The following is a 57671-nucleotide window of genomic DNA, read 5'->3' as shown; positions in this document are numbered from 1 at the left end:
ACAACGCAGCCTATGGCTCCGCGCTGCTCGGTTCCACCGGCAATATGAACCTGATCGTGCGCGATCAGCTGCTCAATCGCGATGCGCGCATCTTTAGCCTGGGCAACATCGCCATCGGCGGCGCGCAGGATGGCGGCGGCACGCTGGTGTCGCGCACCGGTGTGGTGAATAACCTGTCGGGCAGTATTGAGGCTGATGGGAATATTTTGATTGCGGCGAATCAGATCAATAATCGGCGGCGAGTGGTCGACGCTAGAACCGGCCCGCTGACTGACGCCGAACGTTTTGCGGCAAATGCAGCGATGCCTGAGGATGAAATTCGGCGTGATCCCAGTCCTGGGGCAACCGTCATGGGCATTCGCTACACAGGACATCAACCGGGGCTCTATCGTGCGTATAGCGTGCGCGAGCGCGAACAGCTGATCGCCGCTAGCGCCGAAGGACGCATTGCTGCTGGCGGTAATATTGCGTTGTCTGGATACGTGACGAACAATGTGTCCACCATCGCCGCCGGTGGAGCGCTACTGTTGAATCAACGCGGCGTCGGTGGTTTATCGGACGCGATGCTCTCCAGCAGTGACGATGTGCTTAATCAGTCGCTGGCGCTAAGGCAGGTTGTCGATTACACGGACACCGAATACAGCGCCATGCCGATCAACGGCGACTGTATGCATCGTCCCGGTCAAAATCTTCCTTGCTATTGGGAAGAGGATGCGCGCGTTGTCGGATCCGGCACATTGGACAATAGTTATCTCGCCCTGGGCGCCAGCATGACCGGCGGCCAAGGTGTCAGCATCAACGGCGCCAACATCAGCAATGGCGCTGTCGGTAGCGACGGCCGCAGCATCAGCGGTGCCTCGCTCAATGGCGTGGGCGCACAAGGCGGCTTGAACGGTCGCACCATGCAAAGCGCCGCTGGAGTTGGCGGTCAAGCCGTGATCGGCCGTGCAAACGGCGGCGCGGCCAGCATCCGCGTGGCGACCGGCACTGCCGGCAGCGCAGGAACGCAAGTGGGCGCCAACACACAGGATGCAACGCTCGCCGCATCGGGTGGCATCGTGAAGATGTCGGTCGCACCGGTGATGTCCAACGACAGTGGACTGGTACGCAGCACGGTCGATCAGGCCAACGTGCAGACCACCGCTGCTGGCACAGGCGTTGTTGCAGGTGCGAATGAAAGCCGCAACCGTGTCGACCTGGCCACCATTCCGGTGACCAGTATCGTCGGCGGCGGGCAGACGTCGCTGACGCAGATCGACCTGCCCATCGGCGGCCTGTATCGCCTGTCCAATGGCACGGCCACCGACCGCACGGCGATGGGCCGCGCAGCAACCGGCCTGGGCGGCATCAACGCCTGGCGCAGCAATGGCCCCGGCCGTCGTTACCTGATCGAGACCGATCCGCGCTTCGTCAACTACGACAACTTCATCAGCAGCGACTTCCTGCTGGACAAGCTGGGTGTGGACCCGGAGTGGACCCAGACCCGCCTGGGCGATGGCTTCTACGAGCAGCGTTTGGTGCTGGATCAGATCACCCAGCTCACCGGCCGCCGCTATCTGGGCAACTACGCCGATGGCGTGGCGCAGTACCGCGCCTTGCTGGAATCCGGCGTGGCCGCCGCAGGCCAGCTGCAACTGAGCATGGGTGTTGGCTTGACGGCCGAACAAGCCTCAGCATTGACGCAAGACATCGTGTGGATGGTCGAGCAGGACTACCAGGGCCAGAAGGTGCTGGTGCCGGTCGTGTATCTGGCATCCAACTCGCTGCAGTTGCGTGGCAATGGTGCCTTGATCGCCGGCAGCAACGTCGAGCTCAACGCCACCAATTCCATGAGCAACCAGGGCGTCATCGCCGGCGCCGATGTCAGCATCACCGCCGGCAACCTGCTCAACCAGGGGCGCATCAGCGGCACCGGCAGCGTGTCGCTGGAAGCCCGCAACGACCTGCTTAACCAGGGCCAGATCCAGGGACGCGATGTGGCGCTGGTGGCTGGCAACAACCTGGTCAGCGAAGCGTCCAAGGCCATCAACGGTGTTGGCATCCTGTCCGGCATCACCGCCAGCAACACCCTGCAGCTATTCGCCGGCAACGACATGACGCTGACCGGCACCCGCGTGCAGGCCGGTGGCAGCGCGGCGCTGATTGCGGGCAACAACCTCAGCCTCACGCCCAGCGCCTTGCGTGACGACAACGGCCTGCTGCGCGGTGGCGATGCGGTGTCGGTGACCACTGGCAAGGACCTGGTGATGTCGGCGGGCAACGACCTGCAACTGCATGGCGTGACCATCAACGCTGGCGGCAGCGCCGCCTTGCAGGCAGGCAACAACCTCTCGCTGACCCCGACCACTGGTCTGGATGGCAAAGTCGCCACCCGCACCAACATCAGCACCGGCGACAGCCTGCAGTTGACTGCCGGCAACGACCTCACCATCCGCCAGGCCGAAGTGAAGGCCGGCGGCGATCTGATCGCCGCAGCAGGCAACAACCTCAACGTCGAGTCCGTCCTCAACGAGAGCGAAACCAACAGCTACAAGACCCGCAATGGCAAGACCCGCGTCACCACCACCACGACCACGCAGAGCATCGACCAGCAGGCGCTCACTGCCGGCGGCAACCTGATCCTAAGCGCCGGCAACGACGTCAATCTGGTCGCCGCAAAACTCGATGCCGGCAAGGGCTTAGGGATCAGCGCCGGCAACGACATCAACGCCAGCACGCTGACCACGGTGGACACCAGCAACACGCTGGAGACGCGCAAGCGCTTCAAGCAGACCACTGCGACCAGCGACGAAACCGTCTACGGCACCGAGTTCAACGCTGGCGGCAACCTGGCCATGCAGGCCGGCAACGACATCACCCTGACTGCCGCCTCTGCCGCCACCAAGGAAGGCGGCATCAGCCTGGCTGCCGGCAACGACGTCAACCTGCTCGCCGCCAGCGAGCAGCACGACGCCGTGCAGGACATGACCAAGAAAAAGAAGGGCACGTTCTCAAGCAAGACCACGACCACGCATGATGAGTGGCAGGACAACGTGGCGGTTACCACCACGCTCAGTGGCGACACGGTGCAGATCGCTGCGGGTAACGATCTGCTGTCGCAGGGTGCTCAGGTTGCCAGCACCGGCGATGTGGTACTGGCCGCAGGCAACAACCTCACGCTGGACACGGTGCAAAACACGCACAGCGAGGAACACGAAAAGACCGTCAAGAAGTCGGGTCTCTACGGCGGCGGCGGATTCAGCGTCGCCCTGGGTGTCACCAAGAAAACCGATGGTCTGGACGTCACCGAGGTCACCAATACCGGCAGTCTGGTCGGCAGCACCGACGGCGCGGTGACGATGACTGCTGGCAACAAGGTGTCCATCACCGGTAGCGATGTGCTGAGCGCCACCAGCACCACCATCGTGGGTAAGGAAGTCACGATTGCCGCGGCGGAAAACACCGTGGACACGGTGCAGACGTCCAAGCAGCAGAGTGCGGGTATCACGCTAGGATTGACCGGCGGAGTGGTGGCTGCGGCGGAAGCTGCCTATAGCGCGACCAAACGTGGTTTGGAGGTAGAAGACGACCGTCTAAAGGCACTTTATGCCGCCAAGGCGGGATATGCAGTCAGCGATGGCGTAGCCGAGTATCAGGCAGCTGCGGCCGCTGGCAGCAGTATGGGGGGCGTGAGTCTACGCATCGGGATCGGCGCTAGCAGTGCGTCGAGCAAGACGACCACGCATGAGGAAACCACTGGCGGTAGCCGCATCCTGAGTGATGGAAATGTCACCATCGCAGCTACCGGCGGCGACCTGAATGTCATCGGTAGCAAGATCAATGGTGCAGACGTCGCGCTCTCTGCAGCGAACGATCTGAACTTGCTGAGCAATTTGGAGTCCAACACCAACAAGTCGGAGAACAAAAACGCCGGTGGCGAGATTGGTGTCAGCGTTGGCACAACGACGGGTGTCTATCTCACTGCCTATGCTGGTAAAGGCAGTGCCAAGGGCAATAGTGACGTACACGCTGAGAGCGTGGTGACCGCCAACGACAGGTTGACGTTGATCAGTGGCAACGACACCACGATCAAGGGCGCACAAGCAATTGGCGGCAAAGTGCTGGCCGATGTTGGCGGTGACCTGTTGATCCAAAGTGAGCAAGACACCAGCGACTACAAGAGCAAGCAGCAACAGGCGGGCATGACGTTGGTGTGGGGCTTTAGCGGCAGTAGCGCGAACTACAGTCAGCAGAAGGTCAATAACAGCTACACGAGTGTTAATGAGCAAAGTGGAATTCAAGCCGGGAATGGCGGATTTGATATTAAGGTGGGCGCAGATACAAAACTGATTGGTGGCGCTATTGCAAGCAAGGGTGATGAGGCGCTTAATCGGTTGTCAACCAATGGCCTGGTCGTTGAGAATATTGATAATATTTCAAGGGGGGGGGCTTCTGGATTGGCATTGTCCGCGGATTCAGAAATTTTAAGTGGCAGTAAATATGCTGCAGCCAAAGGGATTGTGAGTAACATGCTGGGTGATGGGAGCGCGAAAGAAAATCACTCAAGCAGTACGCATAGTAGTGTCGCTGCAGACTTTATTGATGTGCGTAATGGTGACTACTCAGGATTGCATGCTTTGGATATGAGTTCTTTAGGTCTGAGTGATGTCGGCCTGGAGAAGGTAGACACCGCTGATCTGCAAGAGCGAGTTGAATTTAAGCAGCAAGCAAAAAAGCTGGTCTATGATCAAGCAGTTAAATATACAGACGAAGCTTATAAGACTATGTTTTTAAAAGAGGCAAAAGTCTATGTGGTTGAAAAAGACGAAAATGGAAAGCTGCTCGATCCGCGAGAATTAAGTGTTGATGAAAAATATAATTTAGAGCCATCTGCTGATGGGATGGTGCACATAGCGGATAATGGAATAAATAATGTCCTTAGTGGCGCTAACAAATATGCGAATCAACATTCTTCAGCTGATGGTCCTCAATATTTTGTGCACTTTCCAAAGGCAAGTGATGCTTTCTCTGAAATCTTAATTGCTGGCTACCAGAAATATATGGAAAGTGATTTTCTTGGATTGGCTAATGCTACTGAAGTGACTCGCGGCTATATGCTGCAGTACGGTCAAGAGGGCTTGGTTCTTGATGCCCATAGTCGTGGTTCACTAACGGTTGGGAATGCAATGGAATCCCTTGATAATTTACTTGGTTCTTCTGGGTTGCTTCGGGAGACAAAAATTAACTTCATCGGGCCTGCTTATAATGCGGGGGCGGCAGATCATTTGTTGGGTTATTTGCAGAATCGTGATTCATTGCCAAATCCCCAAGATGCTGTTATTACACTTCAAAATCATTCCAATGATTTTGTTGGAATATTCAGTGGGCTAAATCCTGTTACCGGAGGTGTAACTCCTCAAGGTGGAAACTCACTCTGGGAACTCCTTAGAGTCATGGGTGGTAAAAATACTCCACATAATTGTTATGGTGCAGCTCCGGCGGAATGTTCGCCACTCTGGGTTGGATCGCCGGAAAATCGTTCCGTGCCCATTCCTATTAACAAAGTTCCAACTACCGGCATCGATAATTTTATACAGAAAATTGAGATTTTAAGGGGATCTCTGAAATGATGAGGGCATTTATTTTATTAAATTTAATTTTTATTTTGGTCGGCTGCATTCCGTTGGCTGATCGTTCGCCTCCTCCTGATGATTACGAGACATGGAAAAAGGCTGGATCTAATAATTTGGCTGTTTGGAAGGTTATGCTTGAGTGTGGTTACGCTAGCCCTTTTAGACCGCGAGAGAAATTCGCTGATGGATATCGTACTGAAGAGCAAGTCACCGAATCTATGCTCTGCATTCAGAATATGGGCTATGTGAAATATGTGAATGGAAAGGTTTCGCTTGTTTGTGATGGATTTAGAAGGGGGCTGCTTCCTTGTGAATATGGATTTAAAGTTCGCGAGCCAAGTGTTGAGGTGAGAATTAATAGTGGATACTGTAGAAAATACCCGAAGTCGATTGCTTGTTCACGTTAATATTGTTAAAATAATCTGACTCATGGCGAATGCAGAAGATCAGGCGATATTTTCTGGGTAGGGCCCTGTTCAGGAGTTGGGTTGTCTGACTCGCAGCGTAGGGAATAGTGCTCTTGATTTTTGCCGCATTATTTGCGAGGACCGGTGTCGATGTGACTGCGGATTTTGTAAAAATTACCTGGAACGGACTGTTAAACGCGGGCGGCGCACTGAGAAACACTTTGCAAGTGCCGCTACTCGGATTGTATGTGCAGTACGGAATCAGTGGGTCATTGACAATGACGACGGAAGAGTGTGCCTATCTACTTGTCGCCACTGCTGCAAGCCTAGTCGGCGAAGTTGCGCTATTAAAAGTAACTCGTTTGCCTGCGACGTGCCCCCAAATTTGAGTAGCACATCAGTTTGTAGTCCAAGTCCCTACCCCAGGAAATTGGACATGACGGCAGGAGTCGATACGGCACTAGCTGACCGCAAGCTCGCTTGTTTGCGTAGTCACGGCTTGCACAGATGCTCTGGCAAGCTGGCGAGCGTTGATAACTCGCCACAACTCTCATGACGCACCGTCTGTCAAAAAAATCGCAATGGCTCGGCCTTCTCGGCTGGCTGGCGCTGGGCTACGCAATCGCCGGGCTGGGCGCTGCGGCATCAATCCAGGCTGCCAGCTTTTACGCAGCACTGGACCGGCCCGCGTGGGCGCCGCCGGGGTGGTTGTTCGGGCCGGTATGGACGGTGTTGTACGGGATGATGGCGGTGTCGGTGTGGTTGGTGTGGCGGCGCGGCGGCTGGACTGAGGCGCGGGTGGCATTAGCTCTGTTCGTGGTGCAGCTGGCGCTCAATGGTTTGTGGAGCTGGTTGTTCTTCGCATGGCACATGGGAGCCTGGGCGTTTGCCGACATCGTGGCGCTGTGGCTGGTGCTGGCGGCCACGATCGCGGCGTTCGCGAAGAGGCAAGCTCTGGCGGCATGGTTGCTGGTGCCGTATCTGGCGTGGGTAAGCTTTGCGGCGGCGCTTAATTTCTCGGTCTGGCAACTCAATCCTCAGGTACTCGGCTGATCCTGGGTTGTTACGTAGACGCTTGTCTGATCTGGCTTGTCTGCTGGCTCGGAACGCAGGACGACGATCACCTGTGTGGTGCGATGAGAATCCGTTATGGGAAGCGGCATGTCGGCAGCGCCAAGGGGGGCAGGGTCGCCTCTGAGCCGCCTCGCGTGTCCGCGCTGACCTGACAGATGCACACGCGTGGATGGGCGCTAACGGTGCGAGTTGAACCTTCCCGTCGCGCGGCGCTGGCAGATGTTTCAAAGCTGCGCACGGCGGTCCGCCCAGGTTGCGATAAAAGTTTCCATAGCAATCAATTACTTGTGAGCGCGACGCCTAAATCCCTGAGCGACAAGGTTTTCTGTTGCCGGTGTCGCGCGCGTGCGCCTGCCCATTCACGCAATGCTTGACAGGCCTCGCCCCGCTGATGTCTTTTGCATGCATGGATAACGCCTCCGCCAGCGTTTCGCTTCTCTGCCAGCCGCTACTGCGGCCGGGTGCAGGCGTGGCCGGCATTAGCACCACCATTACCACCGCCACCATTCGCCCGGTGCGGTCCGTCGTCTTCGCGTAATTTCCGAAAACAACGGCCCCGCACCCGGATCAGGATGCGGGGGTCTCCCTCTCTCACCTGAAGCGGACGGGGCCTCCCTAACGAGGTCTGTCGATGTCATCGCTTGCTGTTTCGCTCGAACCCGCTGCAGTTCCCGCGCCCGCTGCGCGCACCGTCGTGCATAAATTTGGCGGCACCTCGGTGGCCGATGCCGAGCGCTACCGGCATGTGGCGCAGCTGTTGCTTGCACGCGAGGAGACGGTGCAGGTCACCGTGGTGTCGGCGATGAAGGGCGTGACCGACGCGTTGATCGAATTGGCCGAACTTGCAGCGCAAGACCGCCCCGAGTGGCGCGATCGCTGGCATGAAACGCGGGCGCGCCATCGCGGTGCCGCAGTGGCGTTGCTGGGCGAACATTCCGGGCCGACGGTAGAGTGGCTGGACGAGCGCTTCGAGCATCTATCGCAAATCCTCGGCGCGCTGGCAGTGATCGGCGAGCTGCCGCGCGAGGTGCTCGACCGCGTGCAAGGCCTGGGCGAGGTGTATTCGGCACAATTGCTCGGCGATCATTTCCGCGCGCTCGGCGAGGATTGCGCGGTACTGGATGCGCGCGATGTGCTGGTGGTCAATCGCGGCGAACTCGGCGTGGATGTGGATTGGGACGTCAGCGCGCAGCGCTTGCAGGCCTGGCGCCAGGCGCATCCGCAGACACGCGTTGTGGTCACCGGGTTTGTGGCACGCGACCGCGCCGATCGCATCACCACGTTGGGCCGCAATGGCAGCGATTATTCTGGCGCGATCTTCGCGGCCTTGTTCGATGCCGATGAGCTGCATATCTGGACCGATGTAGATGGCGTGCTCTCGGCAGATCCACGCGTGGTGCCAGAAGCGGTTCAGCTGGAAACCTTGAGCTACGACGAGGCTTGCGAGCTGGCGTATTTCGGCGCCAAGGTGGTGCATCCGCAGACGATGTCGCCGGCGATCGAGCGCGGGCTGCCGATCATCATCCGCAATACCTTTCAGCCCGAACATCCGGGCACGCGCATCACCGCCAGCAGCAAGGTCAGCGGGCCGATCAAGGGGCTGACCTTGAGCCCGGATCTGGCGGTTCTCAACCTGGAAGGCACCGGCCTGATCGGTGTGCCGGGCACGGCCGAGCGCGTATTTGCGGCGCTGCGTGTGGCGCAGGTGTCGGTGGTGATGATCTCGCAGGGCTCGTCGGAGCATTCGATCTGTTGCGTGGTCAAACAGCACGAGTCCGAACGTGCGCGCAATGCCTTGTTGCAAGCGTTTGCGCACGAACTCACGGTTGGCCAGGTGCAGCGCGTGCAGCTGACTACCGGCATCAGTGTGCTGGCCGCGGTAGGCGATGGCATGGCTGGGCAACCGGGTGTAGCGGCGCGGTTGTTCGAGTCGTTGGGGCGTGCGCAGGTCAATATCCTGGCGATTGCGCAGGGCTCGTCGGAGCGCAACATCTCGGTGGCGATCGATGCGGCGCATGCGACCAAGGCCTTGCGTGCGGCGCATGCGGGCTTCTGGTTGTCGCCGCAAACCTTCTCGGTGGGCGTGATCGGGCCGGGCAATGTGGGCGCGGCGTTGCTGGATCAACTGCGCATTGCGCAGCCGCAATTGCTGGGCAAGGCCAACATCGATCTTCGCCTGCGCGCAGTGGTTTCGCGCGGCCGCATGTTGCTCGACGAGCGCGGCCTGGTCGGCAACTGGCGCGATGCGTTTGCCTCCGCAGCCACTGCCACCGATCTGGAACAATTCACCACGCATCTGCTGTCCGCACATCTGCCGCATACGGTGATCATCGATTGCAGTGGCAGCGCGGAAGTGGCCGACCGCTATGCGGACTGGTTGGCTGCCGGCATCCACGTGGTGACGCCGAACAAGCAGGCCGGCTCCGGCCCGTTGCAGCGCTATCAGGCCATTCGCGCAGCGGCCGATGCCAGTGGCGCGCGCTTCCGTTATGAAGCCACCGTGGGCGCAGGGCTGCCGGTGATCACCACGCTGCGCGATCTGGTCGATACCGGCGATGCGGTGACCTCGATCGAAGGCATCTTCTCCGGCACGTTGGCCTGGCTGTTCAACAAATACGACGGCAGTGTGCCGTTTGCCGAGCTGGTCACGCAGGCGCGCGGCATGGGCTATACCGAGCCGGATCCGCGTGACGATCTGTCCGGTGTGGACGTCGCGCGCAAGCTGGTAATCCTGGCGCGCGAAGCGGGGCGCGAAATCAGCCTCGAAGATGTGCAGGTCGAGAGCCTGGTGCCCGAAGCATTGCGCCAGGCCAGCGTGGACGATTTCATGGCGCGCCTGCATGAAGTGGATGCGACGTTCGCGCAGCGCCTGGCCGATGCGCGTGCACGCGGCAATGTGTTGCGCTACGTCGCGCAGCTGCCTCCGGATCGTGCGCCCAGCGTGGGTCTGGTCGAGCTGCCGGCCGATCACGCGTTCGCCAATCTGCGTCTGACCGACAACGTAGTGCAATTCACCACGCGCCGTTATTGCGAGAACCCGCTGGTGGTGCAGGGGCCTGGCGCGGGGCCGGAAGTCACTGCGGCAGGTGTGTTTGCCGATCTGCTGCGGGTGGCGGCAGGCGAGGGGGCTCGGTTGTGAATCAGGCGGTTGCAAACCAGGCGGCTGTAAATCAAACGGCGCTAAATCAGACAACCGAAGCGAATCACGTGGCGACCGCGACGCAGCGCCTGCACGAAGCACGCGCATTCGCACCGGCTTCGGTGGCGAATGTGGCAGTAGGATTCGATCTGCTCGGTTATCCCATCGACGGCGTCGGCGACACGGTCACGGTGCGGCGCATCGATGCGCCACTGGTGCGTATCGCTGCCATCCGCGGCACCACCGTGGCCTTGCCGCTGGATGCCGAACGCAACACGGCGGGCGCGGCGTTGATCTCGTTGCGTGCGGCATTGGCGCTGCCGTTCGGTTTTGAAATCGAGATCGACAAAGGCATCGCCTTGAGTTCGGGCATGGGCGGCTCGGCGGCGTCATGCGTGGCGGCGTTGGTTGCTGCTAACGCACTGCTGGAGGCGCCGCTGGGCAACGACCAGCTCTACCAGCACGCACTCGATGGTGAGGCGGTGGCCAGTGGTAGCCGCCATGGCGACAACCTGGGGCCACTGTTTTTAGGCGGCCTGGTGTTGTGCACGCTGGAACGGTTGGTGCCGATCAGTGTGCCGGCCGCGTGGCATAGCCTGCTGGTGCATCCGGACGCGGTGCTGGAAACGCGGCGCGCGCGTGAAGCCTTGGCCGGCGACTATCAATTGCACGAGTTCGTCGCGCAGAGCACCAACCTGGCATTGGTGCTGGCTGGCTGCCATGCCGGCGATGCGGGCCTGGTCCGCGCAGGCTTGCGCGATGTGCTGATCGAGCCACGCCGCGCGCCGTTGATCGCCGGGTTCGCGGCTGCCAAGCAAGCTGCGCTGGATCACGATGCACTGGGTGCCAGCATCTCCGGCGCCGGCCCCAGTGTGTTCGCCTGGTTCGAATCGCGCGCGGCCGCCGACGCTGCGGCCGCATCGGTTAAGGCCGCATTCGCAGGCGTTGGTCTGGACAGCCAGCACTGGGTGTCTCCGATCGCCAGCCCGGCCGCGCGGTTGCTCGCATGAGTCGGCGTGCGCATGCGGTACTCGACCAATCACGCCTGCAGTGCACGCATGCCGTGCAACCTGCGACGCAGCATTCAACCGACCACGACCTCGCTGATCTGCATCACCGGCGCAAGATCGGTGTAGTTGGGAATGTCGCCCAGGATTTCCTCGGCATGCGGCCCGAAACTGGCGCCGAAGGCCTCCACCGATTCGCAGAAGATGTGGCACATGCCGATGTAGGGCGGGGTGCTGCCCGGCTCGCCGCCACTGATGCCTTTATCCACCGTGTAACTGAGGCAGGCCGCGCCCATCCGCGCGCTCACCAGCGGCATGTGGGTGTCGCGGTAGTAGGTGTGGTCGAAGCGGGCGCCGTCGCGGTACGGGTACATCACGCTGACCTTGATCATCTGCCTGCTCCACGTAAAGGTGCCCGCAGCATAGCGCCGCGGCGGCGGCGGTGGATGACCATCTGGTCCTGTGCGGCCAGGGCACCGACATCGGCTCAACCTCCAATCCCGGTCTCCGCGTTCTCGGGCAATGCCGCGTTGTCCACCTCGTTCTCGCTTTGTCTGGAGTCACCATGAACTTCATCTCCACCCGCGGCGGCGCGCCTGCCGCAAGCCTGAGTCAGGCGATTGCCGCCGGCCTGGCGCCCGATGGCGGCCTGTACGTGCCGCAGATCCTGCCGCCGGCACGCACGCTCACGGCCGGCGCCGATCTGGCCGACACCGCCGCTACGTTGCTGCAGCCTTTCTTCGAAGGCGATGCGCTGGCAACAGAGCTGCCGGCCATCTGCGCCGAAGCGTTCGACTTCCCGGCGCCGTTGGTCGCGCTGGCTACGCCCGGCGATTACGCGCTGGAGCTGTTCCATGGGCCGACCGCCGCATTCAAGGATTTCGGCGCGCGCTTTCTTGCCGCCTGCCTGACCCGCCTGCGCCGCGCCGAAGACCGCCCGCTCACGATCCTGGTCGCCACTTCCGGCGATACCGGGGCTGCGGTGGCTGCGGCATTCCATCGCCAGCCCGGCTTACGCGTGGTAGTGCTGTATCCAGATGGCCGCGTGTCGCCGCGCCAGGCGCATCAGTTGGGCTGCTTCGGCGACAACATCCAGGCCTTGCGCGTGGCCGGCTCGTTCGACGACTGCCAGGCGATGGTCAAGCAGGCCTTGAGCGATGCCGCGCTGCAGGCACAGGTGCCGCTGAGTTCGGCCAACAGCATCAGCCTGGGGCGCTTGCTGCCGCAGATGAGTTACTACGCGCATGCCGCTCTGCAACACCATGCCGGTTCGGGCGCGGCGCTGAATCTGGTGGTGCCTACCGGCAATCTGGGCAACGGGTTGGCGGCAATCCTGGCGCGCGCGCTCGGTGTGCCGTTGGGCCGTATCGCGCTGGCGTCCAATGCCAATCACGTGTTGCCGGATTATTTTGCCGGCGACGATTACGCGCCGCAGCCCAGCGTGGCGACGCTGGCCAATGCGATGGACGTGGGTGCGCCGAGCAATTTCGAACGCCTGCGTTGGCTCTACCAGGGCGACGATGCCGCGTTGCGCGAGGCATTCCGTGCGTTGTCGGTGGACGATGCGGCGATCCGCCACACCGTGCAGCAGCGCTTTGCGCGCTACGGCGAAGTGCACTGCCCGCACACCGCCACCGCCGTGCACGTGCTCGAACAACTACGCGCAGAAGGAGCCGAGGGCGGAACCGGCGACTGGGCGGTGGCGGCCACTGCGCATCCGGCCAAGTTCGAGGGCGTGGTGGAGCCGCTGATCGGCCGTGAAGTCGAGGTTCCACCGGCGCTGGCCGCGCTGTTGCAGCGTCCGGCACACGCCGAAGCGCTTGCGCCGGACTACGCCGCCTTCCGGCAGCGCCTGCTTGCGGATGCGGCCTGACCCAACGCGTTCAGGCGCCAGGGGTTGGAAAGTTCCGCACATGAGGCTATCTCTATCGGGTGCGGCCCCGGCGTGGCGCCGCGTCCGCTGTGGGTTGTTGCATGTCTTATCGAGTGATCGCCGCTGCCATCGCCTTATGCGGTTGGGCAGCGGCTGGAACGGCCAGTGCGGCCGATGCCATTTTCGCCGCCCCATTGGCATCGTTGGGGACACCCAGCATGGGGTTGGTGGATGCCCTGGCACGCCAGGCGCCGTCGCTGGACCGCCAGGTGCTGGCCTTGGCTGCCGAGGCGCTGCAATGCGCCCGGCAGCGCCAGCAGGTGGGTGCCGAGCGCGTGCTCAGCGTCATCGACTACAGCCGGCCATCGACCGAGCGCCGGCTGTGGGTATTCGATCTGCAGCGGCAGCGGCTACTGTTCCAGGAATGGGTGGCGCATGGGCGCAACACCGGCAACAACCTGGCGGCGAAATTTTCCAACGACGATGGCAGTTTCCAGTCCAGCCTGGGCGCGTTCACCGCGCAGGAGTCGTATACCGGCCACAACGGCTATTCGTTACGGCTGAAGGGCCTGGAGCCCGGGTTCAACGACCATGCGCGCGACCGGGCGATCGTGATCCACGGCGCGCCCTACGTCAGCGAGGCGGTGATCCGCTCGCAGGGCCGGCTCGGGCGCAGCCTGGGCTGCCCGGCGGTGCGACCGGCGGTGGCCAGGCAATTGATCGATACCTTGCGTGAAGGCGCCTTCGTGTTCGCCTACTACCCGGACCGTGCCTGGCTGCGCCAATCGCGGCTGTTGAGTGGCGGATGTGGCGCATCGGTGGCGAGTGCGAACGTGGGCGGGCGCTGATTCCTTAGCGTCTTAGTCGCGGGGCTGTCACCAGCGCGATCGGCCTGCAACGCTGGCAGTGCTTTTCGAACTGGTACGTCGGTCACTCGGCGATGTGGGTACCGGGGCAACCTGCAAATCGTCGGCAGTGGTCCTCAGTGATCCGGTGCGGGCAGGCGTGCAGAGGTTATGTGCTTGGTGTTGCCAGCCGCGCCTGTTGAGTGCGCGCGCGTTAGCTAGACGAACCGGTCTGACCAGAACCGCCACACCTCAAACCGTATCGCCGGCCAGGCTGCGCAGCGCCGCGTAATCCTGGATCTGCACCAGATGCAGTTGCGGCAGTGCGATCAGTTGCTGTTGCCTGAGCTTGGTAAAGGTGCGGCTCACCGTCTCCACGGTCAGCCCGAGATGGTCGGCGATATCGCTGCGGCTCATCGGCAGCGCCACGGTGTCGCCGCTGGCGCCGGGCTGGGTGGAGCGCGCCGCCAGCCGCAGCAGGAAATGCGCCAGCCGTTCGCTGGGTTGCAGGCGCGCCAGCAGCAGGCCGGTGTCCTGCGCGGCGGCCAGTTCCATGCTGGCGCGCTGCAGCAGCTTGCGTTCCAGCTGCGGGTAGCGATCGCGCAACTGGCGCATCTGTGTGATCGGCGTGCGGCAGACCCGGCTGTCGATGATGGCTTCGATATCGTGGCGGTGCTGTGGCGTTTCGGTCAGCCCGACGTAGTCGCCGGGCAACACGAATCCGGTGATCTGGCGGCGCCCGTCGGCCAGCGTGCGCACCAGCCGCAACGCGCCGGAGGTGACGGTGTAGACGTGATGGCGGCTCTCGCCCGCGCGCACCAGGGTGCTGCCGGGCGCATAGGTCTGGGCGTGGGTGGCCTGATCCAGTGCTTCCATTTCCTGTGGCGACAGCGCCGCGCAGATGGCCCGGCCGCGCACCGCGCACTGCGCGCATTCGGAATGGCGCGCGTCGCTGCCCGATACGGCGCTTGGCACCGCACAGTTCGTGCTGAGATCTGAAAGCTGCCGGTACATGGGCCACGCATTGCCAAGAGGCGCTGCAATGATACGCCATGCGGTCAGCGCGGCCGCCAGCCGGTAGAATTGCGCGTTCGCCACATTGCCCTGCAGGAGTTTCGCTCGTGATCAAGCCCCGTACGCCGCCCGGCATCATGGAATTGCTGCCGCGCGAGCAGATCGCGTTCCAGCGCATGCTGGACGTCATCCGCCGCAATTACGAGCGGTTCGGGTTCCTGCCGGTCGAAACCCCGGTGTTCGAACTGTCCGACGTGCTGTTGACCAAATCCGGCGGCGAGACCGAGCGCCAGGTGTACTTCGTGCAGTCCACCGGCGCGCTGGCCAATGCGGCGGCGGCTGCCGACGAGGGCGCCGAGAGCGGCGGCCTGCCGGAGCTGGCGTTGCGCTTCGACCTGACCGTGCCGCTGGCGCGCTATGTGGCCGAGCACGAGCATGAGTTGAGCTTCCCGTTCCGCCGCTACCAGATGCAGCGCGTGTACCGCGGCGAGCGTGCTCAGCGCGGGCGCTTCCGCGAGTTCTATCAGTGCGACATCGACGTGATCGGCAAGGATGCGCTGAGCATCCGCTACGACGCCGAAGTGCTGGCGGTGATCCACGCGGTGTTCGCCGAGCTGGGCATTGGCGAGTTCAAGGTGCAGTTGAACAATCGCAAGCTGCTGCGCGGCTTCTTCGAAAGCCTGGGTGTGGCCGAGGGCGAGCTGCAGCTGGCGGTGCTGCGCGAGGTCGACAAGATCGACAAGCGCGGTGCCGATTACGTGCGCGATACGCTGGTGGGCGAGGGCTTCGGCATCGCCGCCGAGCAGGTCGACAAGATCCTTGCCTTCGTGGCGGTGCGCTCGAACGGGCATGCCGATGCGCTGGCACAGTTGCAGGCGCTGGACGCCTCGGTCGGTGCGAGCGCGACGCTGGGCGAGGGCATTGCCGAACTGCGCGAGGTCCTTGAATTGGTCAAGGCGCTGGGCGTGCCCGAGAGCGCGTACTGTCTGAACTTCTCGATCGCGCGTGGGCTGGATTACTACACCGGCACCGTCTACGAGACCACGCTGACCGACCACCCGCAGATCGGCTCGATCTGCTCTGGCGGCCGTTACGAGAGCCTGGCCAGCCACTACACCAAGTCCAAATTGCCCGGCGTGGGCATCTCCATCGGCCTGACCCGGCTGTTCTGGCAGCTGCGCGAGGCCGGCCTGATCCAGGGCATCGCCGAAAGCAGCGTGCACGCGATGGTGGCGTTGATGGACGAGTCGCGCCTGGGCGATGCGCTGGATATCGCGCGCCGGCTACGCATCGGCGGCATCAACACCGAAGTGCAGATGGAGCCGAAGAAGATCGGCAAGCAGTTCCAGTACGCCGCGCGTGCGGGCATCCGCTTCGTGGTGCTGGCCGGCGACGACGAACTGGCGCGCGGCGTGGTGGCGGTCAAGGACCTGGTGCGCGAGCAGCAGTTCGACGTCGCCCGCGATGAGCTGGCCAGCACGTTGCTGGTGGAGCTGGAGCAGGCCAGGGCGATGCTGGTGGCTGGTGGCATCAAGGCCGATTGAGGCGCTGGCCGGCCAGCTAGGGAATGCAGCCAGGTTGGTACAGCGTAGGCGATGGCGCCCCCGCGTACCGATGCGGAAACAAACCCACTGACACCTCGCTGTCGGTGGGTTTTTCGTTTCCGGTCCGCAGCAGGGTCCGCTACTTCGCTGAACGCTTCCGACTGCAGCGCTTGTCCCGCGGCCCTGCTAGCGTTAATGTACTAACACGCTATTACATTAACGCAATGAAACAACGACCTGCTCCCCGCGAAAGCACCGATGTCGCCGCCTCCCTCAAGATGCTGGCCGATGCGCTGGCGTGCCTGAAGGAACCCGGCGCGGTCGAGGCCTTTCTGCGCGATCTGTGTACGCCTGCCGAGCTGGAGGCCATGTCCGACCGCTGGCGCGTGGTGCCGTTGTTGATCAAGGGCGTGCCGTACCGCGAGATCCACGAGCTGACCCACGTGAGCGTGACTACCATCGGGCGCGTTGCACGCACCCTGGAACACGGTGCCGGCGGCTATGCCACGGCCCTGCGCGAGCAATCGGCGCGCCCTGACGAATCCCACTGAGAGAACAAGATGAGTGCTTCCACGGCAGCACCGGCACGTGACCGGTTGCGTATCGCCATCCAGAAGAGCGGCCGTCTGGCCGAACCGGCGCGCAGCCTGCTGGCCGCCTGCGGGCTGAGCTGGCGGCAGAGCCGCGACAAATTGTTCTGCTACGGCGAATCGCTGCCGGTGGACCTGCTGCTCGTACGCGACGACGACATCCCCGGCTTGATCGCCGATGGCGTCTGCGATCTGGGCATCGTCGGCCAGAACGAACTGGAAGAGCAGGCCGCCGAGCGCCGCCGCAACGGCTTGCCGGCTGCGTATCACGCGGTGCGCGGGGTCGGCTTCGGCCAGTGCCGCCTGATGCTCGCGGTGCCGGAAGAATGGGACTGGCAGGGCGTGGCGCAACTGGCCGGCAAGCGCATCGCCACCAGCTATCCGGCGATCCTGGCCGACTGGCTGGAGCGCCAGGGCATCGACGCGTCGGTGGTGGAATTGTCGGGCTCGGTGGAAATCGCACCGCGCCTGGGCACCGCCGATCTGATCTGCGATCTGGTCTCCAGCGGCGCCACCCTGGCCGCCAACCAGCTCAAGCCGGTCGAACTGGTCATGGAAAGCGAAGCAGTGCTGGCCGGCGCAGTGCGCGAACCGGCCGATGCACGTGCCGCCTTGTTGGCGATGCTGCTGCGGCGCATGGACGGCGTGCTCAAGTTGCGCGACAGCAAGCTGCTGATGTTCCGCGCCGAACAGGACAACGTGGATGCGCTGCGCCGCCTGCTGCCCGACGCCGACCCACTGGTGCAGTTGCCAGACGATGGAAACGGCGTCCTGCGGTTGCAGACCATGTGCCATGGCGCGGTGACCTGGCAGCGGCTGGAAGAACTCGAACGCGCAGGTGCGCAAGGTCTGATGGTGTTGACGGTGGAGCGCTCGCTGGCATGAACATTCTCGATTGGTCCCAACTCGATGCCGCTGCACGCAGCCAGGCATTGACCCGCCCGGTGCAGACCGTGGCCACGCAGACACGCGATGCGGTCGCTGCATTGATTGCCGATGTGCGCGCCCGCGGCGATGTCGCATTGCGCGAAATCACTGCGCGCTTCGATGGCGTGTCGCTGGAGAGCTTCGCGGTGAGCGAGGCCGAATTCGCCGCCGCCGAAGCGGCGGTGGCCCCGGAACTGCGTCAGGCCATGCAGGACGCGGTAGCGCGGATAGACACCTTTCACCGCGCCGGCATGAGCGCAGGCTATGCGGTGGAAACCGCGCCGGGCGTGGTGTGCGAAAAGATCGTTCGGCCGATCGGCCGGGTCGGCCTGTATGTGCCGGCCGGCAGCGCGCCGTTGCCGTCGACCGCGTTGATGCTCGGGGTGCCGGCGCGCCTGGCCGGTTGCCGTGAGGTGGTGCTGTGCACGCCGCCGCGCAAGGACGGCAGCGTGGATCCGGCAGTGTTGGTGGCCGCGCAGCTGACCGGCGTGCGCCGTGTGTTCAAGCTCGGTGGTGCGCAGGCAATTGCGGCGATGGCGTATGGCACCGAATCGGTTCCGAGTTGCGACAAGTTGTTCGGCCCTGGCAACAGCTTCGTTACCGAAGCCAAGCAGCAGGTGGCGCAGTCCGGTGCGGCGGCGATCGACATGCCTGCAGGCCCGTCCGAAGTGCTGGTGATCGCCGATGCCGGTGCACAGCCGGCCTTCGTGGCCGCCGATCTGCTCTCGCAGGCCGAACACGGCCCGGATTCGCAGGTGTTGTTGTTGTCCGACAGCGACGCATTGATCGCAGCTGTAGAGGCGCAGTTGGACGTTCAGCTGGCGCAGCTGTCGCGCGCAGAGATCGCGCGCCAGGCTCTGGCGCAATCGCGCCTGATCAAGGTGACCACGCTGGACGAAGCGTTTGCGATCAGCAACCGCTATGCGCCGGAACATCTGATTCTCGCACTGCGCGAACCGCGTGCGTGGCTGAGCCAGGTCGAGGCTGCCGGCTCGGTGTTTTTAGGCGATTACACGCCCGAAGCGCTCGGCGATTACTGCAGCGGCACCAACCACGTGTTGCCGACCAGCGGCGCGGCGCGCGCCTATAGCGGCGTGAGCGTGGCCAGCTTCCAGAACATGGTCAGCGTGCAGGCCGCCAGCAAGGCCGGCATCGATGGCATCGGCGAATGCGCCTTGATCCTGGCGCGTGCCGAAGGCCTGGATGCGCACGCCAATGCGGTGGCGTTGCGGATGGGAGTGGCAGCATGAGGACCACATCGATTCTGGATCTTGTGCGCGAGGACCTGCGCGCCTTCGCCGGCTACTCGTCGGCACGTACCAGCGCCTTGCAGGGCGATGTGTGGCTCAACGCCAACGAGTCGGCGTGGGGAAATCCGGCCGACCCGGGCGCCAGCACGCGGCGCTATCCGGATCCGCAACCCAAGGGTTTGCGCAGCGCGCTGGCGACGCTGTACGGCTGCGCACCCGAGCAGCTGTTGATCGGCCGCGGCAGCGACGAGGCAATCGATCTGCTGGTGCGCGGACTGTGCGTGCCCGAGCGCGATGCGGTGGTGGTGACCCCGCCGGTGTTCGGCATGTACGCGGTGTGTGCGCGCTTGCAGAACGCGCCGTTGGTCGAAGTGCCGCTGGTGGACGGGCCTGAGGGTTTCCACGCGGACATCCCGGTGATTGTCGAAGCAGCGTTGGCCGCGCGTGCCAAGTTGGTGTTCCTGTGTTCGCCGTCCAACCCGGCCGGCTCGGCGATTGCGTTGGACGAGATCGAAACTGCCTTGCAGGCATTGCAGGGCAAAGCGCTGGTGGTTGTCGATGAAGCCTATGGCGAATTCTCCGATGTGCCATCGGCAGTGAGTCTGCTTGCGCGCTACGACAATCTGGCCGTGTTGCGCACGCTGTCCAAGGCACATGCGCTGGCGGCGGCACGCATCGGCAGCCTGATCGCCAACGCCGAATTGATCGCCTTGCTGCGGCGCTGCCAGGCGCCGTACCCGGTGCCGAGCCCGTGCGCGGCGATGGCCGAGCAGGCCTTGTCCGCGCCGGCGCTGGAGGTCACCCGTCGGCGCATTGCGGAGGTGCGCAGCGAGCGCACACGCGTGCACCAGGCGCTTGAACAACTGGCCGGTGTGCGTCAGGTGTATCCCTCGCAAGGCAACTTCCTGCTGGTGCGTTTCGACGATGCCGAAGCGGCGTTTCAGGCGCTGCTGGAGGCCGGTGTGGTGGTGCGCGACCAACGCGCGGTGCCGCAGCTGTTCGATGCACTGCGCATCACTCTGGGCACGCACGAACAGAACGGGCGCGTGTTGAGCGCGCTGCAACGCAAGCAGGAGGCCGCCGCATGACCCCGATTCTTTTTGTCGACCGTGATGGCACGCTGATCACCGAGCCGGCCGATTACCAGATCGACGCCTACGAAAAACTGCGCTTCGTCGACAACGTGATTCCGGCGATGCTCAAGTTGCGCGATGCCGGCTACCAGTTCGTCATCGTCAGCAATCAGGACGGCCTGGGCAGCGAAAGCTATCCGCGTGCATCCTTCGATGGCCCCAACAACCTGATGCTGCAGATCTTCGCCAGCCAGGGCATCGTGTTCCGCGAAGTGCTGATCGACTGCAGCTGGCCCGCCGACAACGCGCCCACGCGCAAACCCGGCGTCGGCCTGATGGTGCCGTATCTGCAGGATCGCAATATCGATTGGGCACGCTCTGCGATGGTGGGCGACCGCATCACCGACATTCAGTTCGCGCAGAACCTCAATATCCGTGGCTTCCAGCTGCGTACCGACGAGTTCGGAGGAGAGTGGGACTGGCCCGGCATTGCGCACGAGCTCGCGGATGCACCAAGGCGCGCGGTAGTCCAGCGCAATACCAAGGAAACCAGGATCCGCGTCGAGCTGGATCTGGATCGCGTGGCCGAACCGCACACCGCCACCGGCCTGCCGTTCTTCGATCACATGCTGGAACAGATCGGCAAACACGGCGGCTTTGCGCTGGACATCCGCGCCGAAGGCGATCTGCATATCGATGAGCACCACACCATCGAGGACACCGGTCTTGCGCTGGGCCAGGCCTTGCGCGAAGCGCTGGGCGATAAGCGCGGCATCGGCCGTTACGGCTTCGATCCTGAAGACAGCCCATGGCGTGTTGCCGGCGACACCGCGCAACATGGCTTCACGTTGCCGATGGACGAAACCATCGCCAGTGCTGCGCTGGATTTCAGCGGCCGGCCATACTTCGTGTTCGAAGGCGATTTCAAGCGCGAACGCGTAGGCGACATGCCCACCGAACTGGTGCCGCATTTTTTCCGTTCGATCTGCGATGCGTCCGGTTTGAATCTGCACCTGAGCGTGCGCGGCGAGAACGATCACCACAAGGTCGAAGCCTGCTTCAAGGCCCTGGCGCGTGCGCTGCGTCAGGCGATCCGCCGCGAAGGTACCGCGTTGCCATCGACCAAGGGTGCGCTATGACCGACCTTGCGCTGATCGATGCCGGCGGCGCCAATCTGGGCTCGGTGCGCTATGCGTTGGAGCGGCTGGGCGTGGAAGCGCGCGTGGTACGTGATGCCGAAGGGTTGCAGGGCGCGCAGCGCGTCATCCTGCCCGGCGTCGGCGCCGCACCTGAAGCGATGTCGCGCTTGCGCGCGCAGGGCTTGATCGAACCTTTGCGACAGTTGCAGGTGCCGCTGATCGGCATCTGTTTAGGGATGCAATTGCTGTTTGAACATTCCGAAGAAGGCGATGTCGATTGCCTCGGGCTGTTGCCGGGTATCGTGCGGCACATGACGCCTGCGCTCGGCATTCGGGTGCCGCATATGGGCTGGAATCAACTGGTGCCGATGCGCGAATCCGCGCTGCTGGCGGGTCTGCCGGAGCGTGCCAGTGCCTATTTCGTGCACGGTTACGCCGCACCGGTGACGGCCGATACCGTGGCCGCCTGCGATCACGGTGGCTTGTTTACCGCGGTGGTGCAGCAAGGCCTGCGCTGCGGCGCGCAGTTCCATCCCGAGCGTTCGGCCGAAACCGGTGCACGCATCCTGCGCAATTTTCTTGAGATGAGCTTCCCATGAGTTTCACCGTTTACCCGGCGCTGGATATCCGCAACGGCCGCGTGGTGCGTTTGCTGCAAGGCGATTACGCGCGCGAAACCCAGTACGGCGACGATGTGCTGCCGCGCGCGCAGGCGTTTGCCGATACTGGCGCGCAGTGGATGCATCTGGTCGATCTGGATGCGGCGAAGGCGGGCGGCTACACCTTGGCCGCGACACTCGGCGAGATCGTGCGCCAGACTGGCCTGCAGGTGCAGACCGGCGGTGGCGTGCGCTCACGCGCCGATGTGGCGCGCATCCTGGATGCTGGCGCCACACGCGTGGTAGTCGGTTCGTTGGCCGTGCGCGAGAGCGAGACCGTCATCGGCTGGCTGCAGGAATTCGGTGCCCACCGGCTGACCATCGCGCTGGACACGCGCCAGGACGCCCACGGCGTCTGGCAATTGCCGGTGCATGGATGGACCGAAGCGGCCGAGGCCACGCTGGACCAACTGGCCGTGCGTTACGCGCAGGCCGGTCTGCAACATCTGCTATGCACCGACATTGCCCGCGACGGCATGCTGTCCGGCCCCAACATGGACCTATACGCGCACCTGCGCACGCTGGCGCCGCAACTGCAGGTGCAGGTCTCCGGCGGTGCGCGCAATCTGGCCGATGTGGCTGCCGCCAAGGCCGCAGGCTGCGCCGGCATCGTGCTCGGCAAGGCCTTGCTGGAAGGGCATCTGGCGTTGAAGGAGGCACTGGCATGCTGAGTCGCCGCATCATTCCTTGCCTGGACGTGCGCGACGGGCGCGTGGTCAAGGGCGTCAAGTTCCGCGACCACATCGACATGGGCGATATCGTCGAGCTGGCACTGCGGTATCGCGCGCAAGGTGCCGACGAGCTGGTGTTCTACGACATCGGCGCCAGCCCGGAAGGACGCTCGGTCGATTACACCTGGGTCGAGCGGGTCGCGCGGCTGATCGATATTCCGTTCTGCGTGGCCGGTGGCATCCGCGATGTGGACACCGCTCGCGCGGTGCTGCATGCCGGTGCCGACAAGATTTCGATCAACTCGCCCGCACTTGGCCGCCCACAGCTGATTTCCGAACTGGCCGACGCCTTCGGCGTGCAATGCGTGGTGGTCGGTGTCGACTCGATCCGCGAGGACGATGGGCAGTGGCGCGTGCGCCGCTATACCGGCGATCCGAGCAAGACGCAGGCCTTGCCGATGCGCACGCTGGATTGGGTGGCCGAAGCGCAGCGTCTGGGTGCTGGCGAGATCGTGCTCAACTGCATGGACAACGATGGCGTGCGGCGCGGCTACGACATCGCGCAGTTGCGTCAGGTGCGCGCGCTGTGCCACGTGCCGTTGATCGCCTCCGGCGGTGCCGGCGAGATGCAGCATTTTGCCGATGTATTCGACCAGGCCGATGTCGATGGCGCATTGGCGGCCAGCGTTTTTCATAGCGGCGCGATTCCGATCCCGGAACTCAAGCAATTTTTGCGCGCGCAACAGATCGAGGTACGTGATGGGCAGTAACGACAACGCGACGGCAGCGGGCGACGCGCTCGCCGCGCTGGACTGGAGCAAGGGCGACGGCTTGCTGCCGGTGGTCGTACAGGACGCCGACAACCTGCGCGTGCTGATGCTGGGTTACATGAACGCCGAAGCGCTGGCGGTCACCCAGCAGCGTGGCGAAGTCACCTTCTTCAGCCGCAGCAAGCAGCGCTTGTGGACCAAGGGCGAGAGCTCGGGCAATGTCTTACGCGTGGTGTCGATCGAGACCGATTGCGATGCCGACACGCTGCTGGTGCAGGCGCGGCCGCACGGGCCAACCTGCCATCTCGGTCGCGCCAGTTGCTTCCCGAATGCGCCAGGCCAGTTCCTCGGCAGCCTGGATGCCTTGATCGCCACGCGCGAACACGAGCGCCCGCACGGCAGCTACACCACCAAACTGTTCGAGCAGGGCATCCGCCGCATCGCGCAGAAGGTGGGCGAGGAGGGCGTGGAAACCGCACTGGCCGGCGTGGTGCAGGGCGATGCCGAGTTGCTCGGCGAATCGGCCGATCTGCTGTATCACTTGATCGTGCTGCTGCGCGCGCGCGGCCTGGGCCTGGGCGATGCGGTGGCGTTGCTGGAGTCGCGGCACAAGTAACGTGGTCGGGTAGGAGCGCACCTGGGCGCGACCGGGCTGTATCGATAACGCCCCGTCGCGCCCAGGTGCGCTCCTACGGGGTTGTGTCGTAGGGGTTTCGGCGTTCAAACCCGCGCTGTGCGCCTCGCCACCACAGGTACAATTTCCGCTGATCTTTTCGCGGGAAAGCGCATGCAGCTTCGTATCGCTCTGTTGGCCCTGGGATTGCTCGCGGGAAGCGCATACGCGCGCGATGCGGTTGTCGATGGCATCGTCTACGAAGAGCGCGACGGGCGGGCCGGACGCAGCGCGGATGACCCGGGCATCGCCGGTGTGACAGTTTCCAACGGCGAGCAGCTGGTGCGCACCGATGCGCAAGGCCGCTACCGCTTGCCGGTGCGCGACGGGCAGACGGTGTTCGTGATCAAGCCGGGCGATCGCAGCTTTGTGCCAACTGCCGACGGACTACCGGGTTTCTGGCGTCACTACGCGCCCAAGGGGTCGGCCAAGCGCAAGTACCCAGGCATTGCCGCCACCGGGCGCAATACGCGTAACTGGGATTTCGCACTGACCCCGCGCGCAAGTGCTGCCGCTGATGGCTTCCAGATGCTGGTGTTCGCCGACAGCCAGACCGCCAGCCTCGTTGACGTGGGTTACTACCAGCGCGACATCGTGGCGCCGATCGTCGGCAAGACCTCGGCCCGGCTCGGCACCACGCTGGGCGATATCGTCAGCGACGATCTGAGCCTGTATCCGGCCTTGAACAAGGTCACCACGCAGTTGGGCGTGCCATGGTTCCATGTGCCGGGCAATCACGATCTGAATTTCGACGCCGGCGATGATGCGCATTCGCTGGATAGCTGGCGCGCGGTCTACGGCCCGGACACCTATGCGGTGGAAGAGGCCAACGCCAGCTTCGTGTTTCTGGACGATGTGATCTATACGCCTGGCGCTAAGCCGGCGTATGTCGGCGGACTGCGCGAAGATCAATTCGTGTTTCTGCAGGCCTATCTTGCGCAGTTGCCGCGCGAGCGCCTGTTGGTGCTGGGCATGCATATTCCATTGTTCGATGCAGCGCCAGGACAGGAAACCTTCCGGCATGCCGATCGCAGTCGCTTGTTTGCGCTGTTGAAGGAGTTTCCGCATGTACTGGTGCTCAGCGGGCACAGCCATACCCAGCGTCAGGTCGATCACGGCGCCGACGAAGGCTGGCAGGGCGCCAAACCGTTGCACGAATACAACGTCGGCGCGGCCTGCGGTGCGTTCTGGTCGGGCGCCAAGGACGGCGATGGCATTCCCACCGCCACGATGAGCGACGGCACGCCGAACGGCTATGCGGTGCTGCAGGTGGCGCCCAGCGGCGACTACACACTGGCGTATCACGCCGCGCGCTTGGCCGATGACGCGCAACTGCTGTTGCATGCGCCCAAGGTGCTGCGCCAGGGCGCGTATGCGGCGTGGGGCATCTACGCCAATGTGTTCATGGGGCAGGACGATACCGTTGTTCAGATGCGTATCGACAATGGCGCATGGCAGCCGATGAAGCGGGTGGAGCGTGCCGACCCACGCTTGCTGGCCGAGAACGTGCGCGACGATGCGGCCGAGCAATTGCGCGGTTACGACCGCTCGCCAGAGGCCACACCGTCCACGCATCTATGGCGTGGCGCGTTGCCGACCACGCTGGAGGTTGGCGAGCACACCGTTGAAGTGCGCGCTGCGTTGCCGACTGGTGAGTACAGCGCAAACACGGTGTATCGCTTGCAGCGTGCGGATCCTTGATGGAGAAGCGTGCGTCGTGCGGTGTGGAGCCCATCGCGCATAAATGCGCTCCTACGGCATTTATTGGTCGAAACGTTTGCGTTGGATGCGACGCATCAACCCTATCGCCAGAAACACAAACGCCTCCACAAGGGAGGCGTGTTGGGATCCGGGCTGGCAGGCGATGGCGCGCTGGCGGGGATCGATGCTGGCTGGCGTGCGCTGGCTGGCTGCGCGAGTGTAGCGAGGCCGCGCAAGCGCTGACGAAATGAGAATTAGTCTCAGCGCGTTGCAGCTGTCAGGGTGTCGACGGTGCAGGTACAGGCGACGGTTTGCGCGCAGTGGTGGAGACCGTCGGCAGCTTGGTTTTCGTCGGGCTGTCCGCTGACTCAGCATCGGAGTCGGCATTCGGATCGACGTCCTGCTCGGTTTCCGGCGCAACCTCCAGCGGCGGATACGGATAGGCAACCGCCGGCCCTGCATGCAGCCCCGCACGCCAGCGTGCCAGCACCGGCGCGATGCGCCTGCCGAGCGACTGCTGCGGCAACGAGGGCAGTTCGCCGTCCTGTTTCTCGCGCGCGGTGATGGCGGCCTTGGCCATATCGAACGCAGCCAACGGGTCATCGTGCTGGTTCATCGCATCGATCAGCCAGGCCTGGCCGAAGTAGGTCGCGTTGGAGGTATTGCCACAGCCGAACGATGGGCGATCGGCACGCGCGGCGGTGAGGATCAGCGTGTCCGGCGAGCGCAGTGCCGGGATGAAACCACCCGAATAGCAGGCCGACAACACGATGATGCGATTGCCGATGCCGGCATCGTCCAGCGCCTTGCGCAGGTCCTGCGGACTGATGAAATCCTCTTCGTTCTCGTCCACCTGCACGTACAGCGCGTGGTCTTCGGTGCCGTGGGTGGTGACGAACAGCAGCAGCGCGTCTTCCTTGCGATCCATGCGCTTGCCGACTGCGGCGAGTGTGTCGTAGAGGTTGTCGTAGGTTGCCAGCGGTGCGTATGGCTGCTCGCCCAGATTGTCCGGGTTGTTGACCAACGTGACCACGCGGCCGCGCGCATCGAAGCGCTGCTCGAACAGCTGCTTGAGGTACAGCGTCTCGTTGCGGAACACGTCGTCGCTGGCATCGCCGGCGAAGCCGACCACATACAGGTCGGTGACGCCGGGGCGCTGCGGCTGCAGCGCTTTCAACGCCCGCGCAAGCGCGGCCTGGTCGACCGCATCGACCTCGTCCTGAGTTGCCGCAGCCTGGCTCGTCGCAGATTGGCTCGGCAACGCGGCACCGGCGTCGGGATGGCAACCGGCCATCAAGGTCACGATGACGATCAACAGCGACAGGCGCCGCAGCAAGGCGTTCGGTCCGATGGTGAAATGCAGCGACATGAAAAACGCCGAGGTCTGAGAGAAACGGGTGGAGCGCCTGGGCGCAGTGATCGCAACGTAGACCGTGACGTTGCATGACGTCCACTGATCCATTTCAAGCACGTCTTGAAGAACAGGTCTTGCGGAACACGTTTTGTAGAGCGCGCCTTTAAGAGTGGCTGGCAAACTACTGCGCAGCCGCCAGGCGGGCGCGATCGGTGCTCGGAATCGGCATATACCACTTGTACACTCCGGTTCCTCCGCGCCCTTCGCGCCCACCTGACAGTGTTGTTAGCCGCTCCAAGTGCATGCATCGCCGATACTTCATCGGCATCATCCGCCGGCATAACCGGCTAACAAAACCAAGCCGGCGGTCGTCCTATGGATTTGGACGGCGCGCCCCGAGGCCGCAGCCTGCGCATGCCAGATGCGCGCGCTACATGCCGCACCGAACACCGACTGCACTCACATGCCAGTGCGCCCAGCCGGTTTGTCGAGCGCTTACAGCACCAACTGGGTAAAACTCTCCACGCGCTGATGGCTACCGACATCCTCGGCCGAGCGCGGGGTGGGGTAGTCCTCCAAACGGTCCAGCAACGCGGTGCGCATGCCGGCACGTTTGGCGGCATCGAGCTCTTCGATCACGTCCGACAAAAACAGGATCTCGCCAGGCGGCACCCCGATGCGTTCGGCAATACGCCGATAGCTGGCGGTCTCGCGCTTGGGGCCGACCTCGGTATCGAACCAGTCGCTGACCAGCCCGCTCAGGTCGCCTGCATCGCTGTGCGCGAAGAATAGCTTCTGCGCTGGCACCGAGCCGGACGAATACACGTACAGCGGAATGCCTGCCGCATGCCAGGCCTGCAGCTGGATCGCCGCGTCGGCATAGATGTGCGCGGTGAAGTCGGCGGTCTTGTAGCCATCGCCCCAGATCAGCCCCTGCAGGGCCTTGAGCGCGGTGTGCTTGCGGTCCTCGTCGATCCAGGTCTGCAGCGTGCTGACCAGGACCTCGTCGGGCACGTCCTCACCGATTTCATCGGCCACCTGGTTGAGCCAGTGGCGAACCTGTGGGTGACTGCCGTGCTCTTGCACATAAGCCGGCATGGCGCGGCGCGCATACGGAAACAACACGTCCTTGACGAACGAGATGCTGCTGGTAGTGCCTTCGATATCAGTGAGGATCGCTTGCGGTCGTGTCATCGTCAGCTGGCCTTGTGAGGTTTCTCGGGGGCGTAGCGGGGGAATTGTTGGGCGATTTCGGTACCGGTGAAGTGGCCGACCCAGCCATCGGGCTCGGTGAAGAAGCGGATTGCCACGAAGTGCGGCTCCGGCCCCATGTCGAACCAGTGCAGGGTGCTGTCGGGCACGGCGATCAGGTCGTCCTTCACGCATTCGATCTCGTAGACCTTGTCGTCCACGTGCAGCGTGAACTGGCCCGAGCCGGCGACGAAGAAGCGCACCTCGTCTTCTTTGTGGAAGTGCTCGTCCAGGAACTTGGCGCGCATTTCTTCGCGCTTGGGATTGTCCGGCGCGATGCTGACCACATCGACGGTCTTCAAGCCGCGCTCGGCGCTCAGCCGCTCGATATCCTCGCGATAGGCGGCCATGACCTGTTCCGGTGTGGCGCCCGGCTCGATCGGCTGCGTGGCCTGCCAGCGCTCGAAGGTCACGCCGATCTTGCTCAGCTCGGCGGCGATCTGCTCACCGTCGCGGCTATCGAACTGCGCCAGCTTGGGGTCGGAATCGTTGAAGATGCGAAGTCGGCTCATGGCGATCTGGCTCACAAGGTGTAGGGGAGGTGGCGAGGACTCAGCGCGTGCCGCGCAGTTTCAGCAGCTCGAGTTCGCAATGCAGCAGGAACTCGAACGCCTCCAGGTGACGGCGCGCCTCGGCCATGTTGCGGCCCCAGGCATACAGGCCGTGTCCTTCGATGAGATACCCCCACAGGTTCTGTTTGTCCAGCAAGGCTTCGACCTGCGCGGCCAGCACCTGCATGTCCTGGGTATTGGCGAACACTGGCACGTCCACCGCAGTTTCATGGGTGGTGTTGCCTTCGAAGGCTTTCAACAGCTCATAGCCCTCCAGGCGGATCACGCCGCTGCCGGCGTACAGCCGCGAGGCGATGGTCTGCACCGGCGAATGCGTGTGCAGCACGCAGCCGATCTCCGGAAACCGGCGGTACAGCTGGGTGTGCAGCAGGGTTTCGGCAGAGGGGCGCAACGGCCGGCCGACCGCCAGGCCATCGAAGTCCACCACCATGATGTCTTCTTCGACCAGGCGGCCCTTGTCGCGGCCGGACACTGTGATCGCGGCGTGCTGTTCGTCCAGGCGATGGGAGAAATTGCTGCTGGTGGCCGGCGTCCAGCCGGCCTGGGCCAGCTCGCGGATGTTGCCGATCAACAACTGCGCCAGCTCGTGCAGACGCGCGGCGCTATAGGGCAGGGGGGCAGTGGTCGCATTCATGGACCTATTCTACTGCGCCACTCGATTACGGCCAGGTGCAGCGCAGCAGGGTGTGTTCCTGCCACGCCCTGACTCAAGGCGGGTGGCAAACGTAGCGAGCGCTCGCCTGGCAGTGAGCGCAGTGGTGTCTCTTGTTGGATGCAGTCAGAAGCCCAGGTCAAACGCTGAGTCGCTGAGTCGGTCGAGGGCGCGGTGCCCTCACCGCTCGCGGGACACGCCGCAAGTACGTCCATGTAGGCTCGGTGGCGGCATCCATGCCGCCACACGGTCCCGCAATCGGCGAGGGCACCGCACCAGACAGTTTGCTGTTCGCTTTAGAGCTAAGTACACCGACCATCTCGACTGGTCCTTGCCCGCCCACCGTCGCGGGACCTTACGCGGCATGGATGCCGCGTAAGAGCTTACAAGGACGTACTTGCAGCGTGTCCCGCGATGGTGGGCGGGCAAGGGCCCTGCAGCCAAGGTGGGCGGGCAAGGGCCCTGCAGCCAAGGTGGGCGGGCAAGGGCCCCCGCAGCTAAGCCCCAGATCATCGGCCCTACAGACAAGCCGAAAATCATCCGCTCCGCCCTAACACCGGCGCGCAGTCGTTTTGCCAACCGCTATCAGCCAACGCGGCTAATCAGCGCCCGTCGCGCAGACGGCTATGGCGATAGCCGTAGCCGAAATAGACCACCAGCCCGACCAGCGTCCACACCCCCATCAACATCCAGTTGTGCAGCGTCATCGCCGACAGCAGGGCCAGACAGCTCAATACGCCGGCGCTGCAGATCAGCCAGGCCACCGGTATGCGGAACGGGCGCGGCAGTTCCGGGTGGGTGCGGCGCAGGATCAACACGCCGGCGCACACCGCCGCAAACGCGATCAGCGTGCCCATCGAGGTCAGCTCGCCCAATACATCCAGCGGGAACACCGCCGCCAGCAAGGCAATGCCGACACCGGTGATCACGGTATTGACGTGCGGGGTGCGGTACTTGGGATGGATGCGGGTGAAGATCGACGGCAGCAAGCCATCGCGCGCAATGATCATGAAGATGCGCGGCTGCCCGATGATCATCACCAGCACCACCGACGACAGCCCGATCAACGCACCCACTTCCACGATCACCCGCAACCAGGCCAGCTGCGGATGCGCCGCCACCGCGGTCACCACCGGCTCGTCGGTGCCGAGCAAGGTGTACGGCACCAGCCCGGTCATCACTGCAGCCATCGCGATGTAGAGCACGGTGCAGATGACTAGCGACAGGATCATGCCGATCGGCAGATCGCGTTGCGGGCGGTGCGATTCCTGCGCCGCCACCGACACTGCCTCGAAGCCGATATAGGCGAAAAACACCATCGCCGCGCCGCGTAGCACGCCTTCCATGCCGTACTTGCCCGGGCCTTCGTTGGCCGGAATGAACGGGTGCCAGTTGGCGGTGTCCACGTATTTCCAGCCCACCCCGATCACCAGCAGGATCAGCCCGGTCTTGAGGATCACCATGGCCATGTTCATCGCCGACGATTTGCGGATGCCCACATAACAGAGCCAGGTCAGCAGCAGCACGATCCCGGCCGCGGGCAGGTTGGCGATCGCGCCGGTGCGCTGCAGCTTGCCGTCCAGCGGCGCACTGACCAGGGCGGCCGGCAGATGGATGTCGAAATGTTCCAGCAGGCTGAGGAAATAGCCGGTCCAGCTGACCGCTACCGCCGAGGCGGAGACGCCGTATTCCAGCACCAGCATCCAGCCGATGAACCAGGCCGCCAGCTCGCCGAAGGTGGCGTAGGTATAGGTGTAGGCGCTGCCGGAGACCGGCACCATCGCGGCGAATTCGGCGTAGGCCATCGCGCAGAACGCGCAGCACACCGCTGCCAGCACGAACGACAGCATGATCGCCGGGCCGGCATGGTCGGCCGCGGCCTGGCCGGTGATGACGAAAATGCCGCCGCCGATCACTGCGCCAATGCCCAGTGCAGTCAATCCCCACGGCCCGAGCGCGCGTTGCAGGCCGAGCCCGTCGGCCGCCTCATGGCTGGCGTGCGGGTGTTTGGTGGCCCAGAGTTGCTTGAACATGCAGCGGTTCCTGTTGAATCCCTGCACATGGAGGTGCGGGCGTGTGCGAGATATGCGGGCTCTTGCGAGGGACTCGCGTGATTGAATCCCCGCACACGGATGTGCGGGCTCTTGCGAGGGACTCGCAGTAGTGACTCGCAGTTACACCTTACGGGCAAGACGGCTATGGCGAATGCCGTAACCGAAATAGATAAACAGACCGATCACGGTCCAGCCCACGAACACTTTCCAGTGCTCCTGGAAGGCCTGGAAGAACAGGAACAGGCAGGCCAGCGCGCCCAGCGGGCAGATCACCATCGCCAGCGGCACACGGAACGGGCGCTCCAGCTCGGGCTTGGTGAAGCGCAAGACCATCACGCCGGCGCAGACGGTGGCGAAGGCGAGCAGGGTGCCCATCGACACCAGTTCGCCCAACACGCTGAGCGGGATCAACCCGGCCAGCAGCGCCGCGACCACGCCGACGAAGATCGTGCCGACATAGGGCGTGTGGAACTTCGGATGCACCTTGCCGAACAGTTTGGGCATCAACCCGTCCTTGGCCATGGTGTAGAAGATGCGCGGCTGCGCCATCAGCATCACCAGCACCACCGAGGACAGGCCGGCGATCGCACCGATCTCCACGGCGGTCTTGAGCCAGGTCAGTTGCGGGTGCGCTTCCAGTGCGGTGGCCACCGGCTTGGCGGTGCCAAGCTGGGTGTAGGGCAGCAAGCCGGTCAGCACCGCGCAGACGATGATGTAGATGACGGTGCAGACCGCCAGCGACACCAGGATGCCGATCGGCATGTTCTTCTGCGGGTCCTTGGTCTCGCCGGCGGAGGTAGAGACCGCGTCGAAACCGATGTAAGAGAAGAACACGATGGACGCCGCACGGAATACCCCGTCCCAGCCGAACTTGCCCGGCCCGGTGTTTTCCGGGATGAAGGGATGCCAGTTGGCCGGGTCGATATACGAGATGCCGAAGCCGACGAACAGGCAGATCACCACCACCTTGATCGCCACGACGATCGCATTGGCGAACGCCGACTGGGTGACGCCGACGTAGCAGAGCATGCTTACCGCCGCCACGATCAGCACGGCCGGCAGGTTGATGAGGTTGCCGGAGCTGACGAAGTTGTGGCCGTCCCAGGCCAATGGCGCACCGGCAAGTTCTGCCGGGAACGGTAATCCGAGCGTGCCGGTCAAAAAGCTGATCAGGTAGGCAGACCAGCCGACGGCGACGCTGGAGCCGGCGAACAGGTATTCCAGCACCAGACACCAGCCGATGAACCAGGCGATGCCCTCGCCGAGCGTGGCATATGAATACGAATAGGCACTGCCGGACACCGGCATCATCGCGGCAAACTCTGCGTAGCACAGGCCGGCGAACGCGCAGGCGATGCCGGCAAACACGAACGACAGCATCACCGCCGGTCCTGCGTGGTTGGCAGCGGCCTGGCCGGTCAACACGAAGATACCGGCGCCGATCACCGCGCCGATGCCGAGCATGATCAGGTGCTTGGCGGTGAGGGTGCGTTGCAGCGTGGCCTCGCCTTGCAGGCTGCCTTCGACCGGTTCGCCCGCATCGACACGTCCGGCGGGTTCGATCGGTTTGACCCTCAACAAAGACTTCAGCATTCGGTACATCCCTAAGTGGCAAAGCTAAGGCGCAGGCGCCCGGACGAAGGTGGTGCGCCGCATCCCGGTGGGACAGGCAAGCGGCCTACCTTGCCAAAGCTACACGCTCACGACAAGCACGTACGCAGCATGAACGACGATAATGGTCGCCTGGCCCGCAACGGGCGACCGAGAACGACAGATGGTGGATGCGACGCTGCAACAGCAATTGGCTGCCTACCGCGCACGCTGGCCGGACGAAGCCGAGCTGGCCGAGCAATTCGCGCAACTGCTGGACGATGCCAGTAATCCATTCGTGCGCGAGCGTGTCGAAGGTCATTTCACAGGTTCTGCGTGGGTGGTCAGCGCCGATGGCACGCGCACGCTGCTGACCCATCACCGCAAGCTGCAGCGTTGGCTGCAACTGGGCGGACACGCCGACGGCGACCGCGATCTGGCGCAGGTCGCTTTGCGCGAGGCGCAGGAGGAGTCTGGATTGAGCGGGCTGCGCCTGGCGGAGCCGGCAATCTTTGACCTGGACCGGCACTGGATTCCAGCAAGGGGCGAGGTGGCCGGGCATTGGCATTACGACGCGCGCTATGTGGTGGTGGCTGGGGCGGATGAGGCGTTCGAGGTCAGCGAAGAGTCGCTGGCGTTGGCGTGGCGGCCAATCGCAGAGCTGCTTGCCGAGCCGGAACTGGATCCGTCGATGCGGCGCATGGCGGAGAAGTGGGTTGCGCGTGCGAGTTAAGCGGCTTGTTGGGAGCGCCCGCGCCGCAAGCGCGGGCCCGGGCTTGTTACTTAACTGGCTTCGGTGAGGGGCAGCAGCGCGGCCGGGGATCGGCTCCTCGGCTCGGTCAGACATCCTGTCTGACTCGCCGCCGCGGCACGTCCCTGTGCCGCTTTCCGCCAATCCCCGGCCACGCTGCTGCCTCGGCAAGTCGTTGCCATGAGCTTTGAAGGTCTTGAGTGAGGTAATGGGGCGTTGCTTGAAGCCCCTCTCCCTTTGGAAGCACTGCTCGTCAATTGCCGGCTTCGGTGAGGGGCAGCAGCGCGGCCGGGGATCGGCTCCTCGGCTCGGTCAGACATCCTGTCTGACTCGCCGCCGCGGCACATCCATGTGCCGCTTTCCGCCAATCCCCGGCCACGCTGCTGCCTCGGCAGATCATTTCAATGACCTAAAGAGGTCTCGAAGAAACTCATTGACGCCTTGCTTTAAGCCCCTCTCCTGCGGGAGAGGGGTTGGGCTGAGGGTACGGCGAAGCCGTTGCCTGTCAGGTCGATGATTCACCCCTTGCTGGCGCGTAGCGACGCGTTCGCCATGGCCGACCTCTGAAGGCGCTCGCGGCGCCCCTCATCCGGCGCTGCACGCCCTTCTCCCGATGGGAAAAGGGATCAACTCAATACAAAATGCGCGTCCGCAACGTCCCTTCGATCAACGCCAATCCTTCTTTCAGCGCGGTAGCCTGCGCCTCGCTGGCGCTGACATCGATCACCACGTAGCCCACCTTGGCGTCGGTGCGCAGGAACTGGCCGTCGATGTTGACGTTGTGGCGCGAGAACAGTTCGTTGATCTTGGACAGCACGCCCGGCACGTTGCGGTGGATGTGCAGCAAACGCAGGCTGTCGGGGTGCTCGGGCAGGGTGACTTCGGGGAAGTTCACCGCCGACAAGGTGCTGCCGTTGTCGCTGTAGCGCACTAGTTTGGCGGCCACTTCGACACCGATATTGTCCTGCGCTTCCAGCGTGCTGCCGCCCACGTGCGGGGTCAGGATCACGTTGTCGTGCGCAATCAACGGGGACTCGAACGCATCGCCGTTGCCCTTGGGCTCGATCGGGAACACGTCCACCGCCGCGCCGCCGATCTGGCCGGAGGTCAGCGCCGCATCCAGCGCGCCGATGTCGATGACGGTGCCGCGCGAGGCGTTGATCAGATGCGCGCCATGCTTCATGCGGGCAATTTCTGCGGCGCCGATCATGTCCTTGGTGGACGGTGTTTCGGGCACGTGCAAGGTCACCACGTCCGAGCGCGCCAGCAGGTCGTTCAGATCGATCGCCGCACGCGCGTTGCCCAGCGACAGCTTGGTTTCGATGTCGTGGAAGATCACCTGCATGCCCAAGGATTCGGCCAGCACGCCGACCTGCGTGCCGATATGCCCGTAACCGACGATGCCCAGCACCTTGCCGCGCGTTTCGTGGCTGCCAGCGGCCGACTTGGACCAGCCGCCGCGATGGCATTCGGCGTTCTTCTGCGGAATGCCGCGCATCAGCAGAATCGCCTCGGCGATGACCAGCTCTGCCACGCTGCGGGTATTGGAGTAGGGCGCGTTGAACACCGGAATGCCGGCCAGTTCGGCCGCGTCCAGGTCGACCTGGTTGGTGCCGATGCAGAAGCAGCCAATGGCGATCAAGCGCTTGGCATGCGCCAGCACTTCGGTACTCAATTGCGTGCGCGAGCGGATGCCGACGATGTGCGCCTCGGCGATGCGCGCCTTGAGTTCGTCTTCCGGTAACGACTTGGCATGCAGTTCGATCTGCGAATAACCGGCGGCGCGCAGCACATCCACGGCGGTCTGGCTGATGCCTTCCAGCAACAGGACGCGGATGTCCTGCTTGGGAAACGAGGTTTTCTTCGGCGACATGAGGGGGCGTACTGCAGCAATCGGGTCGGCAACTATGCCAGATGGGGTGCCGGATTTGGCGGCCGCAACGCAGTGTTTGCGCAGGCAAAGTCCTTGCGGTGCAACGGTTTCAGCTGAATCCAACACTGCAGCGTCAGTACGTGCGGCCGCTGGACGAGGCTGGCGCACACTGGCAGGCTGTGCGGTTCCTACCGCAGCGCCGCGTGCCATGACCGATCCCCGCATCCTTTCGTTGCAACAGGCCGTGCCCGCGTTGCGTTTGAAGACTGAGCCAGCCGACCTGGAGCATTACGGCCGCGACTGGACGCGGCGCTGGACGCCCAACCCGCTCGCGATCGCCTTACCCGGTTCGGTGGACGAAGTGCAGGCGGTGGTGCGCTGGGCAAATACGCAAGGTGTGGCGGTGGTGCCGTCGGGCGGGCGCACCGGGTTGTCCGGCGGCGCGGTGGCGGCCCATGGCGAGCTGGTGCTGAGCTTGGAGCGTTTGAACAAGCCGCTGGATTTCAACGCGGTCGATCGGACGCTCAGCGTGCAGGCCGGCATGCCGCTGGAAGCGGTGCACAACGCCGCACGCGAACATGGCTTGGTCTATCCGGTAGATTTCGCTGCGCGCGGTTCGTGTTCGATCGGCGGCAATATCGCCACCAATGCCGGCGGCATCCGGGTGATTCGCTATGGCAATACGCGTGAATGGGTGGCCGGGTTGAAGGTGGTCACCGGCGCTGGCGAAGTGCTCGAGCTCAACAATGCGCTGGTGAAAAATTCCAGCGGCTACGACTTCCGCCATCTGATGATCGGCTCCGAAGGCACGCTCGGCATTGTGGTCGAAGCGACGCTGCGGCTGACCGACCCGCCGCCGCCGAGCAACGTGATGCTGCTGGCGCTGCCGTCCTTCGATGTATTGATGCAGGTGTTTGCCGCGTTCCGCGCGCAGCTGCGCCTGGAAGCGTTCGAATTCTTCACCGACCGCGCGCTGGAACACGTGCTGGCGCATGGCGCACAGGCGCCATTTGCGGAAGTCCACCCCTATTACGTGGTTACCGAATTCGCTGCTGGCGACGAGGTACAGGAAGCCGCCGCGATGGCCGCGTTCGAGACCTGCATGGAGCAGGGCTGGGTCAGCGACGGCGTGATCAGCCAGAGCGATGCGCAGGCCGCGCAACTGTGGCGCTTGCGCGAAGGCATTACCGAAGCATTGGCGCGCTACACGCCCTATAAAAACGACGTCTCGGTGCGCATCTCGGCAATGCCGGCGTTTATGGCCGAAACACAGGCGTTGTTGCATGACGCCTATCCGCATTTCGATGTGGTGTGGTTCGGCCATATCGGCGACGGCAATCTGCACATCAATGTGCTCAAGCCGGATGACATGACGCAGGCCGATTTCGTTGCTGCCTGCGACCACGTCACCAAGCTGCTGGCGCAGGCCTTGCAGCGTTTTGGCGGCAGCATTTCTGCCGAACACGGGATCGGGTTGGTCAAGAAGGCGTACCTATGGAGCACGCGCTCTGCGGCGGAAATCGCCTTGATGCGCGGCATCAAACATGTGCTCGATCCTCATCTTTTGCTGAATCCCGGCAAGCTGTTCGAGATGGACGAGCTGCCCGGCACCACGCGCGCCGGTTAGTCTCTCACCACCTTCACATGGAATCGATACGCCGATGATGCGCTCTCTCGTGTTTTGCGCTTTGACGCTGCTGCCGCTGGCAGCTTTCGCAACCAGCCTGGCCGGTACCTCGGCGGGTGCATCGTCGGCCGGTTCGTCCGACAGCAGCAGTTCGGGCGACGACAAAGTGGTTGCCGATGCACGCGAAGACGCGGCCGGTTTCGTCGCCAGCGATGGCGCCATCCGTGGCGCGCGTCTGGAAGCGGCGCTGCTGCAGCTGCGTAGCCGCAACGATGCGGCGCGGCTGTCCAGCGACCTGCAACTGGCTCAGTCCATCCTGGCCCAGTGAGTTTGCGCCGCTGGTGCGGGTGGCTGTGGTTGGCCGCCGTGATCGCACCGGCGGCGCAGGCCGAGTTGCATGTTGAAGTTGTTCCGTTGGACCTCAGTCCGGCGCAGATCGCAGCAACGCATGTCTTAGTTGAGCAGGTGACGCAGCGTCTGCCGTCAGGGTGGACGCAGCGCATCACCGCACCGATCCAGCTGCAATGGCGCACGGATCTACCGGCGCACGTGCATGGTCGTGCGATCGGCCAGCGCGTTCTGCTCGATCGCGCATTGCTGCAGGCGTGGAGCGCGCAATCGGCGACGGCGCAGGCGGATATCGGCGCACCGGCCACGCGCGCGGCAATGGCCGCCGTGGTGCACGAGCTGGCGCATGTGCTCGATCGTGGCCCGCAAGGCGGGTTGTCGCGCGACCCGCGTCTGCGCGATCTGGCTGGCTGGCAGGTGCGTCCATGGCGGCTCGGGCGTGGCGAAAATCAATTTAGCGATCGCAGCCCCGACGACTACGAACGGCGTAGCCCCGCCGAGTTTGTTGCGGTGAATCTCGAACATTACGTGCTGGATGCCGACTATCACTGCCGGCGCCCTGCGCTGTCTGCGTGGTTTACCGAACAACTTGGCGCGCCACGCGCGGTCAGCGCGTGCGAAACGACATTGCCGTACCTGCAGGCTGACAGCGATGCCGGTGCGATGTCGCTGCTGACGCTGGATCCAGCGCGCGTGTACGCGGTGGACTATTTGCTGGCAGAGGGCAACGAGCAGCCGATGAGTCGCTGGGGCCACAGCATGTTGCGGCTGGTGATCTGCGCACCCGGCCGCGCACCCGGCCCCGATTGCCGCATGGATCTGCAATATCACCGCGTGCTTTCATTCCGCGCGTTTGTGGGCGACGTGCAGATTTCCAGCTGGCGCGGGCTGACCGGTTCGTATCCGTCGCGGCTGTTTGTGCTGCCGTTGAATCAGGTCGTCGACGAATACACCAAGGTCGAACTGCGCGCTTTGTCGTCGGTCCCGTTGAAGTTGACACCCGACGACATCGCCGCTTTGCTCGCACGCGTGGCACAGGTGCATTGGAGCTACGACGGGCGCTATTACTTCATCGGCAACAACTGTGCGGTGGAGACCTTCAAGCTGCTGCACGACGGCGTGCCACGCCTGGCCGCAGCCAGGTTGTCGTCGATCACGCCGCGCGGTGTGCGGCATCGCCTGCAACGCGCCGGCATCGCCGACATGCAGGTGCTGGACGACCGTGCGCAAGCGATTCGCCAAGGCTATTACTTCGAATCGGCAGCCGCGCATTACCAGACCATGTTCGAGGTGATCCGCCGCGGCATGCCGGTGCCGCAGACGAGCGTGGAGCAATGGCTGGATGCGCGACCGGACGCACGTGCGCAATGGGTCGACCAAGGCGGTTTGCGCGAAACCGCAGCGGCCTTGCTGCTCGAACAAGCTGCATTGCGGCGACAGGAATTGCTGGCGCGTGATGCGCTCAAGCGCCTGCTGCAACCGGGTGCTGCAGGGCGTGATGCTGTGCAAGGCCAGCTACAGGCGTTGTTCGCGCGGCAGGCGCAACTCAGTCACCCGGCCACGCTGCTGGGCACGTCAGGTTACGGGCTGCCGCAGGCAGACGAGCAACAACAATTGACTGCACGCGTGGCGCAAGAAAGTGGCGTGTTGATCGATGGTTGGAAGCAGCTGCAAGCGCTGGGTCGGCAGCAATTACCTGCCGACGTGCGCATTGGATTGGAACAGGGCGAGGCGAATGTGGAGCGCTTGCGCGCACGACTGCGCGTGCTCGCGCGCGGCGATGCGGCCGCCGACAAGGTGCAGCCGGATATGGGCATGCCGCTGGAAGCGCAATAGCGACCCGGACTCCCGAGTTAGCTGAGCAGTACAAGCCCCTCTCCCATCGGGAGAGGGGTTGGGGTGAGGGTACGGGGCGAAGCTCTCGTGTGGGTCCAGCTGCACGAGGCTCCCGCACCCTCATCCGCCCCTGCGGGGCACCTTCTCCCGATGGGAGAAGGGCTACACCGGCATACCTCAGCCAGCTGGTTTCAGATCCGCTTGTACAGAATACTTGCGCAGCCATTCGATGACATGCGCATCGCTGCGGTACTGCTTTAGTAGCAGGGCCAACCGCGCCGGTGCCGGTGTGCAGAACTGCGCAATCGCCACTTCGATCTCGTGTCGACGGTCGGCATCGTACGGCTCTTCGCCAGCGAAGTGCTCGCAGGTGTCGTAGTCCTCCACCAGCGTGCGCACATCCTCCGGCATGCCGCACAGGCCCGGGGGATGTTGCAGCCATTCGTCATCCACCTTGACGTCGGTGCAGGTCACCGGCGCGAGCTTGGATGCGGATGTCGGCGCCGGGGCGGGTTGCTCCGTGCAGGCGGTCAACAACCCCAGCGTCAAGGCAACCACCAGCGTGCGCATCAGTCGGCGCGGCCTGCGAATTCGCCGGTGGTGGTGTTGACCAGCACGCGCTCGCCGTTGGTGATGTACTCGGGCACCATGATTTCCAGGCCAGTGTCGAGCTTGGCCGGCTTGGGGCGCTTGGTGGCGGTGCCGCCCTTGAGCTCGGGCGGGGTTTCGATTACTTCCAGCGTCACCGTCTGCGGCAACTGCACCGCCACCGGCTGGTCGTCGATCACCTGCACGTAGATGCCGGTCAGCCCGTCGGTGATGTAGCCGGCATCGGTGCCGATCACATCCGCGTCCAGCGTGTACGGGGTGAAGTCCTCGTCGTCCATGAACACGAAGGCCTCGCCGTCCTTGTACGAAAACGTGGACAGACGACGCAGCAGCTCCACTTCCGGCAGGTTGTCATCGGCATCGAAGCTGGCGTCGGTTTTCACTCCGCCCGGCACGCTGTACATGATGAAGCGGAAGCGCACATTGCCGCCGCGGCCCTGCGGCGAGCTGCGTTCGATGTCGCGGATCTGGTAAATGCCGCCGTTGTATTCGACGACGTTGCCTTTCTTGATGTCGTTAGCTTTCATGGGAATCGGGAGTTGGGAATGGGGAATCGGAAAAGCCGAGTGCGGGGTGCTGAGAGTGAGGCGCCGTTACGATTCCCCATTCTCGATTCCCCATTCCCGGCTACTTGGGCGCCAACCGCACGCCGCCGTCCAGGCGAATCACGTCGCCGTTGAGATAGCGGTTGCGCAGGATGAAGGCGACGGTGTCGGCGTATTCGTCGGGTTGGCCCAGGCGCGAGGGGAACGGGATCGACGCGGCCAGCGATTGCTGCACGGTCTCGGGCATGCCATCCACCATCGGGGTCCAGAACACGCCCGGCGCGATCGTCATCACGCGGATGCCGAAGCGCGCCAGTTCGCGTGCCATCGGCAAGGTCATGCCGACCACGCCACCCTTGCTGGCAGCGTAGGCAGCCTGACCGATCTGGCCTTCATAGGCGGCCACCGACGCGGTATTGATGATCACGCCGCGCTCGCCATCGTCGCCGGCGGCGTTGTGCTGCATCACATCGGCCGCCGCCTTGGCGACATTGAAACTGCCGACCAGGTTGACCAGCACGGTGGTGCGGAAGGTCGCCAGCGGCATCGGCGCTTCCTTGCCCAACACGCGGCCCGAGCCCAGGATGCCGGCGCAGTTGACCGCAAGGTTGAGCCCGCCCAGCGCCTGCGCGGCCTGCGCCACGTTGGCGGCAACCTGCGCCTCGTCGGTGACATCGGTGGCGAAGTAATGCGCGTTGCCGGCGCCGAGCAGCGCCAGCGCTGCCTCGGCCTTGTCGGCATTGACGTCGAACAAGGCGACCTTGCCGCCGTCGGCAACGATGCGCTGCGCCACGGCCAGGCCCAGGCCGGACACGCCGCCGGTGACAATGGCAAGAACAGAAGATGGCTGCATGCGGTGGTTCCCGGGAAACGTGGATGCCGATGGAGGCTGGCGGCGATCGGTGGGCGAAGCGGTCGGCAATTCTAGCCGAAGCGTCCAGGCGATCGCTTTGGCGGCAGGGGGCGTGAGTAGGCCATGGGCGAGCTGTTGCGTTAACGCCTCAGCCAGCCGCCGCCAACGCCTTGCCGACCTTGCTGCCGGTCTCGCGGCCGAGCAGTTGCGCCAGCCAGCGGCCGGTGCGGGCGAGGGCAGCCAGATCGATGCCGGTTTGCATGCCTAATCCGTGCAGCAGATAGACCACATCTTCGCTGGCCACATTGCCGCTGGCGCCCTTGGCATACGGGCAGCCGCCGGCGCCGGACACCGCCGCATCGACCACGCGCACGCCTTGCTCCAGGCAGGCGGCGATATTGGCCAGCGCCTGGCCATAGGTGTCGTGAAAGTGCACCGCCAATGCCTGCATCGGCACGGATTGCGCCACTGCGGCCAACATCTGGCGCGCCTTGACCGGCGTCCCGACGCCGATGGTGTCGCCCAGCGAAATCTCGTAGCAGCCCAACGCGTACAGCCGCTGCGCGACATCGACCACGTCGGCCACCGGCACGGCGCCCTGATACGGGCACCCCAACACGGTGGAGACGTAACCGCGCACGCGCACGCTGTCGAGCGCGGCCTGTTCCAGGACCGGGCGAAAGCGCTCGATCGATTCGTCGATGCCGGCGTTGGTATTGGTGCGATTGAAGGCTTCGGACGCCGCAGTGAATACCGCCACTTCCTGCGCGCCGGCCGCGCGTGCCCGCACATAGCCCTGCAGGTTCGGCACCAGCACCGGATAGGCAATCCCCGGCGCCTGGGTGATGCCGGCAAACACCTCGGCCGCATCGGCCAGTTGCGGCACCCAGCGCGGGCTGACGAAGCTGGTCGCTTCGATGCTGCGCAGGCCGGTGGCCGAGAGTTGATCGATCAAGGCGATCTTGTCGGCGGTCGCGATCGGCTGCGCTTCGTTCTGCAAGCCATCGCGCGGGCCGACTTCGACAATGCGCACGAACGCGCTCATGCCATGTCCTCCGGCACCCAGGCTGGCGCGCGCTTGTCGAGAAAGGCGCTCAATCCTTCCTGCCCCTCGGGCGAGACGCGCAGGCGCGCGATCCACGCGGCATTGGCCGCATCGATGGCATCGCGGTCGGCAGGCGGCAACACCGAACGCACCAGGGATTTGGCGCTGGCGGCCGCCAACGGCGCGGCGGACAGCAGCAAGCGGATCTGCCGCTCCACCGCGATATCCAATTGATCGGCAGCGACCAACTGATGCAACAACCCCAGCAACTGCGCGGTGCCAGCGTCGAAGATCTCCGCAGTAGCGAACCAGCGCCGCGCCTGGCGCGCGCCGATCGCTGCAATCACATACGGCGAAATGACCGCTGGAAGCAGGCCTAGCTTGCTCTCGGTCAGGCCGAAGCGCGCTTCGGTGCAGCCGATGGCGATATCGCAGCACGCCACCAGGCCCACGCCGCCGCCGAACGCGGCGCCATTGACGCGTGCGATGGTCGGCTTGGGCAATTCGTCGAGCGTTCGCATCAGCAGCGCGAGCGCCAGTGCATCGGCAGCATTGTCGGCCTCGCTGGCGCTGGCCATGCCGCGCATCCAGTTCAGGTCCGCGCCGGCGGAGAAGGCGCCGCCTGCACCGGTGATCACGACCACCCGGATCTGTGGCGCCTGGCCGGCTTGCTGCAACGCCTCGGTGAGCGCGTTGATCAAGGTTGCGTCGAAGGCGTTGTGCACCGCCGGGCGGTTCAGACGCAGTGTGCGGACCGCTCCCTGGTCCTCCACGATCAAGCCGTTGTCCTGCATTGCATCGACGTCCATGAATGGGATGCGAACCATGATAGCGGCACAGCCGGCCCCAGCCATGACGCGGTGCGTCGATGCTAGAATTGAGAACCATTCCTAACAATCAGGCCGTCTTTGTGACGCTGTCCGACATGCCCTTGCATCGCGCCGCCATCGTGGATTCGGTAGAGGATCGCCTCCCCAACGACACGATTGCCCGGCGCCTGCGTGAACTGGGCTTTGTCGCTGGCGAAGAAGTGACGGTGCTGGCAACCGGACCGGTCGGGCGCGAACCGTTGCTGGTGCAGGTCGGCTACACGCGTTTTGCATTGCGTCGCAGTGAGGCCGCGCGCGTGAAGGTGCGCATCGAAGGAGCACAGGCATGAATGCGGCAAGCGTTCCGCTGCGCCTGGCTTTGGTCGGCAACCCCAACAGTGGCAAGACCGCGCTGTTCAACCAGCTGACCGGCAGCCGGCAGAAGGTGGCCAATTACACGGGCGTCACCGTCGAGCGTAAGGAAGGACATTTCCGTGCGCCGTCCGGGCGCGACTTCGCGGTGCTGGATCTGCCCGGCGCCTACAGCCTGCAGCCGGCCAGCCTGGACGAAGCGATCACCCGCGATCTGTGCCGTGGTTTCTATCCCGGCGAGCCGGCGCCAGACGTGTTGGTCTGCGTGATGGACGCGACCAACCTGCGCCTGCATTTGCGCTTTGCGCTAGAGCTGCGCGAGTTGGGCCGGCCGATGATCGTGGCCTTGAACATGGTCGACGCCGCGCAACGCCGCGGCATCGTCATCGATCTGCCGGCCTTGGAGCAGGCGCTCGGTGTGCCGGTGGTCGAAACCGTGGCGGTACGCCGCGGCGGCGCCAAGGCGCTGGTGGAGCGCATCGATGCGCAGGCCGCGAGCTTGATCGCACCGACCGCGACGCCGCCGGCCGGCGGTAACTATCACGCGCAGGTGCGGCAGATCCTGAGCGCGTCGGTGACCATGCCCACCCGCACCTCGCGCGTGGACGACGCACTGGACCGCTGGCTGCTGCATCCGATCTGGGGTCTGGTGACGCTTGCGGTGGTGATGTTCCTGATCTTCCAGGCGGTATACGCCTGGGCCACCCCAGTGATGGACCTGATCGATGTCGGCACCGCGATGCTGGGCGAGTGGGTGGGTACCACGCTGCCGGAGGGCCCGCTCAACAGCCTGCTCAAGGACGGCATCGTCACCGGCCTGGGCGGGGTGATCAAGTTCCTGCCGCAGATCCTGATCCTGTTCGCCTTCATCCTGGCGCTGGAAGAATCCGGCTATCTGCCGCGCGCGGCGTTCCTGCTCGATCGCATGATGGCCGCAGCCGGCCTGTCCGGGCGCTCGTTCATTCCCTTGCTGTCGAGTTTTGCGTGTGCGGTGCCGGGCATCATGTCCACGCGCAGCATCCAGGATCCGCGCGACCGGCTCGCCACGATCATGGTCGCGCCATTGATGACCTGTTCGGCGCGCTTGCCGGTCTACGCGTTGCTGATCGGCGCCTTCATTCCGCAGAAGACCGTGTGGGGCATTTTCAATCAGCAGGGGCTGATCCTGTTCGCGCTGTACGCCGCGGCCATCGTCAGTGCCTTGCTGGTGTCGTGGACGATGAAGAAGTGGCGGCGCGACAAGAGCGAGCATCCGTTGATGCTGGAGTTGCCGTCCTACCGCGTTCCGCAGCTGCGCGATCTGGCGCTGGGTTTGTGGGAACGTGCGGTGATCTTTCTCAAGCGCGTCGGCGGCATCATTCTGGCGCTGACCGTGCTGCTGTGGTTTCTGCTGTCGTTTCCGGCAGCGCCAGCCAATGCGATCTTGCCAGCAATCGACTACAGCTTTGCCGGCCGCATCGGGCATGCAATGTCGACCTTCTTCGCGCCGCTGGGCTTCAACTGGCAGATCTGTATCGCGCTTATTCCGGGCCTGGCCGCGCGCGAAGTGGCGGTGGCATCGCTGGCCACGGTCTATGCGCTGTCGGCCGCCGATGACGATGCTGCCGCGCAAGCCTTGTCGCCGCTGATCAGCGATGGCTGGTCGCTGGCCACCGCACTGTCGCTGCTGGTCTGGTACATCTACGCGCCGATGTGCATCTCCACGCTGGCGACCATCAAGCGCGAAACCAACTCGTGGAAGCAGATGACCATCAGCACGGTGTACCTGTTCGCGCTGGCGTATCTGGCCTCGCTGGTGACCTACCAAGTGGCCGTGCTGCTCGGAGCCGGCTGAGATGGATCTCTCGCTCACCCTGCAATACGTGGTCATCGCATGCGCGGTGCTGCTGAGCCTGTGGGTGGTAATGAAGAAGCAGTTCCCCAGCGTCTTGCGGCGCATGCGTGGCGCGCTGGCGATCGGGCTGCTGCGCGAGGGGCGACCTGCGTGGATGCACACCTTGGGGCGTCGCGTTGCACCACCGGCGACGCAGAGCGCCGCGGCCTGCGGTGGTTGCGACAGCTGCGGGCCCACGCCGCCACGTAGTCACTGACGCGCCTGGTCCTCTACACTTGCGCGGCCGCAGGATGCGGCGGTACAGGGGACAGGCGATGCGTTTGTTGGTGTTGTTGGCAATCTTGGCCGCCGTTGCGGGCATCTATAACTACGGCGGCAATGCGTTGGACGAAACGCAGGTGCGCGATTTCTACGCTGCGCACGATAAAGCGATGCTGAGCCAGGACGGCGAGGCGCTGTGCGCGATGACCGCGCCGGAATTCGAAATGGTGGTGTTGTACCGCATGGACTCGCACCAGAAGCGGCAGACCGCCACACGCGAGAAATACTGCAAATCCAATGGCGAATGGGCGCAGGTGCTGGGTCAGATGCGCCATGTGGCACCTCCGGAAGAGTTGATCGACTACAAACATTCGATCACCAAGATCGAAATCGCGCCCGATGAGGCCTCGGCCATGGTCGAGACGCGCGCCACGCTTGGTTTGCCGGGCCTGCGCATGACCTTCCGCTCGCGCGACAAGGTGATCCGCAAACGCTGGAAGACCTTGATCGAACGCAGCGAGGGCACTGCCTGGGTTGGCCCGGCGTACGAATAAGCGCAGCTGGCAACATCGCCGGCCATCGTCGGGCCGGCGCCATCGCTGCGCGCGTGACGATTGCCTTGGTGGCTGGCGCGAACGCGTGTACAACGGCGTCGCCGCAGGACGATGTCGTTAGCGCCAGCGCAACGCGAGAAAGCGCATCGCGACGCGGGGCGAGGGTGGATGCACCGGTAACGCCGGCATTGGCCGAGTGCCGTCGTCAACGCTGCACTGCACAGCGCCTCGGCCACAGGCCTTCGCTATGCTTGACCGATGACGACCTCCTTCCAGATCTCCCGACGTGCGTAGGCGCTGACCAGTTCGGCGATTCGCGAAATCCTCAAGATCACCGAGCGGCCGGAGGTCATTTCCTTCGCCGGTGGCTTGCCGTCGCCGGCCACCTTTCCGGTGGAGCGCATGCGCGCGGCCAGTGATCAGGTGCTGCGCGATGCGCCACAGGCCGCGCTGCAATATGGCCCGACCGAAGGGTATGCGCCGCTGCGCGAATGGGTCGCCGCACGCCTAAGCCGTGACGGCGCCATCATCAGGCCCAGCCAGGTGATGATCACCACTGGCTCGCAGCAGGGCCTGGATTTGCTCGGCAAGGTCTTTATCGACGAAGGCAGCAAGGTGCTGGTGGAAACGCCGAGTTACCTGGGTGCATTGCAGGCATTTTCGTTGTTCCAGCCGGCGTTCGTCGGCATGCCGTCGGACGACGACGGTGTGGTGGTGGATGCGCTGGATCCTGCCATGTTGGCAGACGCGCGCTTTCTGTATTGCCTGCCGAATTTCCAGAATCCCACCGGGCGCCGCTTGCCATTGGCGCGGCGTCAGGCTTTGGTCGCACGCGCAGCCGAGGCGGGCGTGCCGATCATCGAAGACGATCCGTACGGCGAGCTGTACTACAGCGGCCAGCCGTTGCCGAGCCTGCTGTCGCTCAACCCGGAGGGCGTGATCTATATGGGCTCGTTCTCCAAGGTGCTCGCGCCGGGGCTGCGACTGGGCTATGTGGTCGCACCGGAGGCGGTGCTGGGCAAGCTGATTCAGGCCAAGCAGGCGGCCGATCTGCATACGCCTTCTTTCACTCAGCGTGTGGTCTACCAGACGCTGCAAGACGATTTTCTAGAGACGCACATCCCGCAAATTCGCGCACTGTACGCGCGCCAGTGCAGCTTGATGCTGGAAGCGCTGGATCGCCATTTCCCGCCACAGCTGCAGTGGAATCGCCCAGAAGGCGGCATGTTCCTGTGGGTGACCCTGCCTCCCGGACTGGATGGCACCGCACTGCTGGCGCGTGCGATCGCGCGCAATGTCGCGTTCGTGCCGGGCGCGCCGTTCTACGCCACGTTGCCGCAGACCAATACCTTGCGGCTGTCGTTCGTCACTGTGCCGGGCGAGAAGATCGATGCCGGCATCCGGATCCTGGGCGAGGTGTTGCGCGAGGCGCTGGCCGAGTTACCAGGGCAGGGCGCATAACCTCGGCCAGCACGCCACTGCAAAGCGCACCGATCGCGACAACGCTCGCACTGCTCGGCGCTTTTGCGTTTTCCGAATCCCCAATCCCGACTCCCCAATCCCGGCTATCTTGTACAACCCCCATCGCCTAGCTAGCCTGCCGCCATGACAACGTCACCCGTAAAAGTTCTGATCCACGGCGCCTCCGGGCGGATGGGCAAGGCGTTGCTGCGACTGGCCGCTGAAGACGAGGGCTTGCATGTCGTCGGCGCGGTGGTGGGGCGTTCGCCGTCGCAACGCGTGGTGGACGGCGTGCCGTATTTCGCCGCCAGCGAACTCGGCGGTGCGCCGGCCTTCGATGTGGCGATCGACTTTAGCCTGCCGCAAGGCTTCGCACCGATCCTGGCCTTGTGTGCGCAACGCGGTAAACCACTGGTGTCCGGCACCACCGGGCTGGACGATGTGCAGCGCGCTGCGTTGCTCGACGCTGCGGGCAAGATCCCGTTGGTGTGGGCGTCCAACTTCAGTCTGGGTGTCGCAGTGCTCACCGAGCTGGTGGAGCGTGCCGCCGGCAGCCTGCCGGGTTGGGATTGCGACATCGTCGAGGCGCATCACGTGCACAAGCAGGACGCGCCATCCGGCACCGCACTGACATTGGGTGAAGCCGCCACCGGTAGCGGCGCGCAGCCGCGCTTCGCCAGCCTGCGTGCCGGCGATATCGTCGGCGAACACACGGTGCAGTTCACCGGGCTGGGCGAGCGGGTGGAACTGATTCACCGCGCCAGCAACCGCGACATCTTTGCGCGTGGTGCGCTGCATGCGGCCAAACGGCTGATCGGCAAGCCGGCCGGCAGCTATCGGGTGCGTGACCTGGTGCTGTAACCCGGCGCGCAACCGCGCATGAATGGCGAGCCGCTCTAGCAGCGCATTCACCTCGCTGTTGCGATGGCATTGCGGCATCGAGTGCTCTTCAGGCTGGCATGCCGGGGCACTTGCCTTTACAATTCTCGCTTGCCCGAACCAGCGTCGGACCGGTCCTCAGCACCGCGTCCGCGCTTTGCTGCAACCGGAATTTGGCCGGAAGCGCATCGGAGTCCCAGGCAGCCAGAGCGAGACCCCACGTGACCCAACCCGCAATCCTTGTCCTCGAAGACGGCACCGTGTTCGAGGGCGAATCCGTAGGCGCCAACGGGCTTTCCGTCGGCGAAGTGGTGTTCAACACCGCCATGACCGGTTATCAGGAAGTCCTGACCGATCCGTCCTATGCCCGCCAGATGGTCACGCTGACCTATCCGCATATCGGCAATACCGGTTTCACCGATCAGGACGACGAGGCCACAAAGATCTGGGCCGCCGGCCTGATCGTGCGCGATGTGCCGCGTCGTTCCAGCAGCTGGCGTAGCGAAGTGGCTTTGCCGGAATGGCTGCAGGCCCGCGGTGTGGTGGCCATTTCCGGCATCGACACTCGCAAGCTGACCCGCTTGCTGCGGCAGAAGGGCGCCCAGAACGGCGCGCTGATGGCCGGCGAGATCGACGTCGAAAAGGCGCTGGAAGCGGCGCGCAGTTTCCCCGGTCTGAAGGGCATGGACCTGGCAAAGGTGGTCTCGACCGAGACCAGCTACACCTGGCAGGAAGGCTCCTTGGATCTGAACTCAGACACCTTTCTGGGTCTCGGTGCGTTGAATATTGGAAAGTCCGCACATGGAAGTGCGGGCTCTGGCGAGGGACTCGCATTCAAAGTCGTCGCGTACGACTACGGCGTCAAGCTCAACATCCTGCGCATGCTGGCCGATCGTGGTTGCGACGTCACCGTGGTGCCGGCACGCACGCCGGTGGCCGAGGTGCTGGCGATGAATCCGGACGGCGTGTTCCTGTCCAACGGACCGGGCGATCCGGAGCCGTGCGATTACGCCATCAGCGCGATCCAGGAATTGATTGCCAAGAAGGTGCCCACCTTCGGCATCTGCCTGGGCCATCAGCTGCTGGCGCTGGCCGCCGGCGCCAGCACGGTCAAGATGACCACCGGCCATCACGGCGCCAACCATCCGGTGCAGGATCTGGACGGCGGACGGGTGATGATCACCTCGCAGAACCATGGTTTCGCGGTTGACGAAAGCACGTTGCCGGCCAATGTGCGGGTGACCCATCGTTCGCTGTTCGATGGCACCAACCAGGGCATCGCACTGACCGACGCCCCGGCGTTCTCGTTCCAGGGCCACCCGGAAGCTTCACCGGGCCCGCGCGACGTGGGGCCGTTGTTCGATCGGTTTGTGGCATTGATGGCCAAGGATGCCAAGCGCGCATGAGCGCTCGGTTGATGGGTGTGCTGATCGTGCTGGTGGGCGTTGCCTTGACTTACTGGGGCGTGTGGATGCCGCTGGAGCAGGCACGCGCTGGCGCCGAGTCGATCACGCTGCACGGCGGCATGAAGCTGGCCTTGATGGTGCCGATGTGCTTCGTTTTCGGTGTCGGCTATGTGATTGGCGGGGAGTCCTTTCACCATCGCATGCAGAACACCGACCCGGACAAGGTGCGTCGTTGGGGCAAGACCTCCGCGATCGGCTGGCTGCTGATCCTTGGCAGTTTGGCCGCGTCCTTCGGGCTGTATCAATGGCTTCAGCACACCCTGCACGGCCTCGGCTATGGATCTGCCGGATGAACCGGCTTTCGGCTCTGCTGAGTCGATGCACTATCACGCTGCGTCGCGATTCGATCGCCGCGGCCACTCTTCCGCACTTGCGGCTCGCCGCAAGTCCTTAATCGAGTAAAGAAATGCCAAAGCGCACCGACCTAAAAACCATCCTGATCATCGGCGCCGGCCCGATCGTCATCGGCCAGGCCTGCGAGTTCGACTACTCCGGCGCGCAGGCGTGCAAGGCGCTGCGCGACGAGGGTTATCGCGTGGTGCTGGTCAACAGCAATCCGGCCACGATCATGACCGACCCGGACATGGCCGATGCGGTGTACATCGAGCCGATCAACTGGCAGACGGTCGAGAAGATCATCGCCAAGGAAAAGCCCGACGCCCTGCTGCCGACCATGGGCGGGCAGACCGCGCTGAACTGCGCGCTGGATCTGGCCGACCACGGCGTGCTGGAGAAGTACAACGTCGAGCTGATCGGCGCCAAGCGCGAAGCCATCCGCATGGCCGAGGACCGCGAGCTGTTCCGCGTGGCGATGGGCGAGATCGGCCTGGATTGCCCCCGCGCCGAAGTGGCGCACACGCTGGAAGAAGCGCTGGATATCCAGACCCGCGTCGGTTACCCGACCATCATCCGCCCCAGCTTCACCCTGGGCGGCAGCGGTGGCGGCATCGCCTACAACCGCGAAGAGCTGATCGAGATCGTCGGCCGTGGCCTGGAGCTGTCGCCGACCACCGAAGTGCTGGTGGAAGAATCGGTGCTGGGTTGGAAGGAATTCGAGATGGAAGTTGTGCGCGATACCGCGGACAACTGCATCATCGTCTGCGCGATCGAAAACCTTGACCCGATGGGCGTGCACACCGGCGACTCGATCACCGTGGCGCCGGCGCAAACGCTCACCGACAAGGAATATCAGCGCCTGCGCGATGCCTCGATCGCGGTGCTGCGCAAGATCGGTGTGGATACCGGCGGCTCCAACGTGCAGTTCGGCATCAGCCCGACCAATGGCCGGGTGGTGGTGATCGAAATGAATCCGCGCGTGTCGCGCTCGTCGGCGCTGGCCTCCAAGGCCACCGGCTTCCCGATCGCCAAGGTTGCCGCCAAGCTGGCGGCGGGCTACACGTTGGACGAGTTGAAGAACGAGATCACCGGCGGTTTGACCCCGGCCTCGTTCGAGCCGTCGATCGACTACGTGGTCACCAAGATTCCGCGCTTTGCCTTCGAAAAATTCCCGCAGGCCGACGCGCGCCTGACCACCCAGATGAAGTCGGTGGGTGAGGTGATGGCGATGGGCCGCACCTTCCAGGAATCGCTGCAGAAAGCGCTGCGTGGCCTGGAAACCGGCAAGATCGGGCTGGACCCGACCGGCCTGGATCTGAGCAGCGAAGACGATATCGCCGCGCTCAAGCGCGAGCTCAAGGCGCCGGGCCCGGAGCGTCTGTTCTATGTGGCCGATGCGTTCCGCGCCGGTATGAGCGTGGCCGATATCTACGCGCTGTCGTTCATCGATCCGTGGTTCCTGGATCAGATCGAAGAACTGATCAGCCATGAGCAGCAGTTGGCCGATGAAGGTCTGGCCTCGCTGGATGCGGCGCGTCTGCGCACGCTCAAGCGCGCGGGTTTCTCCGATGCGCGGTTGGCCGAGTTGACCGGCACCAACGAAGAATCGGTGCGCACGCTGCGTCGCGCGCTCAAGGTGCGCCCGGTCTACAAGCGCGTGGATTCCTGCGCCGCCGAATTCGCCACCAGCACCGCGTATCTGTATTCGACCTACGAGGACGAGTGCGAGGCGCTGCCGACCGACCGCGACAAGATCATGATCCTGGGCGGTGGCCCCAACCGCATCGGCCAGGGCATCGAGTTCGACTATTGCTGCGTGCATGCGGCGCTGGCGCTGCGCGATGACGGCTTTGAAACCATCATGGTCAACTGCAACCCGGAGACCGTGTCCACCGACTACGACACCTCCGATCGACTGTATTTCGAGCCGTTGACGCTGGAAGACGTGCTGGAAATCGTCGAGCTGGAAAAACCCAAGGGCGTGATCGTGCAGTACGGCGGCCAGACCCCGCTGAAGCTGGCGCGTGCGCTGGAAGCCAATGGCGTGCCGGTGATTGGCACCTCGCCCGATTCGATCGATCTGGCCGAAGACCGCGAGCGTTTCCAGCAGCTGGTCGACAAGCTGGGCCTGAAGCAGCCGCCGAACCGCATCGCGCGCAATTCAGAAGAGGCCTTGGTGCTGGCGCGCGAAATCGGCTACCCGCTGGTGGTGCGCCCGAGCTACGTGCTGGGCGGCCGCGCGATGGAAATCGTCTACGGCGAATCCGACCTGGCGCGCTATGTGCGCGATGCGGTCAAGGTGTCCAACGACTCGCCGGTGCTGCTGGACCGCTTCCTGGATAACGCAGTGGAAGTGGACGTGGACATCATTGCCGACAAGGACGGCAACGTGCTGATCGGCGGGCTGATGGAACACATCGAAGAGGCCGGCGTGCATTCGGGCGATTCGTCCTGCTCGCTGCCGCCGTATTCGCTCTCGCCCAAGACCCAGGCCGAGCTGCGCCGTCAGGTGGTCATGCTGGCCGAAGGCTTGAACGTGGTCGGGCTGATGAACACGCAGTTCGCGGTGCAGGTCGATGAGGCCGGCGACGATGTGGTGTTCCTGCTGGAAGTGAACCCGCGTGCCTCGCGCACGGTGCCGTTCGTGTCCAAGGCCACCGGCATGCCGCTGGCCAAGATCGCCGCACGCTGCATGGCCGGCAAGACGCTGGCCGAGCAGGGCGCCACCAAGGAAATCGTGCCGGATTACTACTCGGTGAAGGAAGCGATCTTCCCGTTTGCCAAGTTCCAGGGCGTGGACCCGATCCTCGGGCCGGAGATGCGCTCCACCGGTGAGGTGATGGGCGTGGGCCGCAGCTTCAGCGCCGCGTTCGCGCGCGCGCAGGAGGCCGGCGGCATCAAGGCGCCGCCGGTGGGCAAGGCGTTCGTGTCGGTGCGCGACCCGGACAAGAAGCGCGTGCTGCCGGTGGCGCAGGCGCTGGTGGAGCGTGGCTATACGTTGGTCGCAACACGTGGCACCGGCGCCTGGCTGCAGGAAAACGGGTTGAGCTGCGAAATCGTCAACAAGGTCGCCGAAGGGCGCCCGCATATCGTCGATTCGATCAAGAACGGCGAGATCGTGTACATCGTCAACACCACCGAAGGGCGCGCCGCCATCTCCGACTCGTTCTCGATTCGGCGTGAAGCGTTGCAGCATCGCGTGACCTATTCGACCACTGTCGCCGGCGCCAAGGCGCTGGTGCATTCGCTGGAATTCCGCGGCACCGGCCCTGTGTGGTCGCTGCAGGAACTGCACAAGGAGCTGCAAGCATGAGAGCACCCATGACCGCGAAGGGCGCCCAGCGTCTGCGCGAAGAACTCGATCAACTGAAGTCGGTCAAGCGCCCGGCGGTGATCAGCGCGATTGCCGAAGCGCGTGCGCACGGCGACCTGAAGGAAAACGCCGAGTACCACGCCGCGCGCGAGCAGCAGAGCTTCATCGAAGGCCGCATCAAGCAGCTGGAAGGCGAGCTCTCGCATGCCGAGATCATCGACATCACCAAGTTGTCGGCCGGTAACAAGATCGTGTTCGGGGCCACCGTGACGCTGGCCGACACCGAGACCGACGAAGAGAAGCGCTACCAGATCGTTGGCGATCTGGAAGCGGACATCAAGCTGGGCATGATCGCGATCTCCTCGCCATTGGCACGTGCGTTGATCGGCAAGCTGGAAGGCGATTCGGTCACCATCGACGCGCCGGCCGGCCAGCGCGAATACGAAGTCGTCAGCGTTGCCTATCTAGATTGATTGCCTGGACTGATCCACTGCCATTGATCGACGCCACCGACCGATGACGACCGCAACGCTGCTGCTGCCGGAAACACGCCGTCTACCCGGCGAGTTGGGCGACACGCCGGTGGCGCGTGCGCTTGCGCGTGCCGACCAGCAAAGCACCGAGTCCGGCGAAGTGGCGCAGTTGCAGCGCCACTTCAGCTTGACGCCTGCGCAATGGCCGGTGGCGGCGCTGACCCGTCAGCTGGATGCCGGCGATGCCGCCGGTGCGACCTGGGTACGTGCCGATCCGGCCTATGTGGTGCCGGACATGCAGGGCGCGCGGTTGATGGGGTATGGCGAGGCACTTGGTCCCACGGCAGAAGATCTGGAGGTGTTGTTGCCGATCCTCAAGCCGATGTTCGGCGATGCCGGGTTTCTGCTGGATGCGCCAACGCCCTCGCGCTGGTATTTGCGCTTGTCGCCGGATGCCAAGCTGCCGGAATTCGCGCCGCCGGATCTGGCGATCGGCGACGACTTGTTCGAGCATCTTCCCGCCGGCGATGTCGGCAGGCGCTGGCGCGCGTTGTTGACCGAAGCGCAGGTGCTGCTGCATCAGCATCCCTGGAACGAGGGCCGCGTGGCCAGCGGCAAACCGGCGATCAATTCGCTGTGGTTCTGGGGCGGCGGCGTGCTGCCGCATGCGGTGAGTTCGCCGCATCGGCAAGTGCGCAGCCGCGAGTCGCTGCTGCGTGCGCTGGCGCTGGCGGCCGGTGCCGATGCGCAGGGCGAACAACGCGTGGATGCCTTGGTGGATCTGCGTCATCTGCGCTCGCTGCAGCAATTCAGCGACGATGCTGTGGCGCCGTTGTTGGCGGCGATGGCACGTGGCGAGCTGGATCGGCTGGTGCTGGATTTCCAGGACGGGCAAACCGTCTCGCTGACGCACGCGCAACGCTGGCGTTTCTGGCGCAAGCCGCGCTTACAGCTGGCGCAATGACCTCTACTCCGCAGATCGTCCGGCGCCCGCCCGGGCAGGCTGGCAGTTGGCCCGATGCCATGTTGCCGCTGTTGCGCCGTATCTATGCCGCGCGTGGCGTCACCGATACGCACGGCGCGCATCCGCGGTTGGGGCAATTGCTGTCGCCGGAGTTGCTGCATAACAGCGGCGCTGCCGCCGAGCTGCTGGCCGATGCGATCGCACATCAGCGCCGCATCCTGGTGGTGGGCGATTTCGATTGCGATGGCGCCACCGCGTGCGCGGTTGGCGTGCGCGGCTTGCGCATGCTCGGTGCGCTGGATGTGCATCACGCGGTACCCAATCGCATGGTGCACGGCTACGGCCTGTCGCCTGCGCTGGTGGACGAATTGGCCGCGTTGCAGCCGGATCTGCTGGTTACCGTCGATCACGGCATCGCTTGTCATGCCGGTGTGGCCGCAGCCAAGGCGCGCGGCTGGACCGTGCTGGTCACCGATCACCACTTGCCCGGCGAGGTGTTGCCGCCGGCCGATGCGATCGTGGATCCGAATCTGGCCAACGACACCTTCCCGAGCAAGTCGTTGGCCGGCGTCGGGGTGATCTTCTATGTGCTGCTGGCATTGCGCAGTGTGCTGCGTGCGCGCGGCGCATTTGCCGACCGCGCCGAACCGGATCTGTCGGTGTTGCTGGATCTGGTCGCCATCGGCACGGTCGCCGATCTGGTGCCGCTGGATACCAACAACCGTGCGCTGGTGTCGGCCGGCTTGCGCCGCTTGCGCGAGGGCAGGGGCTGTATCGGACTGCGCGCCCTGATCGATGCCAGCGGTCGCGATGTGGCGCGCCTGAGCGCCAGCGACATCGGATTCGCGCTCGCCCCACGCCTCAATGCCGCGGGCCGCCTCGAAGACATGGCTTTGGGCATCGAGCTATTGCTCAGCGAAGACTGGAGCCGCGCACGCGAGATCGCCGGCACCCTGGAGGAGATCAACGCCGAGCGCCGCGCGGTGCAGCAGTTGATGACCGACGACGCCGAGCAAGCCGTCACCAAAGTGGTGCTGGATGCCGATGGCGCGTTGCCGATCGCGGCCTGCCTGTTCGATGCCGAGTGGCATCCCGGCGTCATTGGACTGGTCGCTTCCAAACTCAAGGACCGCCTGCATCGCCCGGTGATCGCGCTGGCGCCGGCCGAGCCGGGCAGCAGCCTGTTGCGCGGCTCGGCGCGGTCGATTCCCGGCCTGCATATCCGCGATGTGCTGGCGGCGGTGGATGCGCGCCACCCGGGCCTGATCCAGAAGTTCGGCGGGCATGCGATGGCGGCCGGGTTGAGCATGGATCACGCCGCGCTGACCACGTTTGAACAGGCATTCCGGTCGCAAGTGCAATCGATGGTGGATGCCTCGCTGCTGCACGCCGAACTGCACAGCGATGGCGAACTGGCCGCGCACGAACTCGATCACCTGCATGCCGAAGCGCTGCGCGTGGCCGGGCCGTGGGGGCAGGGCTTTCCCGAACCGTTGTTCGATGGTCAATTCGAGGTGCTGCAGTGCCGCGTGCTCAAGGAGCGCCATCTCAAGTTGACGCTGCGTTGCGCCGGGCGCGCCGAACCGCTCAATGCGATCCACTTCAACGGCTGGCGCGGTAGTGAGCCGGGTCGGATGGTGCGGCTGGCCTACCGCCTGGTCAGCGACGATTATCGCGGCGGCACCGCGGTGCAATTGATCGTCGAACATTGCGAGCCGGCAACCGTCACTGGCTGATCTGCGGGCCCAGCGTTCTTTCTACGTTTTGTTGGCTGCACCTGGCCTCATCTGGATGTTTCCAAGCCGCGTTGGTCGAGGGCGCGGTGTCCTCACCGCACCGCTCGCGGGACACGCCGTGAATCCGTCCGTATAGGGCGCTGAGAGTACGGTTCTAAGCGCGCGGCTGTCAGTCGCTGGCCTCGGTAGGGGCGGCAGCGCGGCCGGGGATCGGCTCCTCGGCTCGGTCAGACATCCTGTCTGACTCGCCGCCGCGGCACATCCCTGTGCCGCTCTCCGCCAATC

The 57671-nt window shown here is 64.1% G+C and carries 48 protein-coding genes and 1 other RNA gene (1 of these 49 running past the window's edge); 35 read left to right on the top strand and 14 right to left on the bottom strand.

Features of this window, described 5'->3' with window-relative positions:
• From ABS769_RS03675 to ABS769_RS03655, 5 genes are all read left to right on the top strand, one after another.
• Positions 1-5609, top strand: the 3' end of a protein-coding gene (locus ABS769_RS03675; RefSeq protein WP_317060904.1) for a hemagglutinin repeat-containing protein. It extends 7855 nt beyond the left edge of the window; only the last 5609 of its 13464 coding nucleotides appear in the window; the start codon falls outside the window, past its left edge; it ends in the stop codon at positions 5607-5609.
• Positions 5609-6019 carry a hypothetical protein gene (locus ABS769_RS03670; protein WP_350498073.1) on the top strand — a complete coding sequence of 137 codons (411 nt, stop codon included), beginning with the start codon at positions 5609-5611 and terminating at the stop codon, positions 6017-6019. Before ABS769_RS03675 ends, ABS769_RS03670 begins: the two co-directional genes overlap by 1 nt.
• A 552-nt stretch (positions 6020-6571) precedes the next feature.
• Positions 6572-7072 carry a TspO/MBR family protein gene (locus ABS769_RS03665; RefSeq protein WP_317060902.1) on the top strand — a complete coding sequence of 167 codons (501 nt, stop codon included), beginning with the start codon at positions 6572-6574 and terminating at the stop codon, positions 7070-7072.
• A gap of 652 nt (positions 7073-7724) precedes the next feature.
• Complete coding sequence (gene thrA, locus ABS769_RS03660; protein ID WP_317060901.1) at positions 7725-10232, top strand: bifunctional aspartate kinase/homoserine dehydrogenase I; 2508 nt, start codon at positions 7725-7727, stop codon at positions 10230-10232.
• Between the two features lie 68 nt (positions 10233-10300).
• Positions 10301-11242 (top strand): homoserine kinase, encoded by a 942-nt coding sequence (locus tag ABS769_RS03655; protein ID WP_317060900.1) that lies wholly within the window; start codon positions 10301-10303, stop codon positions 11240-11242.
• A 74-nt stretch (positions 11243-11316) separates the two neighbouring features.
• Here ABS769_RS03655 and ABS769_RS03650 read toward each other — a convergent pair whose 3' ends face one another.
• Positions 11317-11631: an EthD family reductase gene (locus tag ABS769_RS03650; RefSeq protein WP_317060899.1), complete on the bottom strand. Its 315-nt coding sequence runs from the start codon at positions 11629-11631 to the stop codon at positions 11317-11319.
• A 173-nt stretch (positions 11632-11804) separates the two neighbouring features.
• On the opposite strand from ABS769_RS03650, the gene thrC reads away from it, so the two are divergent.
• Positions 11805-13112: a threonine synthase gene (gene thrC / locus ABS769_RS03645; RefSeq protein WP_317060898.1), complete on the top strand. Its 1308-nt coding sequence runs from the start codon at positions 11805-11807 to the stop codon at positions 13110-13112.
• A 101-nt stretch (positions 13113-13213) separates the two neighbouring features.
• Positions 13214-13960, top strand: coding sequence for a murein L,D-transpeptidase catalytic domain family protein (locus ABS769_RS03640; RefSeq protein WP_317060897.1), 747 nt, complete (start codon positions 13214-13216; stop codon positions 13958-13960).
• A gap of 249 nt (positions 13961-14209) precedes the next feature.
• Here the strand turns inward: ABS769_RS03640 and ABS769_RS03635 are convergent, their stop codons facing one another.
• Positions 14210-14875: a Crp/Fnr family transcriptional regulator gene (locus ABS769_RS03635; RefSeq protein WP_317060959.1), complete on the bottom strand. Its 666-nt coding sequence runs from the start codon at positions 14873-14875 to the stop codon at positions 14210-14212.
• 203 nt (positions 14876-15078) lie between these two features.
• Between ABS769_RS03635 and hisS the strand changes: the two genes are divergently transcribed.
• From hisS to ABS769_RS03580, 11 genes are all read left to right on the top strand, one after another.
• Positions 15079-16515 carry a histidine--tRNA ligase gene (hisS, locus tag ABS769_RS03630; protein ID WP_317060896.1) on the top strand — a complete coding sequence of 479 codons (1437 nt, stop codon included), beginning with the start codon at positions 15079-15081 and terminating at the stop codon, positions 16513-16515.
• Positions 16516-16739: 224 nt separating this feature from the next.
• On the top strand, positions 16740-17066 hold the full coding sequence (locus ABS769_RS03625) for a YerC/YecD family TrpR-related protein (protein WP_317060895.1): 327 nt from the start codon (positions 16740-16742) through the stop codon (positions 17064-17066).
• Between the two features lie 9 nt (positions 17067-17075).
• Complete coding sequence (gene hisG / locus ABS769_RS03620; protein WP_176341824.1) at positions 17076-17990, top strand: ATP phosphoribosyltransferase; 915 nt, start codon at positions 17076-17078, stop codon at positions 17988-17990.
• The gene (gene hisD, locus ABS769_RS03615; RefSeq protein ID WP_317060894.1) at positions 17987-19282 is read left to right on the top strand and encodes a histidinol dehydrogenase; all 1296 of its coding nucleotides are present in this window, start codon (positions 17987-17989) and stop codon (positions 19280-19282) included. Before hisG ends, hisD begins: the two co-directional genes overlap by 4 nt.
• Positions 19279-20370 (top strand): histidinol-phosphate transaminase, encoded by a 1092-nt coding sequence (gene hisC / locus ABS769_RS03610; protein ID WP_317060893.1) that lies wholly within the window; start codon positions 19279-19281, stop codon positions 20368-20370. The genes hisD and hisC overlap by 4 nt, the downstream gene beginning before the upstream one ends.
• Positions 20367-21494: a bifunctional histidinol-phosphatase/imidazoleglycerol-phosphate dehydratase HisB gene (hisB, locus tag ABS769_RS03605; protein WP_317060892.1), complete on the top strand. Its 1128-nt coding sequence runs from the start codon at positions 20367-20369 to the stop codon at positions 21492-21494. Before hisC ends, hisB begins: the two co-directional genes overlap by 4 nt.
• Complete coding sequence (hisH, locus tag ABS769_RS03600; RefSeq protein WP_023903816.1) at positions 21491-22093, top strand: imidazole glycerol phosphate synthase subunit HisH; 603 nt, start codon at positions 21491-21493, stop codon at positions 22091-22093. The genes hisB and hisH overlap by 4 nt, the downstream gene beginning before the upstream one ends.
• Entirely contained in the window at positions 22090-22824 is a 735-nt protein-coding gene (hisA, locus tag ABS769_RS03595; RefSeq protein ID WP_317060891.1) for a 1-(5-phosphoribosyl)-5-[(5-phosphoribosylamino)methylideneamino]imidazole-4-carboxamide isomerase, read from the top strand. The genes hisH and hisA overlap by 4 nt, the downstream gene beginning before the upstream one ends.
• Entirely contained in the window at positions 22818-23594 is a 777-nt protein-coding gene (gene hisF, locus ABS769_RS03590) for an imidazole glycerol phosphate synthase subunit HisF (RefSeq protein WP_023903818.1), read from the top strand. Before hisA ends, hisF begins: the two co-directional genes overlap by 7 nt.
• Entirely contained in the window at positions 23584-24210 is a 627-nt protein-coding gene (gene hisIE / locus ABS769_RS03585) for a bifunctional phosphoribosyl-AMP cyclohydrolase/phosphoribosyl-ATP diphosphatase HisIE (RefSeq protein WP_317060890.1), read from the top strand. Before hisF ends, hisIE begins: the two co-directional genes overlap by 11 nt.
• 171 nt (positions 24211-24381) lie before the next feature.
• On the top strand, positions 24382-25968 hold the full coding sequence (locus tag ABS769_RS03580) for a calcineurin-like phosphoesterase family protein (RefSeq protein ID WP_317060889.1): 1587 nt from the start codon (positions 24382-24384) through the stop codon (positions 25966-25968).
• 277 nt (positions 25969-26245) lie between these two features.
• Here the strand turns inward: ABS769_RS03580 and ABS769_RS03575 are convergent, their stop codons facing one another.
• Positions 26246-27337, bottom strand: a complete 1092-nt coding sequence (locus ABS769_RS03575) for a C13 family peptidase (protein WP_317060888.1) — start codon at positions 27335-27337, stop codon at positions 26246-26248.
• Positions 27338-27549: 212 nt separating this feature from the next.
• Between ABS769_RS03575 and ABS769_RS03570 the strand changes: the two genes are divergently transcribed.
• Positions 27550-27613: non-coding RNA, sX9 sRNA (locus ABS769_RS03570), on the top strand.
• A gap of 204 nt (positions 27614-27817) precedes the next feature.
• Here the strand turns inward: ABS769_RS03570 and mtnC are convergent.
• The 5 genes from mtnC to ABS769_RS03540 form a co-directional block, all read right to left on the bottom strand.
• Positions 27818-28516, bottom strand: coding sequence for an acireductone synthase (gene mtnC, locus ABS769_RS03565; protein WP_023903822.1), 699 nt, complete (start codon positions 28514-28516; stop codon positions 27818-27820).
• A 2-nt stretch (positions 28517-28518) separates the two neighbouring features.
• Complete coding sequence (locus tag ABS769_RS03560) at positions 28519-29085, bottom strand: 1,2-dihydroxy-3-keto-5-methylthiopentene dioxygenase (protein ID WP_317060887.1); 567 nt, start codon at positions 29083-29085, stop codon at positions 28519-28521.
• Positions 29086-29125: 40 nt separating this feature from the next.
• Positions 29126-29779: a methylthioribulose 1-phosphate dehydratase gene (locus tag ABS769_RS03555; RefSeq protein ID WP_023903823.1), complete on the bottom strand. Its 654-nt coding sequence runs from the start codon at positions 29777-29779 to the stop codon at positions 29126-29128.
• Between the two features lie 620 nt (positions 29780-30399).
• The gene (locus ABS769_RS03545) at positions 30400-31830 is read right to left on the bottom strand and encodes an amino acid permease (protein WP_317062801.1); all 1431 of its coding nucleotides are present in this window, start codon (positions 31828-31830) and stop codon (positions 30400-30402) included.
• Between the two features lie 141 nt (positions 31831-31971).
• The gene (locus ABS769_RS03540) at positions 31972-33444 is read right to left on the bottom strand and encodes an amino acid permease (protein WP_043909600.1); all 1473 of its coding nucleotides are present in this window, start codon (positions 33442-33444) and stop codon (positions 31972-31974) included.
• Between the two features lie 142 nt (positions 33445-33586).
• On the opposite strand from ABS769_RS03540, the gene ABS769_RS03535 reads away from it, so the two are divergent.
• Complete coding sequence (locus ABS769_RS03535; RefSeq protein WP_317062802.1) at positions 33587-34174, top strand: NUDIX hydrolase; 588 nt, start codon at positions 33587-33589, stop codon at positions 34172-34174.
• A gap of 649 nt (positions 34175-34823) precedes the next feature.
• Here ABS769_RS03535 and serA read toward each other — a convergent pair.
• Positions 34824-36065: a phosphoglycerate dehydrogenase gene (gene serA, locus ABS769_RS03530; protein ID WP_317062803.1), complete on the bottom strand. Its 1242-nt coding sequence runs from the start codon at positions 36063-36065 to the stop codon at positions 34824-34826.
• A 208-nt stretch (positions 36066-36273) separates the two neighbouring features.
• Here serA and ABS769_RS03525 point away from each other — a divergent pair, with 208 nt between their 5' ends.
• From ABS769_RS03525 to ABS769_RS03515, 3 genes are read left to right on the top strand one after another with little or no spacing between them, the layout of a single operon-like run.
• Positions 36274-37692 carry an FAD-binding oxidoreductase gene (locus ABS769_RS03525; protein ID WP_317062804.1) on the top strand — a complete coding sequence of 473 codons (1419 nt, stop codon included), beginning with the start codon at positions 36274-36276 and terminating at the stop codon, positions 37690-37692.
• Between the two features lie 34 nt (positions 37693-37726).
• A complete protein-coding gene (locus ABS769_RS03520) occupies positions 37727-38020 on the top strand; it encodes a DUF2388 domain-containing protein (protein ID WP_006451514.1) in 294 nt (97 codons plus the stop codon).
• On the top strand, positions 38017-39876 hold the full coding sequence (locus ABS769_RS03515) for a DUF4105 domain-containing protein (RefSeq protein WP_317062805.1): 1860 nt from the start codon (positions 38017-38019) through the stop codon (positions 39874-39876). Before ABS769_RS03520 ends, ABS769_RS03515 begins: the two co-directional genes overlap by 4 nt.
• Positions 39877-40053: 177 nt before the next feature.
• Here the strand turns inward: ABS769_RS03515 and ABS769_RS03510 are convergent, their stop codons facing one another.
• From ABS769_RS03510 to ABS769_RS03490, 5 genes are all read right to left on the bottom strand, one after another.
• The gene (locus ABS769_RS03510; RefSeq protein ID WP_317062806.1) at positions 40054-40446 is read right to left on the bottom strand and encodes a hypothetical protein; all 393 of its coding nucleotides are present in this window, start codon (positions 40444-40446) and stop codon (positions 40054-40056) included.
• Complete coding sequence (gene yeiP / locus ABS769_RS03505) at positions 40446-41012, bottom strand: elongation factor P-like protein YeiP (protein WP_055823478.1); 567 nt, start codon at positions 41010-41012, stop codon at positions 40446-40448. Before yeiP ends, ABS769_RS03510 begins: the two co-directional genes overlap by 1 nt.
• A gap of 100 nt (positions 41013-41112) precedes the next feature.
• Positions 41113-41883 carry an SDR family NAD(P)-dependent oxidoreductase gene (locus ABS769_RS03500; RefSeq protein ID WP_317062808.1) on the bottom strand — a complete coding sequence of 257 codons (771 nt, stop codon included), beginning with the start codon at positions 41881-41883 and terminating at the stop codon, positions 41113-41115.
• Between the two features lie 148 nt (positions 41884-42031).
• Positions 42032-42928, bottom strand: coding sequence for a hydroxymethylglutaryl-CoA lyase (locus ABS769_RS03495; RefSeq protein WP_317062810.1), 897 nt, complete (start codon positions 42926-42928; stop codon positions 42032-42034).
• Positions 42925-43722: an enoyl-CoA hydratase-related protein gene (locus tag ABS769_RS03490; RefSeq protein ID WP_317062818.1), complete on the bottom strand. Its 798-nt coding sequence runs from the start codon at positions 43720-43722 to the stop codon at positions 42925-42927. Before ABS769_RS03490 ends, ABS769_RS03495 begins: the two co-directional genes overlap by 4 nt.
• A gap of 116 nt (positions 43723-43838) precedes the next feature.
• On the opposite strand from ABS769_RS03490, the gene ABS769_RS03485 reads away from it, so the two are divergent.
• The 12 genes from ABS769_RS03485 (at position 43839) to recJ (ending at position 57386) form a co-directional block, all read left to right on the top strand.
• Positions 43839-44087 (top strand): FeoA family protein, encoded by a 249-nt coding sequence (locus ABS769_RS03485; RefSeq protein ID WP_317062820.1) that lies wholly within the window; start codon positions 43839-43841, stop codon positions 44085-44087.
• A complete protein-coding gene (gene feoB / locus ABS769_RS03480; protein WP_317062811.1) occupies positions 44084-45943 on the top strand; it encodes a ferrous iron transporter B in 1860 nt (619 codons plus the stop codon). Before ABS769_RS03485 ends, feoB begins: the two co-directional genes overlap by 4 nt.
• Before the next feature lies 1 nt (position 45944).
• Complete coding sequence (locus tag ABS769_RS03475) at positions 45945-46199, top strand: DUF6587 family protein (protein WP_317062812.1); 255 nt, start codon at positions 45945-45947, stop codon at positions 46197-46199.
• A 58-nt stretch (positions 46200-46257) separates the two neighbouring features.
• Entirely contained in the window at positions 46258-46758 is a 501-nt protein-coding gene (locus tag ABS769_RS03470) for a hypothetical protein (RefSeq protein WP_055823490.1), read from the top strand.
• A gap of 297 nt (positions 46759-47055) precedes the next feature.
• Entirely contained in the window at positions 47056-48219 is a 1164-nt protein-coding gene (locus tag ABS769_RS03465; protein WP_317062821.1) for a PLP-dependent aminotransferase family protein, read from the top strand.
• 144 nt (positions 48220-48363) lie between these two features.
• The gene (dapB, locus tag ABS769_RS03460) at positions 48364-49080 is read left to right on the top strand and encodes a 4-hydroxy-tetrahydrodipicolinate reductase (RefSeq protein ID WP_006451524.1); all 717 of its coding nucleotides are present in this window, start codon (positions 48364-48366) and stop codon (positions 49078-49080) included.
• A 239-nt stretch (positions 49081-49319) separates the two neighbouring features.
• Complete coding sequence (gene carA / locus ABS769_RS03455; protein WP_350498072.1) at positions 49320-50504, top strand: glutamine-hydrolyzing carbamoyl-phosphate synthase small subunit; 1185 nt, start codon at positions 49320-49322, stop codon at positions 50502-50504.
• A gap of 11 nt (positions 50505-50515) precedes the next feature.
• Entirely contained in the window at positions 50516-50857 is a 342-nt protein-coding gene (locus ABS769_RS03450; RefSeq protein WP_317062814.1) for a hypothetical protein, read from the top strand.
• A gap of 113 nt (positions 50858-50970) precedes the next feature.
• Positions 50971-54213 carry a carbamoyl-phosphate synthase large subunit gene (gene carB, locus ABS769_RS03445; RefSeq protein WP_317062815.1) on the top strand — a complete coding sequence of 1081 codons (3243 nt, stop codon included), beginning with the start codon at positions 50971-50973 and terminating at the stop codon, positions 54211-54213.
• Between the two features lie 8 nt (positions 54214-54221).
• A complete protein-coding gene (gene greA, locus ABS769_RS03440) occupies positions 54222-54686 on the top strand; it encodes a transcription elongation factor GreA (protein ID WP_172453391.1) in 465 nt (154 codons plus the stop codon).
• Between the two features lie 43 nt (positions 54687-54729).
• On the top strand, positions 54730-55650 hold the full coding sequence (locus ABS769_RS03435; RefSeq protein WP_317062816.1) for a phosphoglycerate mutase: 921 nt from the start codon (positions 54730-54732) through the stop codon (positions 55648-55650).
• Positions 55647-57386, top strand: a complete 1740-nt coding sequence (gene recJ, locus ABS769_RS03430) for a single-stranded-DNA-specific exonuclease RecJ (RefSeq protein WP_317062817.1) — start codon at positions 55647-55649, stop codon at positions 57384-57386. The genes ABS769_RS03435 and recJ overlap by 4 nt, the downstream gene beginning before the upstream one ends.
• The last annotated feature ends 285 nt before the right edge of the window (positions 57387-57671 follow it).

It is taken from the genome of Xanthomonas hortorum, from assembly GCF_040279205.1.
Lineage (GTDB): Bacteria > Pseudomonadota > Gammaproteobacteria > Xanthomonadales > Xanthomonadaceae > Xanthomonas > Xanthomonas hortorum_F.
This window is presented reverse-complemented; position numbering and strand designations above follow the sequence as displayed.

Excerpts from the sequence above, each read along its gene's own strand:
- ABS769_RS03670 (WP_350498073.1), top strand. The coding sequence starts at position 5,609 with ATGAGGGCATTTATTTTATTAAATTTAATTTTTATTTTGGTCGGCTGC.
- ABS769_RS03665 (WP_317060902.1), top strand. The coding sequence starts at position 6,572 with ATGACGCACCGTCTGTCAAAAAAATCGCAATGGCTCGGCCTTCTCGGC.
- thrA (WP_317060901.1), top strand. The coding sequence starts at position 7,725 with ATGTCATCGCTTGCTGTTTCGCTCGAACCCGCTGCAGTTCCCGCGCCC.
- ABS769_RS03650 (WP_317060899.1), bottom strand. The coding sequence starts at position 11,631 with ATGATCAAGGTCAGCGTGATGTACCCGTACCGCGACGGCGCCCGCTTC.
- thrC (WP_317060898.1), top strand. The coding sequence starts at position 11,805 with ATGAACTTCATCTCCACCCGCGGCGGCGCGCCTGCCGCAAGCCTGAGT.
- ABS769_RS03640 (WP_317060897.1), top strand. The coding sequence starts at position 13,214 with ATGTCTTATCGAGTGATCGCCGCTGCCATCGCCTTATGCGGTTGGGCA.
- ABS769_RS03625 (WP_317060895.1), top strand. The coding sequence starts at position 16,740 with ATGAAACAACGACCTGCTCCCCGCGAAAGCACCGATGTCGCCGCCTCC.
- hisG (WP_176341824.1), top strand. The coding sequence starts at position 17,076 with ATGAGTGCTTCCACGGCAGCACCGGCACGTGACCGGTTGCGTATCGCC.
- hisD (WP_317060894.1), top strand. The coding sequence starts at position 17,987 with ATGAACATTCTCGATTGGTCCCAACTCGATGCCGCTGCACGCAGCCAG.
- hisC (WP_317060893.1), top strand. The coding sequence starts at position 19,279 with ATGAGGACCACATCGATTCTGGATCTTGTGCGCGAGGACCTGCGCGCC.
- hisB (WP_317060892.1), top strand. The coding sequence starts at position 20,367 with ATGACCCCGATTCTTTTTGTCGACCGTGATGGCACGCTGATCACCGAG.
- hisH (WP_023903816.1), top strand. The coding sequence starts at position 21,491 with ATGACCGACCTTGCGCTGATCGATGCCGGCGGCGCCAATCTGGGCTCG.
- hisA (WP_317060891.1), top strand. The coding sequence starts at position 22,090 with ATGAGTTTCACCGTTTACCCGGCGCTGGATATCCGCAACGGCCGCGTG.
- hisF (WP_023903818.1), top strand. The coding sequence starts at position 22,818 with ATGCTGAGTCGCCGCATCATTCCTTGCCTGGACGTGCGCGACGGGCGC.
- hisIE (WP_317060890.1), top strand. The coding sequence starts at position 23,584 with ATGGGCAGTAACGACAACGCGACGGCAGCGGGCGACGCGCTCGCCGCG.
- ABS769_RS03580 (WP_317060889.1), top strand. The coding sequence starts at position 24,382 with ATGCAGCTTCGTATCGCTCTGTTGGCCCTGGGATTGCTCGCGGGAAGC.
- ABS769_RS03575 (WP_317060888.1), bottom strand. The coding sequence starts at position 27,337 with ATGTCGCTGCATTTCACCATCGGACCGAACGCCTTGCTGCGGCGCCTG.
- mtnC (WP_023903822.1), bottom strand. The coding sequence starts at position 28,516 with ATGACACGACCGCAAGCGATCCTCACTGATATCGAAGGCACTACCAGC.
- ABS769_RS03560 (WP_317060887.1), bottom strand. The coding sequence starts at position 29,085 with ATGAGCCGACTTCGCATCTTCAACGATTCCGACCCCAAGCTGGCGCAG.
- ABS769_RS03555 (WP_023903823.1), bottom strand. The coding sequence starts at position 29,779 with ATGAATGCGACCACTGCCCCCCTGCCCTATAGCGCCGCGCGTCTGCAC.
- ABS769_RS03545 (WP_317062801.1), bottom strand. The coding sequence starts at position 31,830 with ATGTTCAAGCAACTCTGGGCCACCAAACACCCGCACGCCAGCCATGAG.
- ABS769_RS03540 (WP_043909600.1), bottom strand. The coding sequence starts at position 33,444 with ATGCTGAAGTCTTTGTTGAGGGTCAAACCGATCGAACCCGCCGGACGT.
- ABS769_RS03535 (WP_317062802.1), top strand. The coding sequence starts at position 33,587 with ATGGTCGCCTGGCCCGCAACGGGCGACCGAGAACGACAGATGGTGGAT.
- serA (WP_317062803.1), bottom strand. The coding sequence starts at position 36,065 with ATGTCGCCGAAGAAAACCTCGTTTCCCAAGCAGGACATCCGCGTCCTG.
- ABS769_RS03525 (WP_317062804.1), top strand. The coding sequence starts at position 36,274 with ATGACCGATCCCCGCATCCTTTCGTTGCAACAGGCCGTGCCCGCGTTG.
- ABS769_RS03520 (WP_006451514.1), top strand. The coding sequence starts at position 37,727 with ATGATGCGCTCTCTCGTGTTTTGCGCTTTGACGCTGCTGCCGCTGGCA.
- ABS769_RS03510 (WP_317062806.1), bottom strand. The coding sequence starts at position 40,446 with ATGCGCACGCTGGTGGTTGCCTTGACGCTGGGGTTGTTGACCGCCTGC.
- yeiP (WP_055823478.1), bottom strand. The coding sequence starts at position 41,012 with ATGAAAGCTAACGACATCAAGAAAGGCAACGTCGTCGAATACAACGGC.
- ABS769_RS03500 (WP_317062808.1), bottom strand. The coding sequence starts at position 41,883 with ATGCAGCCATCTTCTGTTCTTGCCATTGTCACCGGCGGCGTGTCCGGC.
- ABS769_RS03495 (WP_317062810.1), bottom strand. The coding sequence starts at position 42,928 with ATGAGCGCGTTCGTGCGCATTGTCGAAGTCGGCCCGCGCGATGGCTTG.
- ABS769_RS03490 (WP_317062818.1), bottom strand. The coding sequence starts at position 43,722 with ATGCAGGACAACGGCTTGATCGTGGAGGACCAGGGAGCGGTCCGCACA.
- feoB (WP_317062811.1), top strand. The coding sequence starts at position 44,084 with ATGAATGCGGCAAGCGTTCCGCTGCGCCTGGCTTTGGTCGGCAACCCC.
- ABS769_RS03475 (WP_317062812.1), top strand. The coding sequence starts at position 45,945 with ATGGATCTCTCGCTCACCCTGCAATACGTGGTCATCGCATGCGCGGTG.
- ABS769_RS03470 (WP_055823490.1), top strand. The coding sequence starts at position 46,258 with ATGCGTTTGTTGGTGTTGTTGGCAATCTTGGCCGCCGTTGCGGGCATC.
- dapB (WP_006451524.1), top strand. The coding sequence starts at position 48,364 with ATGACAACGTCACCCGTAAAAGTTCTGATCCACGGCGCCTCCGGGCGG.
- ABS769_RS03450 (WP_317062814.1), top strand. The coding sequence starts at position 50,516 with ATGGGTGTGCTGATCGTGCTGGTGGGCGTTGCCTTGACTTACTGGGGC.
- carB (WP_317062815.1), top strand. The coding sequence starts at position 50,971 with ATGCCAAAGCGCACCGACCTAAAAACCATCCTGATCATCGGCGCCGGC.
- greA (WP_172453391.1), top strand. The coding sequence starts at position 54,222 with ATGACCGCGAAGGGCGCCCAGCGTCTGCGCGAAGAACTCGATCAACTG.
- ABS769_RS03435 (WP_317062816.1), top strand. The coding sequence starts at position 54,730 with ATGACGACCGCAACGCTGCTGCTGCCGGAAACACGCCGTCTACCCGGC.
- recJ (WP_317062817.1), top strand. The coding sequence starts at position 55,647 with ATGACCTCTACTCCGCAGATCGTCCGGCGCCCGCCCGGGCAGGCTGGC.